General features: G+C 61.8%; 62 protein-coding genes and 1 pseudogene (1 of these 63 only partly in view). 16 read left to right on the forward strand and 47 right to left on the reverse strand.

Going from position 1 to position 53663, the window contains the following annotated elements:
• Positions 1–182: 182 nt before the first annotated feature.
• The gene (locus tag A4F85_RS01800; protein ID WP_012205896.1) at positions 183–470 is read right to left on the reverse strand and encodes an H-NS histone family protein; all 288 of its coding nucleotides are present in this window, start codon (positions 468–470) and stop codon (positions 183–185) included.
• A gap of 134 nt (positions 471–604) precedes the next feature.
• Between A4F85_RS01800 and A4F85_RS01805 the strand changes: the two genes are divergently transcribed.
• Positions 605–856 (forward strand): putative hemolysin, encoded by a 252-nt coding sequence (locus A4F85_RS01805; RefSeq protein ID WP_063325456.1) that lies wholly within the window; start codon positions 605–607, stop codon positions 854–856.
• A 1353-nt stretch (positions 857–2209) separates the two neighbouring features.
• Here the strand turns inward: A4F85_RS01805 and A4F85_RS01810 are convergent.
• The gene (locus A4F85_RS01810; protein ID WP_063325457.1) at positions 2210–2908 is read right to left on the reverse strand and encodes an SOS response-associated peptidase; all 699 of its coding nucleotides are present in this window, start codon (positions 2906–2908) and stop codon (positions 2210–2212) included.
• A gap of 73 nt (positions 2909–2981) precedes the next feature.
• On the opposite strand from A4F85_RS01810, the gene A4F85_RS01815 reads away from it, so the two are divergent.
• The 5 genes from A4F85_RS01815 to A4F85_RS01835 are packed head-to-tail and all read left to right on the forward strand — an operon-like array spanning position 2982 to position 4491.
• Positions 2982–3473: an HNH endonuclease signature motif containing protein gene (locus tag A4F85_RS01815; protein ID WP_063325458.1), complete on the forward strand. Its 492-nt coding sequence runs from the start codon at positions 2982–2984 to the stop codon at positions 3471–3473.
• A gap of 47 nt (positions 3474–3520) precedes the next feature.
• Positions 3521–3799 carry a hypothetical protein gene (locus A4F85_RS01820; protein ID WP_063325459.1) on the forward strand — a complete coding sequence of 93 codons (279 nt, stop codon included), beginning with the start codon at positions 3521–3523 and terminating at the stop codon, positions 3797–3799.
• Positions 3800–3815: 16 nt separating this feature from the next.
• Complete coding sequence (locus A4F85_RS01825) at positions 3816–4025, forward strand: hypothetical protein (RefSeq protein ID WP_063325460.1); 210 nt, start codon at positions 3816–3818, stop codon at positions 4023–4025.
• An 8-nt stretch (positions 4026–4033) separates the two neighbouring features.
• Positions 4034–4276, forward strand: coding sequence for a hypothetical protein (locus A4F85_RS01830; protein WP_013802141.1), 243 nt, complete (start codon positions 4034–4036; stop codon positions 4274–4276).
• 5 nt (positions 4277–4281) lie between these two features.
• Positions 4282–4491, forward strand: coding sequence for a hypothetical protein (locus A4F85_RS01835; protein ID WP_013802140.1), 210 nt, complete (start codon positions 4282–4284; stop codon positions 4489–4491).
• A gap of 9 nt (positions 4492–4500) precedes the next feature.
• Here A4F85_RS01835 and A4F85_RS01840 read toward each other — a convergent pair whose 3' ends face one another.
• From A4F85_RS01840 to A4F85_RS01850, 3 genes are read right to left on the reverse strand one after another with little or no spacing between them, the layout of a single operon-like run.
• Positions 4501–4962 (reverse strand): DUF421 domain-containing protein, encoded by a 462-nt coding sequence (locus tag A4F85_RS01840; RefSeq protein WP_013802139.1) that lies wholly within the window; start codon positions 4960–4962, stop codon positions 4501–4503.
• Between the two features lie 12 nt (positions 4963–4974).
• Entirely contained in the window at positions 4975–5568 is a 594-nt protein-coding gene (locus tag A4F85_RS01845) for a cysteine hydrolase family protein (protein ID WP_063325461.1), read from the reverse strand.
• Positions 5568–6176 (reverse strand): hypothetical protein, encoded by a 609-nt coding sequence (locus A4F85_RS01850; protein ID WP_063325462.1) that lies wholly within the window; start codon positions 6174–6176, stop codon positions 5568–5570. Before A4F85_RS01850 ends, A4F85_RS01845 begins: the two co-directional genes overlap by 1 nt.
• 155 nt (positions 6177–6331) lie before the next feature.
• On the opposite strand from A4F85_RS01850, the gene A4F85_RS01855 reads away from it, so the two are divergent.
• Positions 6332–6535 carry a hypothetical protein gene (locus A4F85_RS01855; protein ID WP_043796100.1) on the forward strand — a complete coding sequence of 68 codons (204 nt, stop codon included), beginning with the start codon at positions 6332–6334 and terminating at the stop codon, positions 6533–6535.
• A gap of 443 nt (positions 6536–6978) precedes the next feature.
• Positions 6979–8073, forward strand: coding sequence for a hypothetical protein (locus A4F85_RS30175; protein WP_156516904.1), 1095 nt, complete (start codon positions 6979–6981; stop codon positions 8071–8073).
• Between the two features lie 42 nt (positions 8074–8115).
• On the opposite strand, the gene A4F85_RS01860 is transcribed toward A4F85_RS30175, so the two are convergent.
• Genes A4F85_RS01860 through A4F85_RS01890 form a run of 8 tightly spaced genes read right to left on the reverse strand, consistent with a single transcriptional unit; the run spans position 8116 to position 13079 of the window.
• The gene (locus A4F85_RS01860) at positions 8116–8604 is read right to left on the reverse strand and encodes a hypothetical protein (RefSeq protein ID WP_063325926.1); all 489 of its coding nucleotides are present in this window, start codon (positions 8602–8604) and stop codon (positions 8116–8118) included.
• A 46-nt stretch (positions 8605–8650) separates the two neighbouring features.
• Entirely contained in the window at positions 8651–9232 is a 582-nt protein-coding gene (locus A4F85_RS01865) for a glycoside hydrolase family protein (RefSeq protein ID WP_063325464.1), read from the reverse strand.
• A complete protein-coding gene (locus A4F85_RS01870) occupies positions 9229–9540 on the reverse strand; it encodes a hypothetical protein (RefSeq protein ID WP_013802597.1) in 312 nt (103 codons plus the stop codon). The genes A4F85_RS01865 and A4F85_RS01870 overlap by 4 nt, the downstream gene beginning before the upstream one ends.
• A 50-nt stretch (positions 9541–9590) precedes the next feature.
• Positions 9591–11297 (reverse strand): hypothetical protein, encoded by a 1707-nt coding sequence (locus tag A4F85_RS01875; RefSeq protein ID WP_063325465.1) that lies wholly within the window; start codon positions 11295–11297, stop codon positions 9591–9593.
• Positions 11294–11662 carry a hypothetical protein gene (locus A4F85_RS30180; protein ID WP_013802131.1) on the reverse strand — a complete coding sequence of 123 codons (369 nt, stop codon included), beginning with the start codon at positions 11660–11662 and terminating at the stop codon, positions 11294–11296. Before A4F85_RS30180 ends, A4F85_RS01875 begins: the two co-directional genes overlap by 4 nt.
• 2 nt (positions 11663–11664) lie before the next feature.
• Positions 11665–12387 carry a hypothetical protein gene (locus tag A4F85_RS01880; protein ID WP_013802130.1) on the reverse strand — a complete coding sequence of 241 codons (723 nt, stop codon included), beginning with the start codon at positions 12385–12387 and terminating at the stop codon, positions 11665–11667.
• A gap of 9 nt (positions 12388–12396) precedes the next feature.
• Positions 12397–12714 carry a hypothetical protein gene (locus A4F85_RS01885; protein WP_063325466.1) on the reverse strand — a complete coding sequence of 106 codons (318 nt, stop codon included), beginning with the start codon at positions 12712–12714 and terminating at the stop codon, positions 12397–12399.
• Entirely contained in the window at positions 12711–13079 is a 369-nt protein-coding gene (locus A4F85_RS01890) for a hypothetical protein (protein WP_231890416.1), read from the reverse strand. The genes A4F85_RS01885 and A4F85_RS01890 overlap by 4 nt, the downstream gene beginning before the upstream one ends.
• Before the next feature lie 35 nt (positions 13080–13114).
• Here A4F85_RS01890 and A4F85_RS30185 point away from each other — a divergent pair, with 35 nt between their 5' ends.
• Entirely contained in the window at positions 13115–13510 is a 396-nt protein-coding gene (locus A4F85_RS30185; RefSeq protein ID WP_197485436.1) for a hypothetical protein, read from the forward strand.
• On the opposite strand, the gene A4F85_RS01895 is transcribed toward A4F85_RS30185, so the two are convergent.
• Genes A4F85_RS01895 through A4F85_RS01930 form a run of 8 tightly spaced genes read right to left on the reverse strand, consistent with a single transcriptional unit; the run spans position 13505 to position 22264 of the window.
• Positions 13505–14560, reverse strand: a complete 1056-nt coding sequence (locus A4F85_RS01895) for a hypothetical protein (protein WP_063325467.1) — start codon at positions 14558–14560, stop codon at positions 13505–13507. The two genes, A4F85_RS30185 and A4F85_RS01895, sit on opposite strands and share 6 nt — an antisense overlap.
• Before the next feature lie 2 nt (positions 14561–14562).
• A complete protein-coding gene (locus tag A4F85_RS01900; protein ID WP_156516906.1) occupies positions 14563–15543 on the reverse strand; it encodes a hypothetical protein in 981 nt (326 codons plus the stop codon).
• A 2-nt stretch (positions 15544–15545) separates the two neighbouring features.
• Positions 15546–17633 carry a hypothetical protein gene (locus A4F85_RS01905; RefSeq protein WP_063325469.1) on the reverse strand — a complete coding sequence of 696 codons (2088 nt, stop codon included), beginning with the start codon at positions 17631–17633 and terminating at the stop codon, positions 15546–15548.
• A complete protein-coding gene (locus tag A4F85_RS01910) occupies positions 17626–19587 on the reverse strand; it encodes a hypothetical protein (protein ID WP_063325470.1) in 1962 nt (653 codons plus the stop codon). The genes A4F85_RS01905 and A4F85_RS01910 overlap by 8 nt, the downstream gene beginning before the upstream one ends.
• Positions 19587–20258: a hypothetical protein gene (locus A4F85_RS01915; RefSeq protein WP_063325471.1), complete on the reverse strand. Its 672-nt coding sequence runs from the start codon at positions 20256–20258 to the stop codon at positions 19587–19589. The genes A4F85_RS01910 and A4F85_RS01915 overlap by 1 nt, the downstream gene beginning before the upstream one ends.
• Positions 20259–20271: 13 nt before the next feature.
• Positions 20272–20730, reverse strand: coding sequence for a hypothetical protein (locus tag A4F85_RS01920; protein ID WP_013802122.1), 459 nt, complete (start codon positions 20728–20730; stop codon positions 20272–20274).
• A 35-nt stretch (positions 20731–20765) separates the two neighbouring features.
• Positions 20766–21278 carry a hypothetical protein gene (locus tag A4F85_RS01925; RefSeq protein ID WP_063325472.1) on the reverse strand — a complete coding sequence of 171 codons (513 nt, stop codon included), beginning with the start codon at positions 21276–21278 and terminating at the stop codon, positions 20766–20768.
• The gene (locus tag A4F85_RS01930; RefSeq protein ID WP_063325473.1) at positions 21275–22264 is read right to left on the reverse strand and encodes a hypothetical protein; all 990 of its coding nucleotides are present in this window, start codon (positions 22262–22264) and stop codon (positions 21275–21277) included. Before A4F85_RS01930 ends, A4F85_RS01925 begins: the two co-directional genes overlap by 4 nt.
• Before the next feature lie 207 nt (positions 22265–22471).
• Here A4F85_RS01930 and A4F85_RS29150 point away from each other — a divergent pair, with 207 nt between their 5' ends.
• Positions 22472–23500 (forward strand): GTP pyrophosphokinase, encoded by a 1029-nt coding sequence (locus A4F85_RS29150; RefSeq protein ID WP_082848081.1) that lies wholly within the window; start codon positions 22472–22474, stop codon positions 23498–23500.
• 25 nt (positions 23501–23525) lie between these two features.
• Here A4F85_RS29150 and A4F85_RS01935 read toward each other — a convergent pair whose 3' ends face one another.
• The 4 genes from A4F85_RS01935 to A4F85_RS29165 all read right to left on the reverse strand — a co-directional run bounded on the left by A4F85_RS01935 (position 23526) and on the right by A4F85_RS29165 (position 32365).
• Positions 23526–30131 carry a phosphoribosyltransferase gene (locus A4F85_RS01935; protein ID WP_156516907.1) on the reverse strand — a complete coding sequence of 2202 codons (6606 nt, stop codon included), beginning with the start codon at positions 30129–30131 and terminating at the stop codon, positions 23526–23528.
• A gap of 875 nt (positions 30132–31006) precedes the next feature.
• Positions 31007–31207, reverse strand: a complete 201-nt coding sequence (locus A4F85_RS29160) for a hypothetical protein (RefSeq protein WP_082848082.1) — start codon at positions 31205–31207, stop codon at positions 31007–31009.
• A 42-nt stretch (positions 31208–31249) separates the two neighbouring features.
• Complete coding sequence (locus A4F85_RS01950; RefSeq protein ID WP_063325477.1) at positions 31250–31546, reverse strand: hypothetical protein; 297 nt, start codon at positions 31544–31546, stop codon at positions 31250–31252.
• Between the two features lie 603 nt (positions 31547–32149).
• A complete protein-coding gene (locus A4F85_RS29165; protein ID WP_082848083.1) occupies positions 32150–32365 on the reverse strand; it encodes a hypothetical protein in 216 nt (71 codons plus the stop codon).
• Between the two features lie 221 nt (positions 32366–32586).
• Between A4F85_RS29165 and A4F85_RS31360 the strand changes: the two genes are divergently transcribed.
• The gene (locus A4F85_RS31360) at positions 32587–32829 is read left to right on the forward strand and encodes a KTSC domain-containing protein (RefSeq protein WP_082848084.1); all 243 of its coding nucleotides are present in this window, start codon (positions 32587–32589) and stop codon (positions 32827–32829) included.
• Positions 32830–33349: 520 nt separating this feature from the next.
• Here the strand turns inward: A4F85_RS31360 and A4F85_RS30190 are convergent.
• The 4 genes from A4F85_RS30190 to A4F85_RS29180 all read right to left on the reverse strand — a co-directional run bounded on the left by A4F85_RS30190 (position 33350) and on the right by A4F85_RS29180 (position 35751).
• Positions 33350–33865: a hypothetical protein gene (locus A4F85_RS30190; protein ID WP_156516908.1), complete on the reverse strand. Its 516-nt coding sequence runs from the start codon at positions 33863–33865 to the stop codon at positions 33350–33352.
• An 80-nt stretch (positions 33866–33945) separates the two neighbouring features.
• Positions 33946–34641 carry a hypothetical protein gene (locus A4F85_RS30195; RefSeq protein WP_156516909.1) on the reverse strand — a complete coding sequence of 232 codons (696 nt, stop codon included), beginning with the start codon at positions 34639–34641 and terminating at the stop codon, positions 33946–33948.
• Positions 34634–35350 carry a nucleoid-associated protein gene (locus A4F85_RS29175; RefSeq protein WP_082848085.1) on the reverse strand — a complete coding sequence of 239 codons (717 nt, stop codon included), beginning with the start codon at positions 35348–35350 and terminating at the stop codon, positions 34634–34636. The genes A4F85_RS30195 and A4F85_RS29175 overlap by 8 nt, the downstream gene beginning before the upstream one ends.
• Positions 35351–35358: 8 nt before the next feature.
• A complete protein-coding gene (locus A4F85_RS29180) occupies positions 35359–35751 on the reverse strand; it encodes a nucleoid-associated protein (protein WP_197485439.1) in 393 nt (130 codons plus the stop codon).
• Between the two features lie 288 nt (positions 35752–36039).
• Between A4F85_RS29180 and A4F85_RS30960 the strand changes: the two genes are divergently transcribed.
• Positions 36040–36528 carry a DUF805 domain-containing protein gene (locus tag A4F85_RS30960; RefSeq protein ID WP_063325478.1) on the forward strand — a complete coding sequence of 163 codons (489 nt, stop codon included), beginning with the start codon at positions 36040–36042 and terminating at the stop codon, positions 36526–36528.
• A 2-nt stretch (positions 36529–36530) separates the two neighbouring features.
• On the opposite strand, the gene A4F85_RS01960 is transcribed toward A4F85_RS30960, so the two are convergent.
• From A4F85_RS01960 to A4F85_RS01985, 6 genes are all read right to left on the reverse strand, one after another.
• Positions 36531–38129 carry a hypothetical protein gene (locus tag A4F85_RS01960; protein ID WP_156516910.1) on the reverse strand — a complete coding sequence of 533 codons (1599 nt, stop codon included), beginning with the start codon at positions 38127–38129 and terminating at the stop codon, positions 36531–36533.
• A gap of 53 nt (positions 38130–38182) precedes the next feature.
• Positions 38183–38854, reverse strand: a complete 672-nt coding sequence (locus A4F85_RS01965) for a phage adaptor protein (protein ID WP_063325480.1) — start codon at positions 38852–38854, stop codon at positions 38183–38185.
• A complete protein-coding gene (locus tag A4F85_RS01970; RefSeq protein WP_063325481.1) occupies positions 38851–39300 on the reverse strand; it encodes a hypothetical protein in 450 nt (149 codons plus the stop codon). The genes A4F85_RS01965 and A4F85_RS01970 overlap by 4 nt, the downstream gene beginning before the upstream one ends.
• Before the next feature lie 68 nt (positions 39301–39368).
• A complete protein-coding gene (locus A4F85_RS01975) occupies positions 39369–39848 on the reverse strand; it encodes a hypothetical protein (protein WP_063325482.1) in 480 nt (159 codons plus the stop codon).
• Between the two features lie 60 nt (positions 39849–39908).
• Entirely contained in the window at positions 39909–41201 is a 1293-nt protein-coding gene (locus A4F85_RS01980) for a phage capsid family protein (RefSeq protein WP_331710713.1), read from the reverse strand.
• Positions 41202–41213: 12 nt separating this feature from the next.
• Positions 41214–42281, reverse strand: a complete 1068-nt coding sequence (locus A4F85_RS01985) for a hypothetical protein (RefSeq protein WP_063325484.1) — start codon at positions 42279–42281, stop codon at positions 41214–41216.
• 277 nt (positions 42282–42558) lie between these two features.
• On the opposite strand from A4F85_RS01985, the gene A4F85_RS01990 reads away from it, so the two are divergent.
• Positions 42559–42840, forward strand: a complete 282-nt coding sequence (locus A4F85_RS01990) for a hypothetical protein (protein WP_063325485.1) — start codon at positions 42559–42561, stop codon at positions 42838–42840.
• 81 nt (positions 42841–42921) lie between these two features.
• On the opposite strand, the gene A4F85_RS01995 is transcribed toward A4F85_RS01990, so the two are convergent.
• From A4F85_RS01995 to A4F85_RS02005, 3 genes are read right to left on the reverse strand one after another with little or no spacing between them, the layout of a single operon-like run.
• Positions 42922–45213, reverse strand: a complete 2292-nt coding sequence (locus A4F85_RS01995; protein WP_063325486.1) for a portal protein — start codon at positions 45211–45213, stop codon at positions 42922–42924.
• A 10-nt stretch (positions 45214–45223) separates the two neighbouring features.
• Positions 45224–46483 carry a PBSX family phage terminase large subunit gene (locus tag A4F85_RS02000; protein WP_063325928.1) on the reverse strand — a complete coding sequence of 420 codons (1260 nt, stop codon included), beginning with the start codon at positions 46481–46483 and terminating at the stop codon, positions 45224–45226.
• Complete coding sequence (locus tag A4F85_RS02005; RefSeq protein ID WP_442856587.1) at positions 46476–47234, reverse strand: hypothetical protein; 759 nt, start codon at positions 47232–47234, stop codon at positions 46476–46478. The genes A4F85_RS02000 and A4F85_RS02005 overlap by 8 nt, the downstream gene beginning before the upstream one ends.
• 614 nt (positions 47235–47848) lie before the next feature.
• On the opposite strand from A4F85_RS02005, the pseudogene A4F85_RS29190 reads away from it, so the two are divergent.
• The 3 genes and pseudogenes from A4F85_RS29190 (at position 47849) to A4F85_RS31365 (ending at position 49342) form a co-directional block, all read left to right on the forward strand.
• Positions 47849–48570: pseudogene (locus A4F85_RS29190) on the forward strand (transposase).
• A gap of 200 nt (positions 48571–48770) precedes the next feature.
• Positions 48771–49058: a hypothetical protein gene (locus A4F85_RS30200; protein ID WP_197485440.1), complete on the forward strand. Its 288-nt coding sequence runs from the start codon at positions 48771–48773 to the stop codon at positions 49056–49058.
• A gap of 8 nt (positions 49059–49066) precedes the next feature.
• The gene (locus A4F85_RS31365; protein ID WP_442856593.1) at positions 49067–49342 is read left to right on the forward strand and encodes a hypothetical protein; all 276 of its coding nucleotides are present in this window, start codon (positions 49067–49069) and stop codon (positions 49340–49342) included.
• A 558-nt stretch (positions 49343–49900) separates the two neighbouring features.
• On the opposite strand, the gene A4F85_RS02010 is transcribed toward A4F85_RS31365, so the two are convergent.
• The 9 genes in view from A4F85_RS02010 to A4F85_RS02045 are tightly spaced (each overlapping or abutting the next) and all read right to left on the reverse strand, a layout consistent with a single transcriptional unit that may run on beyond the window.
• Positions 49901–50443: a hypothetical protein gene (locus tag A4F85_RS02010; RefSeq protein WP_063325488.1), complete on the reverse strand. Its 543-nt coding sequence runs from the start codon at positions 50441–50443 to the stop codon at positions 49901–49903.
• Positions 50440–50967 carry a hypothetical protein gene (locus A4F85_RS02015; RefSeq protein WP_063325489.1) on the reverse strand — a complete coding sequence of 176 codons (528 nt, stop codon included), beginning with the start codon at positions 50965–50967 and terminating at the stop codon, positions 50440–50442. Before A4F85_RS02015 ends, A4F85_RS02010 begins: the two co-directional genes overlap by 4 nt.
• A complete protein-coding gene (locus A4F85_RS02020) occupies positions 50964–51221 on the reverse strand; it encodes a hypothetical protein (protein ID WP_063325490.1) in 258 nt (85 codons plus the stop codon). Before A4F85_RS02020 ends, A4F85_RS02015 begins: the two co-directional genes overlap by 4 nt.
• On the reverse strand, positions 51214–51534 hold the full coding sequence (locus A4F85_RS02025; protein WP_063325491.1) for a DUF4406 domain-containing protein: 321 nt from the start codon (positions 51532–51534) through the stop codon (positions 51214–51216). The genes A4F85_RS02020 and A4F85_RS02025 overlap by 8 nt, the downstream gene beginning before the upstream one ends.
• A complete protein-coding gene (locus tag A4F85_RS02030) occupies positions 51531–51998 on the reverse strand; it encodes a hypothetical protein (protein ID WP_231890418.1) in 468 nt (155 codons plus the stop codon). The genes A4F85_RS02025 and A4F85_RS02030 overlap by 4 nt, the downstream gene beginning before the upstream one ends.
• Positions 51995–52222 carry a hypothetical protein gene (locus A4F85_RS29195; RefSeq protein ID WP_082848087.1) on the reverse strand — a complete coding sequence of 76 codons (228 nt, stop codon included), beginning with the start codon at positions 52220–52222 and terminating at the stop codon, positions 51995–51997. Before A4F85_RS29195 ends, A4F85_RS02030 begins: the two co-directional genes overlap by 4 nt.
• Positions 52203–52709, reverse strand: a complete 507-nt coding sequence (locus tag A4F85_RS02035; protein ID WP_063325492.1) for a hypothetical protein — start codon at positions 52707–52709, stop codon at positions 52203–52205. The genes A4F85_RS29195 and A4F85_RS02035 overlap by 20 nt, the downstream gene beginning before the upstream one ends.
• Positions 52706–53482 (reverse strand): ATP-binding protein, encoded by a 777-nt coding sequence (locus A4F85_RS02040; protein WP_082848088.1) that lies wholly within the window; start codon positions 53480–53482, stop codon positions 52706–52708. The genes A4F85_RS02035 and A4F85_RS02040 overlap by 4 nt, the downstream gene beginning before the upstream one ends.
• On the reverse strand, positions 53482–53663 hold the 3' end of the coding sequence (locus A4F85_RS02045; protein ID WP_063325494.1) for a helix-turn-helix domain-containing protein. Its footprint extends 652 nt past the window's final position; 182 of the gene's 834 nt are visible here — the last part of the coding sequence; its start codon lies beyond the right edge, outside the window — the gene reads right to left on this strand; the stop codon is at positions 53482–53484. The genes A4F85_RS02040 and A4F85_RS02045 overlap by 1 nt, the downstream gene beginning before the upstream one ends.

Consider the following 53663-nt stretch of genomic DNA (forward strand, 5'->3'; position numbering starts at 1 on the left):
TTCATGGCCTCAAGCATGGTCGCCGCCCGGGACCGGCCCTGTCGGACAAGCACAGCTAAGGCAATCAGCGCAGAGCATGACAAGGGCGTCGGCCTTGGCGCAAGGTGACGCTTGTGAACGGCCGTGGGCTCACTGAGCGCGAGTGGCCAGAAAAGACAAAGCCCGCGAGTGCGGGCTGTTGGTCAGATTTCGAAGGCAGTGCGGTCCACTGCATCCTTGATCCACGCAGGAGGCTTGCCCCGGCCGGTCCACGTTGCGCCGGTGGACGGATCACGGTACTTGGGCACGCCTGCACCGACGGGCGACTTGCGCTTGCCCGTGCTGAACACATCTTCCTGGGTCAATTGGAATTGCTGGACGAGCTCGCGAACCTTGGCGATGGCCCCGCCTTTTTCGGCTTTCAGGACTTCGGCGATGCGTGCTTCGATCTCTGCCTTTTGCTGCAGGAGCGTCTTGTAATCAGGTGTCATGGACTTTTCTTTGGTTGTATGCTAGCGAGTCAGCATTCTATGCACAAAATGCCGCGCTGACATACCTTTGCATCGCAAACCGAAGGTTGCGGACGCAACAACACTCCCAACCTCCAGAGGTATAGAGTGGCGCAATGAACAAAGCACTGGAACTCTCAGGAATCGCGCTGGTGGCCCTGGTGGCACTGGCACTCAGCGCATGCACCCAACAGAAGCTGGCACCCTCCGTGGGCATGGCCAATCCCGCATCGGTCTATTGCGGTGAAATCGGCGGACAAGTCCGGATGGAGAAGACGCCCCAGGGCCAGGAAGGCATCTGCGTGCTGCCGAACGGCACGGAAATGGAAGAGTGGACGCTGTACCGCAAGGACCATCCGGCCAAGTAGTGGGATAGCGCTCTGCACGAACCACAAGCAAGCCGTTAACGCCCAGCCGTCAACCTGCTGCAGTTCCACCTCGGTGGCCATCAGGGTCACAACGTACTGGCGTGTTCCGTCCAAATACCGCGTGACCTCCGGCGGTAAATCAGCGCGCAGCACTTGGCCATCCGGGGTGACTTCACGCAGCAGACCTGCAACTTCTTTACACGACGTAAAGCTTTCCTTCAGAAAAGGTCTGCATAGTGGCCAGCAACGGATTCCGCCGAGCCTGGGAGCTTTCTCCTCCCTCCCTCTCAAATCCCTTCCCCAGGCACGCCACCACGGCATCGGCATTTTTCTTCCAGGGCCCGCAGCTTCGCCGCTTGCGGGCCCTTTTCGTTGCCCCTTCAACGGCCGCAGCTCCAAGCGGACACCGTGTCGAAAGAACTCATACATACGGGGCATGCTCGACCTACATGAGCACCCTGACTTGGCTCGCACAGGGAAGCCTCACAAGCAGTTGAAATAGCGTCAGTCCCGAGACCCGCAATGCCCTGCTGATGGAGATAAGCATGAGTCAAGTCGTACCGAGTGAGTCTTTCAATCCGGACCCTGATGCCCGCTACCACCGGAGTCTCCTGGATGCCTTTCCGGTAAGGGGCAGCTACCAGCTCATTCAGTTGCGCAGCACCAGATCTCGCAGCCCCTTCCGACGTTTTGCGAAGGCTTGCATTCGGGCGGTTCGCGCACTTGTTCAATGACGTGAAGGAGATTGTGATGCGACATTTTTTCCTCACATTTTTCTGGTCCGTGGTGACCCTCATCTCGCTGTACATCTCCACGCTGGCAGGGCCGATGTTCCCCGTCACGAGCTGAAATGCGGTTAACAGCCGGGCCTATGGTTGACTCATGGTTCTCCTCCTGGAATTCATAGGCATGCCCTGAAAAGGGCACCGGACTTTTTCTTCCCCGTGCCTGCACGTCGCAGGCATTCACGAGCTCGCAGCACCGCTGGCGAGCTTCTTTTTTGCGGGGTCCGCTTGCGGCTTTGGCCCGCTTTGTAGAGATGCAAGGCGGGCATACATCGGGTGCGCACAGCGAAGCGCCAGCGGCGCCAAGGTTCAGGCGACCAAGCGGAGGTTTATGCCGGTGCGGCATGAAGGACAGGATGTTGAAGATGCGGACCGCTCCGCATTGGGTCAAATGCCGGCATCGCGTAAGATGCTGATCCACCAGTAGAAGCGGGCGTCGTTCAATGGCAGAACGTAAGCCTCCTCTGAAAACAGCGAGAATCTCCAGAAACCTACGCCAAAACCTACGCCGAACTGGACACCAAAAAGCCCGCATCGCGGGCTTTCGTTATGGGGGTTCTGTTGTGCGTCAGGTTTCCGAGCGCAGTGCCTGCAACTGCTCGGCCGGCAGCAGAGCCTCTTCCTCCGCCTTCTCCGCGCCGCTCCGCAACGCTCCCAGCGGCGGCAGCTTGATCAGTGCGTCGGCCTGGTCCGGCGTGCCATGCAGCCACGCATCCCAGTCGCCCGGCTCCAGCATCACGACCCCGCGCTTTTCCTTGCCGGGCCGGTGCATGAGCGACAGCACCGGGTGCCCGTCCGCGGGCTGCGTGATCATTGTGTAGTTCGGCACGACCTCGCCTGTCTCGGGGTCAGGCCACTCGCTGTAGAGCCCGGCCAGGGCCGCCGGCTGCCCGTCCGCGCGCCGGAACGACCACCAGACATTGCGTGAGCCCAGGCCCCAGTACGGTTCCACCCAGCTCTCCACTGGAATCAAGCAGCGCTGTCCGGCGCGCCAGGCAGGGGCATAGGTCCACGACCTAGCCAGAGTCTCGCGCCTGGCGTTGTTGGTCGACATCGGCCGGCCCTCGGCTGTCACGGGCCGGCGCGTCTTTGATGATCGCGGGATCATGCCCCATTGCCCGATCTCCAGCACGCCGCCTGCAGTGATGTATGGACCCAGGGCCAGCGGCGTGACGTGCGGCTTCCACCAGCGTGGTGGGTTCTGCGATCCCACGCGCCACATGCGCTCGATCTCGGTCTCTCGTGGGGTGTTGTAGCGATTACAGATAGCGGCCTCCGTTGGTGATGACCCAAACTACTGCCCTTCCCATCCTCACTCTCTACATCTCTGACATCTGACCATGACAAGCGAAGCTCTCACTGACATCCAATTGCGATCTTTGCTGAAGTACGACCCAGATACTGGCCAATTTGAGCGCCTTGTTCGCATGGGGCGCTACCAGGCCGGGACACAGGTGGGGGCAAAGATGCGAAGCGGCTACATCGCAATCCGCATCAACTTCAAGCTGTACTACGCCCATCGCTTGGCATGGCTCTACGTTCATGGGGCTTGGCCGCCCGATCAAGTCGACCACATCAATGGAGCCCGGGATGACAACAGGATCGCCAACCTTCGTTTGGCGGATCGCTTTCGCAACACTCAAAACCTTCGCTCAGCCAAGGCGGGCAACAAGTCTGGACTGCTCGGCGTCTCCCCTCACCAAAACAGGTGGCGAGCTTTTCTCCATGTGCATGGCAAGACGCATCACCTCGGCCTGTACGACACCCCGGAAGAGGCTCACGCAGCCTACGTCGAAGCGAAGCGATCGATGCACGAGGGGAACACTTTGTAGAAGTGCACGCTGACTTACGCATAGTATTACTGTATATTTATACAGTCATGAAAGTCAAAGTCACCATCCTCCGCGAGGCAGGCGCGCGCAGCTATCACCGCGGACCACAGCAAGAGGTCAGGGGCGAACTGGACCTGCTGCACGCACCCGTGCCTGGCGAGAAGCGGACCGTCCCCGTGCTGCGCATCCTCGGAGACGACCGCAAGAACCAGCTCTTCGAGCCCCGACTGATCTACGCGTGCGCGGGCAAGATGAAGTTCAGCGGATTGGAGCACTGTGACCGCGCATGGCACGCGCAGGAGTGGTCCTGCGAGTTCGACTACTGACCACCCAGGAGGCCGCATGTTGCTCACATACGAGGAATTCCCCACGTTGCTCACGATGCCGCGCTGGTTCGGCACGCCCGAAGTCAAAGTCATGCCGGGCAAGCCGGAGGACTATTTCATCGAACAGCTGCATCCCGACTGGTTTCTTGTCTACGACTCGGACGGCGACTTGGTCTACAGCGGTGTCGGCCCCGTGTCCGTGCAGCAGTCAAACGCCCCCTTCTGAGAGCTACCATGCAAAACCCCATTGAGCGCGGCGTAATCGCCAAGGTGCGTGGTGAAGAGATGTCGGCAGCACAACGCCTGTTGCCTGTGGCTGGGCGGGGCCAGCCACAACACATCACCTGTGAGATTGAAACGCTGCTTGCCGGCCGAGTGCGCATCACGTTTGAGTTGCAGCGCTATTCGCATGGCCGCAATCAATTCTGGCATTGGGTCGGGCGCGGCGCCGAGCAACTGGAACAGCCTGCTGGCTGAGCGCCATGGCTGATGGCATGACCTGGGGCGGCGCGCCCACGGCGCCGGGCTGGTATGCGGTCGTGGTGGATTACGGCCGCCTGCCCTTCCCTGCTGCGCGGCGCTGGGACGGCGCCCTCTGGGATGACGAGCGCGGCATCAGGGCATTCGACGGACCGCACCACTCGGCCGACGCCGCCCTGGACTGGGCCATGGAGCGCTGCCCAGAGGATTGACAGGTTCGACTACTGCTTTTTCTGCACGCTAATGGATCCGTCGGCCTCCAGGAACATGCAGCGGATTTCTGATTCCTCGCAGTCTGCCTCGCGCAGCGCCTTCTCGATATCGTTGCGCGATACCCGGTGGCTTTTGCGCGCACCCTCGAAGATCGTTCCATCCCGCCCCAGCAGCACCGCCTCGCCCTCCAGCAGCTTTTCCGCCCCGCGCCAGCGCGCCGTCACGAAACCCACGGCCGTATTCAACGCAATGAGGATCACGCACACCAGCAGCCCTCCAGGCAGGGACTGATCAGACCCTGTCATTGAGGGCCCCGCCGCCTCGCTCACCAACATCACCACCAGCAGATCGAAAGGCGTGAACTGGCCCACGGTACGCCGCCCCGTCATGCGCATCATCAGCAGCAGCAGGACATAGACCGCCAGCGCACGCACGGACAACTCAAACGGATGGATGTCCAGGTTCCACATACCAACGCCCCTTCAATTCCGCCCCGCCCAGGGACTACGCGCTGAGATGCGCACTGAACACTTGAAGGCCTGTCTCAATTGCCGCAATGCCTGCTGCCGCCGCGCAGGCGTCTCGGCCGCCGTGCAATCGCTGGGCACCCAGACCTCGTAGCCCGACATGCGTGCATCCGTAGCCGTGAGCATGACGCACATGTCCGCAGCAAACCCCACGATGACCAGCCTGCGCGCATGCATTCTGCCCAGCAGATGCAGCAGCGGAGTGGAATGAAAAGCCGAATGCTGGGGCTTGAGAATCACCAGATCCTCCGCATCAGGCGCAAGCAGCCGAGCGATCTCGCCACGCTCGCCAGCCAAACCCTGGCAGGCGGCAAGAATGTCGCTGAACTCGCTGTGCCAAGTGCCGTAGTTATCGTTGGCGTAGATCGTAGCTACGCCCTTTTCGCGAAGCCTGGCCTTGAGCCGCACAATGCGCCGGGCAGCCCGTACCGCTTCCTGCAGCAAAGGCCCAGCATTGGGAAATTGAAGCGGGTTGATGACATCCACCAGCAACAGCACCTCCGCGCTGTGAGGCACTTGCGTGGGTTCTAACCACCTCGGCCTAGGCATCACAGCATGGATTCGCGTTGCTGCTCCGCTCGAGATGCGCCGATGGCAGTTTCAACCTGCTTGACCTCTTCAGGGGGAGGCAGGACTGCTGGCATACCCAAGCTCTGGATCCACAACTCGCGGCACCATCCCTTGGTGTGATACAGGTGATGATCTTCATCCTTTTCCACTCGAGCGTGAGCCTCCTTGAGGGCCTTGCCCGTCTCACCTGTAGCCACCTCGGCGACCTTGCCCAGAAGCTCCCAGTTGGCGTGGTCCTTGGTCTCAGCGTGAACCACGCACTCGCACGCCACGAGTTGCGCAGCGGCCGCACTACCACCCCTGAGAGCCAACTCCATCGCCTTCACCAGCGATGATCCTATGTGCTTCACAACATCACGGGAAGGCGAAGCTTCGTCCGGGTTGACTCCCAACAGTTCACATGTGGTTCGCACCACGTTCTGGTGACTGAGCGTCTCTTCGAGATACTCTTCCCATTCCTTTTTAAGGTCATCGTTCAGGGCACAGGTCAGAGCAGTTCTATACACCTGCTCACCTCCGAGTTCCGTTTCCATCATCTGCAGCAACAGATCTCTGAGTTGAGAATCGTCATATCGTGGTTTAGCCATTTGCCCACTCCGGTTTTCAGTTGCGGTCCGGCGATGGTCGGCCAACCTTGGCACTTTGCGCGTAAGCAGCAACTGAAGGGTATGTAGTGCTTCTCGAAAGTTACGTGTACGTCCAAGACCGTCAAATAATGATGGGCGGACGGCACAATGGCTGCATGAGATTCATCGCGCTACTGATCATCGCTGCAGCCCTGTTTTACGGAGCGTCGCGGATTTCCCACATACAGATCGGTGAGCGCGCCACAGGCGGCTACGACGGCGCGTCAATGACACCGCAGCAACGCGTCATCCAAGCCGAAAAGGAAGCTCGAGAAGCGGCAGAAGCAGCGCGCGCCGCGACGATGAGGCAAGCCGAGTAACACCAGCTGACCCGGCGTCTACGGCGTGATCGATCGCGTGCACGCCCTCTGCGCGGCCAGCAGCCGCATCTCGTAGCCCTCGCGGCGGTCGATCTAGGCCAGTGCCGCGTGCTCGGCATCGGACGGTAGGCGTAGACGATAGCCGCTCAAGCTCACGTGTGCGTAATTCGTGGCTTGGATCACGTCAGGGTGGCAGGCTTGGTACGGATCCCAAATGCTACTTTGTGGACTCAGAGACAAGACAAGAACACAGTTCAATTCATAAGCAATGATGAATTAAATAGCTTTGCTTCAATCAAAAATCCATCAGCAATCACCATTAACTATCGACAGCTTTCATCGAGATGGTGGAAATGGCCAAGAAATTCACAAGTGCAACCTGCCTTTTTCAACTAAGATTCACTGCTTCAAATATTTCATGAAGCGCAGCCAAGGAGTATTAAATGAAGAGATTGGTAGCATCAATTACCCTAATGTCAGCTACGCTAGCCTATGCGGGAACGGACTATTATTATGTCAGCCAGCCAATAAATAATATTGTTGGAAAGACCATATTTAATGCAACCCATTATCCAGCAGAGAACTTCAACAAACCAATATGGTCTGTTGACAACTCCACTGGATCTATTGATGGTTCACCAGCTAACTTCAGTGGCGAAACAGTGTCTACTTGGAATCTGGGAGATTTTACTGGAACGAATGTGCCAGCGCCGCTTCAAAATTATCAGCGAGGGAGGCCTGGCGCCAGTTACGGGGGAACGGCTGTGTCGATGCATGATGAATTAGATGGAGGCGCTCTCTCAGCCAAGTTTGGCGCAATGCTTAATGCATATAGTTTGCCATGGGCTCCGAATTTAACGGATGAAAGTGGGAATTCGTATCTCAACCCCAGAAATATCATGGGGGCAAACTTGCAGTATGCATTTTCTGGAGATATAAATCACAAACCATTCTCTAGAGGTCCCTCCAGCAAATTCCACTTCTCAATGATGCTACAAGTTCCAAGCGTAGCTGCCGAGGGAAATATTCGCGCCCATGCCGGCCTATCATTTACCCTTCAAGACACAACAGATCCAGAGGGTAGATATATATGGTTTGCGCCGTGGGCCTTCGATTACCCATCCGGAAATAATGGGCCAGCCCCATTAGAATCTATCAGCAATGATGTTGCATCAGTCGCATATATCATAGGTAGCTCTTTCTCACCAAATACAACATACGCGACAATGGAACCAGGCTCTGCAACATCGACAAATCAACCTTGGAACGGGTGGCGATGGTATGCAATATCGGTGTCCTATGCTCAAATGCAAAAGGCGCTTAGCGATTTAAATTCCGTCATTGCCAATGCAGTAATTTGCAAAACCCCGTCTAGCGACCCTCTAATTATTAGAAAATGTACTCCACTTTCCGGCAATCCCTCTGATTATAAGTTGGGAATGCTACACTTAGATTCAGAGATAGCTAGAACAGGACCTAACGGTGGCGGCTACATGGGATTAAGCACTTACGGGTGGTGGGCATATTCGACCTACTAAATTGATAGAAAATAAATCAGGCCGCCTCCGGGTGGCCTGATTTTATCTAAGCGGTCGACTGGCTATCACGGGCCAGGCGGCACCGAGTGTCTGGACATCAGCTGCGTGCCCTGCAGCCGCTGCTGCCATGTCCCCATACGCTGCGCGGCAGTCGTCGTATACGGCGTTGACGGCAGTGGCGTACTCAAGGACGGCAGCGGGGGGAGCGCTGGCAAGTCGGCGGGCGGCATCTGCGGATTGCTCGCGCAGGCTGTCAGAGACAGCGCGCAGCTGGTCAAGATCACGGCGCAGCAGCGCCTCGCGGTCACGGGCGGCATTGAGAGCTCCTTGGTATTTGGTGTTCATGGTCTGCTCAGCGCTGCGCACGCGGGCGTCGGCCGCGCGCTGGGCAGTGCTGACGGCCAGCTTGTCGCTGATGGCTTCGGCCCGGGCCTCGGCCAGCTCGGCGCCCAAGCGCGCGCCCTGGAACTGCCATGCCAACGCGGCGGCCACGGCGGCGGCTCCCAGATGGGTGTAGAGCGCGGGGATCACCGCCCTCCCCTCCACCAGTACCACCACATTGCCCAGAGGATCGGGTTCATTGCTGGGCCTCCATGCACGCGGCGTGCCGCGCCTGTTGACGGGTCCAGACGCCGCTGCAAATCTTGTTGCCGGGCGTGCTGCAGTCGTAGCGCCACCGCGTGGGTCGTCCGTCCGCACCCCACTGGTAGGCGGCGTAGCCCGACAGGGGCTGGGAGCTGGTCATGAAGCGATATGCCAGGTAGGCGTTGCAGGCGCCGGCATAGTCGCCAGCCCGCGTCCTGGCCAGCATCGAGGAGCCGCGCCAGGCCCCGCACCCATACTGCCCGGCGAAGTCCACCGCCTGGGCAAACTCGACCTGGTGCACCAGCGTGTCGCCCAGCGAATCGCGCACGCAAGCCCCGTACTGCTGCTCCAGCAGGTTGATGGCCAGTTCGCGCGCCCGTTCGCGTGTGATGGGTGGGTCGGCCAGGGTCACGCGCGTTCCGTCCTCGTAGCGAGTGGCGCCATGGCCGATGGTGGGCACATCGCCGCGAACCGGGATGATCGGGTCTGCGCTGAAGCCTTCTGCGGCAATCCAGGCCGCGAGAATGGCCGCGCCAATGCCCAGGCCTGCGGCTGGCATGCGGGCCGTGCTCATGGCGCCCCCCAGTCGGTTTCGGGCTCCGGCTTCAGCCCAGCTAGGCGCGCGAGGCGCTGCCGCTGCTGGGCACGCTGATAGTCCTGGCGCCACTTCCAGACCAGATATCCGGCCTGCAGCGCAATGAAGGCCAGGGACGCCACGACGAGCCAGTCGCTCAGCGGCAGGCCCCAGACCTTGAACACCCCGGTCGCGGCGGCGCCCGGCGTGGCCTGCATGATGGCGCCGGCAATGTCCTGCCGCTGCTCTGCGCTCAGGTGCTGGTGGATGCCCATCAGCGCGAGCAGGGATACGAGGTATTTCTTCATGGCCCCGATGATTCCGGGGCCGGCCCGCGCTGGCGAACCCTACACGGGGGCTACTCAACCTCTCCCAACGAGTAGAACGCAGAAGGGTTCGAAAGATTGGCACTTTCGGCTGCGATCCATGCTGCAGGCAGCATCCCGGGATAGAGATACGAATAGCCGATATTCCCGTCCCAGACTTCAGCGACCTGGGCATCATTGCAACCGATGTATAGCGAATGGCTACCACCAGAGCCAGGTCGAACTGCTGAGCTCGCAGACGAAGCCGCGAGACTGCCATTCACATATAGATCCCGCCCGGAACTGCTTTTCTGCACTGCATGCAATCGAGCCGGTGTCTGCGTTCCCGGCGCGCTCGCGTTGTTGATCCAGCTGTCAGAGCTATTCCAGAATCCCCAGCGGTCTATTGATCGGTATGCCAGCGTTGCACGGTTCACGTTGCCGCCCGCGCCACTGTCAGAGCCGGTGACCGTGTAACTCATGATTGCCCGTGAGAGGCCTGTGATCATCGTTGATGCACTGCCGCCCATGGTCCAGGTCAAAAACTGCGACAGTCCGTCTGCGCGGTAGTGACCCGCCCCAGCGATGTATGCGCCCAATTCGTTTGAGATCAAACGAGGCTGCCGTGCCCGCAGGGTTCTCACCACACCAGCATCCCCCGATGGATCGTGCAGCACAAGCAGCGCATCGTCCGTGTGGCTGATGCCCTCATATGACCCGCCGACGATGCCCCAAACCATGCCCTTGACGGTCCCATCCAGCTCCACGCGCACAGTCTGGTCGGTGTCATCCCGGTTGATGAAGATGGCGCCGCGCCAGAACGTGAGGCCTTGCATGCGCAGCACTGGAGCGCTCAGATTGAGCACCCCAATGAACTGCTTGGCGGCCATGTCGTACTTCCACAGTCGTGTGCCAGCACCGGTCCACGCGCCAAAATACAGCAACCCATCCGCAGGGTTGTACGCGCACCCAGACATATCAACGCCCGACGGCACGCCGGAGGCATATGTGACGGGCGTGGCATCCACGAATGACAGGTCCGATTTGAGGAACCTGCCGATGTACATGTTGGCGTGGCCATCCGGGTCCGTGTATTGCTCCATCGGCACATAGATGTGTTCACCAACCACCTCGGAATCTCCCAGGTGGTTTGTGCCGGGGACGCTTGCAACCGGATTCGTGTTCTGAGAAATCAGGTTGAAGGAAGAATCGTATTTCTTGATGACATTTGTGCCGATAGCGAAGTAATTCACACCATCCCAGGCGATGCCTTGGTGGACACCAAGATTCGGCGATGTGCTCGCGCTGACCAGGCCATATACCAATCCACCCGAGACCAGATCAGACCCCTTGCCAGAGCGGTCGGCAAAGGAGTCACCCATCATGAAAACGCGGTGAAAAGCGGACCAGACGGCATGCCGCCCATTGGGATCTGTCCACGGCACGGGCAGATCTCCCGCGCCGCCGAAGTGCACATAAACCGCCGTTGGGCCGGACGCAGAAATATCGACCTTGGCGAACAACGTACCGGTGCGTGCAATCGGGTTGAGCGACACCAGGTCAAAGGGCAGCTCCGCCCCTGCCGCAGTCCTCACCCGGATGTCACCACCATCGCGGCGCGCCATGCCATCCCAAAATCCGGCCGGCATGTCATCAAGCCTGATGTACAGCGCATATCCCGCGACGGCCACGGGCTGGGCGGCAACAGTGACGGCAATGCGCTTGGAGTGCCGCGACGAAGCGATGATGCCCGCAATCACGCTGTCACACCCATCACGTCGAAGATGTCTGTGCCCACTCTTTTGACCGTTACGGTTCCTCCAGTGGGGATCACCAAAGTTCCAGCATAGGGGGCATTGAGCGTCACACCCTCGCCCGCCAGCAATGTCAGGTTGCCCGCAGCGGCATTTCGCACATGCCACTCACCGTTGAGTGGCAGCGGCTGGACAGACTCTGGCGGGAATGTGCAGGTCTTGGCCGAAGTCGATGTGAAACGGAGGTATCTTCCCGCCTCGGCTGCGGAAACATCGTGGGTGGTTCCAAGGACCGTCAATACAGGCGCTGGTCGCAGGTCGTCCTGTGTGGCCAGATCTGCTGCGCTCGATTTGGAGCCGAGATACTTCATGATCAGCCTGTGATGGTCACCCGGTACTGCCCGGTGGTCGGCGCGACGGCGAACGTGAACTGGGCGGTGTTCGCTCCGTTGGCCACCCAGTCGCAGAGCACTCCAGCGTTGGACGACGCTTCGCGCACGCTGACCCCGATGTCCTGCGTGTTCAGGTTGTGGGTCACGCTGATGGTGGTGGCCGTGCCGTCGCCGACGGTGGCCGACATCTTGCGCGCTACCACTGCCGGGTCCACCGAGATGACACCGCCCGTGATCGAGATGCCATTGCCGGCCGTATAGCTCGCACCACCACCTACCTGAGCGAACACCAGCGCCGTGGTGCCGATGGTGATGGGAGCATCCGTGGTCATGAACCACTGACTGTTGCCGTTGGCCGTGCCCTCGGACACGAAGACGGCCGCGCCCAACACCTCGCTGGAAGCATCGAAGTCGGTGGCGCGCGTCCATGCGCCAGAGGCGGCCAGGTAGATGCCATTGGCAGAGCCCGCAGTCTGGTTCTTCGCCAGAACCCGGTCGCCCGCGACCACGGACACACCATCGATGGTCTGGGTGCCGGACAGCGTGATGTTGACCGTGGTGGCCGCACGCACTGGGTCCTTCCATTTGAAACCCTGGACCGCTGCATCCAGCTGAGCCTTGGTGATGGCGTCCTGCGGGTTGACGGCATCGCCGATGTTCGTCAGGCGGTTGCCGGAGCCGTCGAGGTGGTTTGTGATTTTCATGGCGTGTCCTCAGTTGCAGAAAGCGCGGCCGGTCAGCGGCACGCTGTGGGTGATCTGGACAATGTCGGCATCGAGATACCGGACATCGGGGTAAAGCTGGCCGCCGAGGTTGTCGACGACAGTGATGGAGGGGTAGCGCCCCAGGTTGTGGGCGATGGTCCAGACGGTGGCCAGGCTGGACTGGGTATGCGTGTAGGTCGCGCCGGCGCCGCCGCCGGGTGGGCCCTGAATTCCTGGAGGCCCTTGCTCTGCTACGGCCAGGATCTCGATGTCCTCGGCCTGCTCCACGAGGATCTCCTTCTCGCAAACGACGAGCAGGCCGTTCATCGTGTGACCTCCGGGCTCACGCAGCAGGAGCCCTGTGCCAAGCGCGTGACCTCGCCGCCGGGATGCACGATTTCCAGATCGAACACCCCGCCGCTCCAGGCGATGGCCGCCGTGGTGCCCGCATCGACCAGCAGATCCACGGTGCCGGCAGTACCGCCCAGGGCAATGCGCCCGTTCTCGGTGGTCAGCTCCAGCAGCACCGCTGCGGAATCGACCTCCTCGCGCACCTGCATACGGGCCGTGCAGCCCGTCAGGTCGATAGGGGTCTTGTCGGGATTGAACCAGCGCAGGCGCCGCCGGAACGTGGCGCCCTGGTAAATCGTGAAGTTAAACTTGGCCGGCTTGGTCATGTCCTGCAGTGTCATAGTCGACCTACCATATGGCGAACCCTAGCCGGGGCATGCCGGATCAGCTCACAATCTCAAATCATTGGGATATGCTCAGCCACTTCAATAATTCAAAGGAATTCCGCGTGCATCCGAAGATATATCCCGGCGACAGGGAAATAGAAGAAATATTCCCCATTGAAGTACAAGATTTGATCAAAGCATTAGTTGCTGCAGAAAAAAATCTCAGCATGAAGCAGCGATTACTAAATGAAGCTTTCCAAGCAAAAATGGCAGTAAACCGCCGACCCTCTCAAACTCAAACGCCTGAAGAGTGTGTATACGACGACGCCGAACGGGAAGTAAGCACAGCAAATCATGCGCACATACGAATCAGAGATGAAGTTCTCGCACTTTCTTTGCGCGACCCAAAGTATTTGAATTTCTTCGGGGCATACGGGCTGCTATAGCTGTCGCCCTATAAACCCGTCCCAATCTGTGACATCGCGCTCGCTGCCGCTGTAGCTTCCGCTGGCGCGCACCTGGTTGTTCAGCGTGGTGATCATGTTGCCGAGGAAGTCCACGATCTCCTGGCCGTTGGCCATCTTGAGCTTTGCCACGTCCACGGCCACATCGCTGATCTGCAGGGCGTCGGCCGTGCTCTTGTAGTGCCGCTGGGCCGCTTCCTGGGCCAGCTGGGCCAGGCGGGCGCTGAATTGGGCGGGCAGCGCGTAGCTGCGGTTGTAGCTGTCGATCACGGCGTCCTGATCGCTGATCCACAGGCCCCTGGCGCGCAGCTTGTCGCGGAAGGCCTGGGCCGTCTGCTGGTGCAACTGCTTGATGCGGTCCATGCGCTGGTCCAGTTCGGCGCGCACCAGGCGCATCTTGGTTTCGCGCTCTTCGCGCAGGCGCGCGGCGTGGGTGGCCGCGATGGCATCGGCTGCTGCTCGGGTGCTTTCGGCGTGCAGCCGCGCGATGGCGTTGTGCGTGGCGCCCGGGGCGAAGCGGTGGCCGCTGGCGGCGGCGGCATCCAGCAGATCCCGCTCCCCTGCCCAGGCGTCCTTGCGCGCCAGCGCGAAAGCGGTGTCGCCAGCCACGCGGTCCACGTTCTCGATGTAGGTCGTGCCCACCGCAGAGGCCAGGGCAGACTGGATCCAGGCGTCCGCATCGGCGCCAGCGTCCAGCAGACCCGGGAACAGGTCGTTGACCACGCTGCTGTAGCCCGTGAAGAACGTGCCCACGGCCTGCTCGATGACCTGGGGCAGTTGGCCCACAGCGGGGGCCGAGGTCTCGACCGAGGCCGGGCCCAGGGCCGTCAGCACGGCAGACAGGCTGTTGCTGTGCTTGGCCTTGGCCACCTCGGGCTCGCCCGGGATGCCATCGATGATCTGGGTGATGGCCGGGCCGATCTTGGACTGCATCCGGCCTGCAGCGTCGTTGATCATCGTGCCGATCTTGTCGATGGCGGTGTAGACGATGGCGGCCGACAGGCCCTGCATTGCGATGCCGGTGGTAGCCATGCTTACTCCTCGTAGTTCACGGTGTTGGATTCGGTAGCCTGCGAGTTCACGGACACGCCGGCACTGTTGAGCGCCGCGGCAGAGCCGGTGGACAGGCGGCGCAGGCGCTTGACCTGCTGCTCGACGTTCAGGCCGATGACTTCCAGGGCGCGGTCGTTCATGGCCTTGACGGTGCGCTGCGAGGCCGCGCTGCCATCCTGGTTGGCCAGGGCCTGGGCATCCCAGCGCTGCAGCTCGGCGCTGGCCACCTGCATCTGGGCAGCGAGGGCTTGGTCGTCGCGGCGCACGCGCGTCAGGTACTCGTTGTTGCGGCCAAACACGTCGTACATGATGTTCATGCGCCCGAACACGAAGTCCATGGCCGTGTCCAGCGCGGCATTGCGCAGGCGTGCCAGCTCGGTGACGGCGTCCACCAGCAGGCGGCGGCGCTCGGCCTCGCGGTCGGCGGTCATCTGGGCGCCCAGTCGGCCCTGGTACAGGTCCACCACGCCGCCGGCCACGGCCTGCAGCGCTTGGGCCGCGCCGGACGGCACGGGCAGCCCGCGCTGGTTGAGTCCTCCCAGCACCTGCACGCCCTGCTGCCGGGCCTGGGCCATCCGGTGGTCCTGGCCGACATAGCCCAGGCCGTCCTGGCCGTGCATGGTGGCGCGCAGCCAGTCAACGGCATTGCGCCAGCCCGGGCCCACGGGCGCCACGATGTCCATCACGCCCTGGAACTCCACGGCCCATTCGTCGGCCACCTGATCCAGCTGCTTGGCCAGCTCCTTGTCGTGCTGAGCCACCCAGGAGCCCGCATCCGCCGGATCGAATCCGCTGCTGTACTGCGGCAGCCGGTAGGCGCCATTGGTACGGGCGGGCGTGAAGGATGCCACGGGCGACTCGATGGCCTGGGCCTCGCCGTACTTCTTCAGCGCAATGCCCCAGGCACGGCCCAGCAGCTCGTCAAACAGAATCGCTGATGGCAGCGCGCGTCCATTGGCCATGGTCATCCCCTCCCGATCCGGCGCTGGCCCGCGACCACGCCGAAGACGATGTTGTCCAGCTCGGCGGCGCCCTCGCCCACCAGGTCGAACGTGAAGTAGTTGGCAGCCAGGCCCCGACCCGGATCGAAGCGCTGCACACGCTGCGCCGCATCCACGCGCCGCGCGCGGTAGTTGTAGGTCTGCTGGCCGTCGCCGATGCGCACATACAGCTGGCCCGTGGCCGAGACGCCGGCATGGACCGACTCCAGCCGCTTGAGCGCCTGGCTGCCAAAGTCATGCTTGCCCAGGCCCGCGCCCCATTCGATGGGCAGGCCGGCGTCGGTGCTGCCGCCCAGGCTATAGACGCCATCGGCACGCACGCCGAACTGCCGGCCGCCCACGGTCATGAAGCTGTCGAAGGCGTAGCCCTCGTAGCGGGTGGAGGCGCTGGATTCGGTATTGACGACCCAGGCATGGCCCGGATCGACCAGCACAGGCTGGCCGTCCACGACCCGGAACACCAGCGCCCGATAGCGCTCCACGGCGCCCAGGTGCTCCAGCACGCTGGCCACGATGGCCCCGGAGATCTCCGTCTCGGCCCCGCTGCTGATCTGCTCGTTCACGTCCAGCACCAGACCGGCCGCGCCCAGCGTCAGCGCGCCCGAGGCACCCACGCGCTCGGCAATGACCACGGTCACATAGCCGCTGGCCGTCAGCGCCAGATCGGCGCCCAGCAGGTCCTGCGCCCGCACCAGGTGGGTCAGCGCCTCGACATCGGACAGCAGCTGCACGGGCGCCAGGGCCAACCGGCCCTCGGCATGCCTATCCTGCGAAGCCACGGTGAAGGCCGGGCCCAGGCGCATCTGGTAGTCGTGACCCTGTCCGCTGATGATGGCGCCGTTGACCACGGGCGGCGGCACGAAGGCCGTGCCGATGGAGTACTGCGGGATCCAGGCGCCCTCGCCAACCTCGGCCTCGGCCGTGGTCTGCAGGCGCGCCAGCGTGGGCCGCGCCACGGCGTCATTGCGGGCGTCCGATGCCCGGACCTGGGCGCCGGCCAGCCGTAGCGCGCCACGCGGGATGGGATCGCCAGCGACGCGCAGGGGCCGCAGCCGCGCCTTGACCTGGGCCAGCGGCCTGTCCGCGGCGAAGAGGTCCAGCGGCTGCAGCCCCATGCGGATCTCCAAGGGCTCCAGCGCCTGGCCCTCCACCTGCAGCGGCGCCAGGTTCAACACGGCCGTGCCGTCCTGCTCGACCACACCGTCCTGCAGCCGGGGCGAGTCCACGACGTCATCACCGGCATACAGCACGGCATCGAGCACATAGGGTGCGGTCATCGCAAAGCGGCCCTTGTAGACGCTCACGTCGTTCAGGAACCATTCGATGCGCCCGCCTCCGACATGGGCGCGCACCGTGTCATTGCCCGTCATCGAGCCCACGCGCTGCAGCGTGACGCCGGCATGGCGCACGTTGACCTGGCCATCCCCGAAGACCAGGCCGTACTCCACATTGGCGAACGATGAACGGCTGACGCGCGGCACCTGGCTGGCCAGGGTGAAGCCCACCACGGCGCCCACGGGCTTTCCGATCACGAAGGTGGCCGTGCCGATCCAGTTGGCCGGCAGCTCGCGCAGGCTGTGCGCTCCACCGTTCCAGCCGAAGTGCCAGTCGTAGGTGCGGCGCTCCGGCGTGGCGACCTTCGGCGGCCGCGCGGGAATAGCGGGCTGGGCGGGGATCACGATGCGCACGTTCTCGCGGCGCATGATCCAGGCGCTGGTCCAGGTCAGGGGCACGCGCTGGGCCTCGGCATAGTCGGATGTCTGCACGTAGGCCCAGACATCGCTGTAGTGAGCGGCCGCAGCGCTGAGGCTCGGGTTTCCCACCCGCTCACGCAGTGCATCCAGCGGCGTGCGCCAGGTCACCAGCCGCCCGCCGTCATCCGTGGGCACTTCGATCCTCTGCATCTCCTGGGACCCGGCCTCCACTCGCACATCGCGCCATTCGTAGGTGATGCGCTCGGGAATGGCCGGCTGCCCCGGAAACCCCGGGTCCGCGGGCGTGGCCGGCACGAACTCGACCAGCTTCTTGTTCTTGATCAGCGCGTTACCCATTGGCGGGCTCCTTGGCGCGGTGGTCGGCCATCCAGGGCCGGCCGGGGTTCATGGGCAGCAGCTCGCCGTCGTCGTCGCGCAGGCTCAGCAGGGGGAATAGCTCGCCACGGTTGAAGTCGAAGCGGGAGTCGTCGATGTCGTAGCCGCTGGAGCCGGGCAGCAGTTGGCCGTCCACCCAGGCCCAGTACGGCAAGCGCATGCTGTGCGCCGTGGCGCGCCAGCGCTGGCCCCCGTCGCGGCTGGTGTGCAGCTTCACGGCCAGCGGCAAGATGGCGCCGCTGTCGTCGGTCTGGCGCGGGCCGTAGACGGGGATGGCCAGCGTGCGCTGGTCCAGCGCCACGACAAAGCCCACGCGCTGGGGCCAGGGCTGGGGCAGCATCCGACGCTCCCACGTGGCGCCGCCGTCGGCCGAGACCATGAGCAGGGCCCGGCTGCCGGGATAGTCGATCACGCCGGGCGATCCCTCGGCATGGATGTACTGGGGGTCGAACTGGACCCACAGCAGCGGCTTCCTGTCCACGCGCACGCCGCCGCCGTAGCCCACGGCCCAGTAAGGCGGGTAGTGCCGCAGGCCGCCGATCACATCGCCAGCATGCAGGCCCGCGCTGAACCGGCTGCCAGGGATGGTGCTGATGCGCGTGGCGCCGGAGCGGGTGAACGCATAGACCTGCACGCTGGCCGCATCGGGCGCGGGCACCAGGCTGTCCAGCTGCAGGGCCGAGACCAGCAGCAGCGTGTCCTTGTCGCGCGGCACCATGGCGGCGATCACGGGCGCGGCATTGCCATCCGTGATACCGGTATGCGGCACATGGACCCAGGTGGCGCCGTTATCGTCGCTCCAGAGATAGGCCCAGCCCGCGCTGGCCGCGCCCTGGCTGTCACCACCGGGCAGGCGCAGCGTGGTCATGCGCAGGGCCAGCACCAGGGTCTGGGGCGACAGGCGCACCAGGTCCATCTCCACCGGTGCCATGTATTGCCCAGGACCCACCGCTGCGGGCATGGTGATCTTGGAGGTCTGCACGCCATCGGCCGTGGTGCGTGTGCAGGTCAGGCGGTACAGGCCCGAGGAATCGGGGTGGTAGCAGTCCTCGGCCAGCCCATGCACGGCGACCAGGCTCAAATAGCTCTTGCCATCCTGCTTGGCCATGGCCGGCTCGGCCACGGCATAGGTGCTGCTGGGGTCTGCGCGCATGCTCAACAGCACGCGCCCGAACAGCAGGCCCGCATTGGCAGCATAGACCTTGCTCGCGTCGTACAGCCGATCGTCGTCTGCGAAGAAATCGATGGAGCGCGACCCAGGATCAAAGCCCAGGCCGCTGTGCACGCCGAACGAGAGCAGCACCTTGCCGCCGGCCGGCCGGTCCGGGTCCATGCGCACCAGCTCGACGCCCGTGCAGCGGCTGACGCGGCGCACCGGCTGCACGAAGCGATTCATCCCCGCGAAATACCGCGTGTCGCCGGCCGCCGAGACCTCGCGCACCAGCAGCACCGTGCCGTCGCCCAGGGAGAACAGCCGCCGCTTGCCGTTCTTGGTGGCATGGTCAGCCGTCTCCACGCGGGCCTCGATACGGGTGAAGCGCGGCACGCGGGTCTGCAGCTTGGAAGCGGCCAGGTTGCCGAAGGACAGCGGCCCCTGCTGCTCGTCCAGCACGGACGCCATGAGCTGCACCCGGGGCACAGCGTCGGGTGCGCCCGGGGCAGGCGGCGCCACATCGTCGGGCACGGCCTGTGCATAGCCGTCCATCAGGCGGCGCGCGTCCGGCGGCTCCCACAGCGACACCAGCTGCACGACCTCGCCACCCGTGCGCCGCATGGTGACGAACTCGCCCGAGCGCTGCACCTCGCTGCCGTCGCGCCGGTCGGTCATGAAGGTGTTGCCCACGTCCAGCATGCCCTTGAGCGCCTGGTGCTCCGGCCCGCCGGCATCGCCCTTGAGGTCCTTGTGGATCAGCATCACACCTCCTCGCGCGCCAGCAGGAAGTCGGTCCAGAACTCGGAGGGGCCGCCCCCGCTGGTGCCGTTCCACCAGAAGGCAGCAAGGCGATCAATGCCGTTGAAGGCCCCATCCGCCTGCACACGGTCCGTCGCTGAAAGCGCATAGGGCCGCATCTCGTGCCACTCGAATTCCGTGCCAGCCAGTTCAGCTGCCGTGATCTCGCCCAGCAACACCTCGCCGTCGAGTACCTGGATGCCGCCGCCCAGGCTCACCAGGCGCAGCTCCTGCACCGTCGCAGGCACGTTGACTGGCTTGACCACAGCACCGGCCGCGTCCAGATCGAACTCATGCACGCCCGCGTTCGTGGCCTTGTACAGCAGAGTGACATCCGCCGTGAAACTGACGGGCTCACCGGCCCCTGTGACCTGGTAAAGCCCCACGTTGATCGTGCGCACCAGCTGGGCCGGAGCGCGGACCTCGAAGTCCGGCGCCGGCGGCAGGCCCAGGTCCAGGAAGCCGCGCGACGGGTTGATCGCGTCCCCGTTCCAGCCGAACGCCCAGTGCGCCGCATCGATCAGGTCCTGGAAGTCCAGGCCCAGGTAGGGATCATCGGCAGCCACCACGGCCACGAGCAAGTCGGCCTGGGGAACCAGGGCCCCGGCCTCGTAGACGAGCGTTCCAGCAGCCATGCCCGCGCCCCGATCAGAACGCCGGCAGCGCGATGGAGAAGAAGTTGACCGCCTGCGGCGCGCCCACCGCCAGGTCCACGCTGGTGATGTTCAGGTCCGCACCCGCGCGCGCCACGGTGCCCTGCAGGCGCGGCAGCGTGATGGACAGGCCTCCGGCATCACTCGCGCCAACGAAGCGGAAAAACCGCACCGTACCGGACTCGATCACCGTGCCGGTCCAGGTCTGGGTGGACAGCTTCTCGATGAAGCCATCGGCCGCCGTGGTGCTGAGCGTCAGGCCCGCCGAGGTGCCGTCGCTGTAGATCCGGGCCAGCAGCTTGTGCACGGCAGGGTCGAGCGCGGCGTCGGCCGTGGCCGGAATCGAGACCTCCGGGCAGCCGTACAGTTCCAGGAAGCCGCCATCCAGGGCCGCCTTGAGCGAGCCCGTGGCGAGCATGTGATTGCGAAGGCCGGTAGAGGCTTTGGTCGTCATGGTGATGGTCCTCGAAAAGGTCAGGAAGCGGTGGATCAGGAAACGGAGATGAACTGGAAGCCCGCCAGGATCTCCAGGTAGAAGGCGGGATCGACGGCGCGCGCCACGGGCAGGCGCACGATGGACAGCAACGCGCCGGTGTCAGAGCCCTTGCCCGAGCTGCTGCTCACGAACACGCCGTTGACGGTCTGCATGCCGGTGAAAGAAAACCGCGCCAGGCTCAGCTCGTTGCTCACGCCGCCGGCCGAGACGTTGCCTGGCACCCAGGCCTTGCGCGTCGTGCCGTCGTACTGCGTGACCTCGGTCACCAGCGTGGGCAACGTGGCTGCCGTCTCGGTGCCGTTGGGCACATAGGAGCCGGACCAGAGCCCGATGAACAGGTTGGCCGGCATGGCCGCGCCCTTGAAACAGGCGTTGGCGATCAGGTCCAGGCCTTCGCCGGGCACGCGGTTGTGCAGGCGCTCGCGCTGCACCAGCGCGTCGTCGGCGCGGCGCCGCAGCGCCAGGTCGTAGGTGAAGCCGCAGGGAATGGCGTGGTTGGTGTTCATGGCTGGGCCTTTCGTACAAGCCGGGCCTGGGCATAGGAGCCCACGCCGGCCGAAGTGCTGGGGGATTGAGAGAGGGTGGCCACGATGGCGCGCATGCCGTCGGCCTCGCGGTACAGCGTTGCGCCAGCGCCCGAGGCCTCCATGGCGATGTGCTCGGCCTGCAGGTTGACCAGCGACCCGTCAGGCCGCGCCGAGACAATGCCGCGCGTGCTCATCCAGTGCGCACCGTCCGCGCCGCCCGTGGCCGCGAGCCGGTAGCCGGCCTGCTGCTGCAGCGCCCCATAGGGCAGCACCGCGCGCATGGACTGCGCCGGCAGGCCGCCGGCCAGGAAATAGGTCTTGTCCGCCATCACGAACACGCCGGCCTCCACGGCCGCGATGCAGGTGATGGGCGCGGGGAAGATCTCGAAGCCCCGCGACTCGTCGCGCAGGCCCGGGGTGAACGGCTCGCTGTAGATCAGCGCCGAGCCCACGGCCACCAGCAGCCGGCCGCCCTGGTAGGCAATGCTGCTGCCCGCCGGCATCAGGGAGAACTGCACATCGCCCACGACCTGCGGCTGGGCATCGAGCCAGCGCGGCGTTGGGCCGGGCACGGGGTGATAGGACCCGACGCGGATGCCGTCGGTGAAGTACACGGCCTCGTTGACCTCGCAGTACACGACTGGCGTGACCCGGCCGTATCCCGCGGCGACCTGGGTGCGCGCAGTGGCGCCAGCAGCATCCACATCGATGCGGAAGATGTCGCCGCTGTCGCAGTACAGGCTATAGGAGCTATCGAGCGGCGACCAGCCCGAATGACAGTCCAGGCCCTGCTCCGCCAGCGCATACCCGGCCCGCGTCTTGAGCGAACCCTGGGCCGTCACATCGACGTTCAGCGCATCACGCAGCAGGTGGCCGGCGCCCTCGGGCAGCCCGAGCTTGAAATCTGGCGCGCGGTTGTCCATTCCGAGGGGGAACGGGCCAATGGGTTTGGGGGTGGCGGGCATGCAAGAATGATTTCGGCCCATCTGTTCCAAGGCAAACCCTAGCCGGGGCGACTAGTCGAGAACGACAAAAGCTGTTTAAATACAAATATATTTCACAAACATCAGAAATAGAATTTATTTAACAAATTTCTCGCATCTTTATTTTCTCAAAGATTTATTTAACAAAATTCATATCTCTATCAAGATAATCTTCAAAAGCAGGAAAACATGAATAACTTAGATCAATACAATCTGTATTTAAAAGAACTCCCTGATCTTAATCGCCTAGAGAAACAAATATGCGATCAGCTAAATCATCTTATCAACACATGGGAGCTAACTCTAGGCGTACCTATTGAAAGCAGAATTAAGACTTGGCCATCAATAAATGAAAAATTCGAAAGAAAACAAATTAAATCTCGAAAACTATCTGAAATTGGTGACTTAATTGGAATTAGAGTAATATTTCTCTTTCAGAAAGATCTAGAGAAATTCAACAATGAAATTATTAAAATATTTAACATCATTTCAAACGAAGATGTCTCAGATAGACTACCCGTGGCCCAGTTTGGGTACATGTCGCAACATTACACACTGCAGATACCTGATACGTGGAAGACTCTTCCTACGATGGAAGGATTGTCCGGGTACAAAATTGAACTACAAGCAAGAACCATAGCGCAACATATATGGGCAGCCGCCTCTCACAAACTTCAGTACAAACACGAAGCTAGTGTCCCCTTCCCAGTTAGAAGATCTATACACCGTGTTTCAGCACTATTGGAAACAGTAGATCTCGAGATAGCTCGCGTTCTTTCTGAGCGAGATATTTATATTAATCAACAGTCTCAGAATATTCAAAAGAATGGAAAACTAGATGTAACAAATATTGAATACATTCTTAATAAAATATACCCAGCGGCGAACAAGTCAGAAAATCAAGAGCCATATGCCGAACTTCTGGAAGATCTAGAACATTTTGACATCAAAACCAAAGAGGACTTTGAATCATTAATTTCCAAACATTTAGAAACTGTTATGGCGATTGACCGGGAAGAGGTTCATGCAGTTCGCACAGAGCCAGCAATAAGAGCAACTAGCATGGAAGAATATGAAGAGCTAATGGAAAGAAACAGTAAAAACGTTTACTTTACACACGTTGGTTTAGCCAGGGGAGCTTTGGGAGAGGAATTCGGCGAGGAGAATTTTAAAAAATGGAGGGAGTCGCAAAGGAAGAAGTACGAAGACGGAAGTTAAACCCATTGCTCATACGGGAAAATTCTTAGAGCGCACCAACCATTCTGCTAAGTTCTTGTCGCAGGAACTTTGGCGAGTTGTCAGCGATCCGATCGGTCCTGTTTTTGCCCATCTCGCGCACCTTCTTCCACACGTCGGGCATCTTGACGACGATGGGCTGCTCCGGATTGTTCTTGTTCCAATCGGCCAGCCGTTCGCGCGCACGCACCAGTGCGCCCTCGTCCTTGCGGAACAGCGCATCCGCCCACTGCGCCTTGATCTCGCTGCTGGTCTGGCTGTAGAAGCTCTTTGCCCGCTGCATGAAGCTGTTGGCCTCCTGGATCTCGGCCGCGCTCTTGGGCTGAAAGCCGATGGCCTTGGCCACAGCCTCGCCCAAGGTCGTGTCGATCACCTTGTAGCCCTTGGTGTCCTTATACATCCCGCTCGCGGCCATATCCAGGCCCTTGACCGCATTGCGCACGGCCGTGGGAGACACTTCCAGCGCCGCGCGGCCCGCTGCAGACGGGTCAAGATTCATCACCCCACCCACCAGTTCGCGTCCTGCCGCGAAGCCACGGGACACCAGATCGCCCGCCGGCCCCGCAACCTCCAGCAGATCTCGTTCGCGGCTCTGCTTCGTCAACAGCAGGCCGGTACCGGGCAGCAGGTTGCCCATGCCCAGGCGCCCGGACACATCGATGGGCGCACCCGGCAGACCCGAAAGCCCCTGCTCCATGAACTCTCCCAACTCCTTGCCCACGATGCTCGCGAGCGCCTCCTTCCGCCACTGCTTGGAACTGAGGTTGTAGCCCATCATCTGGCCCACGCCGTCGATCAGGTCCTCGGCGTCCTCCATGAAGGGCACGCCGCCGGCGCCGCCCATCAGCAGCAGCATGGCCAGGGCCCAGCCCACGGCGCGTTTTCCTTCCGGGCCGCCCTGCTTCCACATCCGCTGCATCAGTTCCAAGTAGGAGACGCTATACGTTTTAAACGTAAAAAGAGTGCCGGCTACCGCGCCGCGCGCCCACTGGGGCTTGTTGGCCTTGGAATAGACGAACTGCGTTTCCAGCACCGCCTTGCGCGCAAAGGCGCCCGGATCATCCATGCCCTGGGCCTTGGCGATGCGGAAGGCCGCAATGAAAGTAGAGCGCCGGTTGAACTGCTCAGCCAGGGCGAACGGCTGGCCCCATGCCACCTTGGCGCGTTCCCAGGCATTGCCGACCGCAGCGCGCGCATCGCCGGCGCGGGTGCCGTCGCCCGAGCGCAGGCCGCCCGCACCCCGGGCCTGGGACATGAGTTGGTGAACTTCCTGTGGCGACACCACGCCATCGTCCTCGGCAGACTTCAGCGCGTGAGCGAGATCAGTCTCGTACTTCATACCGCGCGTGCCCATGTCCTTCAGGGCCCGGGCCATCTGGCTGCCGGCCCCACGAATACCGCCGAACTGGCTCAGCCAGGGTAGCGTCACCGCAAAGGGCTGCGTCATGTTGACCGCGGCCGAGGCCAGCGAACCGCCCAGGTACTGCGCGAACAGCATGCCGCGCACAGCCTGGCCCTCTTCCTGGGGATCGCGGATGTAGCTGCGCAAGCCCATGGCCAGGTCCTTCAGCTCGCCCTGCTCCTTGGGGATGTCGTTGATCGCGCGATCCATGGCGCCGGCATTCAGGCCCGCCGCGCCCTGGCGCGCATTGCTGTAGATGAAGTTGGCCACCACGCGGCCCACGTCCTGGCTGTAACCCTCGATGCCCTTGCGCTGGATCAGACGCTTCAAGGCGCTGTGGTTGTTCTTCGTCAGCTTCAGGTATTCATCGAACACCTTGCGCGTGGCCGCGTCGGCCTCCTTGCCCACCACCATGTCCTTGAAGATCTCCAGCGTCTCGGGCGTGATACCCGCGAACAGCTTGAAGGACTGCTGGCTCATGGTGCCCTGGGTGATCACAGCGCCGGGGAAGGCCTGGGCCATCTGGATCTTGGCCAGGTTGGCATCCTTCATGGTCTCGTACATGCCGAAGTACTGGCGGCTGCCATCCTGGTCAATCACGTCCAGCGTGTAACGGCCGAAACGCGACAGCGGCGCATACCCGCCGTCCTGCAGATCCTTGGCCGTGGCTGCCCGGTCCACCACCATATTGTTCAACTGCAGCAGCCGTTCGGCCATGTCCGGCTTGGCCTTGGCATCCTCCTGCAGCGTGGTGGTCAGCAGCTCCAGAGCATCGGACAGCTTGGGCGCGTCCAGCACCATGTCGCGCAGGCCGGCGTACTCGTCGCCCAGCGCGCGCATCATGTCCGCGCGGGCCGTCATGTCGATGGATCGGTCGATGGCCGCGCGCGCTTCGCGGTACAGGGCAATCTGATTGGGCGTGGCGCCGAACATCGTCTGCAGCTCGGCGTCCGTCCAGACCGCGCCGGCCTTGAGCATCTTGCTCTCGAAGCGAGAATTCACCAGCGCTTCGTACTGGGCCAGCGGCAGCCCGCGCCACGCGCGCAGCATCCGGTCGTCCAGGCGGCCGGCGCGCAGCAGCAGCTGGGCCTTGTCGTCGGCGGGCAGGTTGCCGTACTTCTTGGCCAGCTCGTCCACCAGCACGGCCTTGCCGTCCACGTCCCGGCCCCACAGCAGCGTGCCCTCAAAGAGAGGCTTCGCCACGGCCTTGTTGTCGGCGGCGGAAACAGGCGTCTTGCGGTTCTTGCCCACGAGGTCGCTGATGGTGTCCACGCGCGGCAGCAGGCGCGGCGCCCGGTCGGCCGCGTCGTTTGCCAGCATGGACACGTCATCGATGTTGCGCTGGGCCGTTTCGTAGACCGGCTTGAAGGCTGGGGCGCGTTCGGCCAGGTGGCGCATGGTGCCGATGGTCTTGTCCCAGACAGAGACCTTGCCCGGGTGGGACATCGTCTTCTGGAGATGATCCAGTGCGCTGTCCTTGATCTCCGAAAGCCGCGAGCGGCTGAAGCTCAGTTCGTCGCCTGCATCGCCTTTGCGAGGATTGCCTTGATCTGCGCGCTCGCCTGCGCGTCGTCCTTCTTCAGCGATTCGATCTCGGAGTCGCTGAGCCGGCTCGAAGCGTGCAAGGTACCGGGCTTCAGACTCTGTGAGGGCGTCGAAGCCGTAGCCTGTGGCTGCACGGAATTGGTCTTCGAGGTCGCCATGTTTTTGCCGGAGAGAGGTCAGAGTTTCGGGAGAGGGCTGGATTTTTGCACTGTACTGCTTGCCGGTCAACGCAACCACGCCCACCACATTGCCTCCACCTTCACGAATGTGGCTGGCCAGGGCCGCGAACGTGCCGCCCTGCGTGAGGGTGTCATCCACCAGGAGGTAGTCGCCCGGCTCTACGGCGCCCGCGAAATCGACAGGTGCAAAGATGCGGTCCAGTCCATCCAGGCCGGTGCGCCGCGCGCGATTCGCCTGCACTATGCCCGTCGCAGTTTCGAGGCCCAGGCGTGCAGCCAAGACCTCGGCCACGGCGCGCGGGATCTTGTTGCGGCCCGAGGATTCCTCGGCGGCCACCGGCAGCACACGCGGCCGCGCACCACCCAGCGCAGTTGCCACCTTCGCCACCATCTCAGGCGTCACGAGGTCCACGGCCAGCCGCGTGGCCGCCGCAACATCCCCGCCCTTGGCCGCAGCGTAGTCGGGATGCTTCGATGCGCTGCCCAGCGTGCTGCCAATGATGGCGTCAGGCGTGACGGACGCCGAGTCGGCGCGACTGAACACCGGCTCGATGCGATCGGTTGCTGCGCGCTGCCCGCGCTCCACGAAATCGCGCGCAGGAAGGATGTAGCCCTGGATGATGTCGGCATCGCTCAGCTTCAGACCCCTGAACCCGGGCACGTTGGCCCGCAGCCAGTTGCGGATGGCGGCCACGGCACGGCGCACGAAATGCAGCTGCGGCGTCTTCTCGGCCATCTCGGCCAGCACTTCCTCGGCCGCGTGGCGCCGGCTCAGGTCCGTGACGCCGCGCAGCCCGTACTCCTTGATCTTGGCCGCCACCTCCGCTTGGCGCATGGTGGCCACCTGGTTGAGGATCTTGTTCAGCTCCGGGCCGAACATGCCGCGCAGGCCGTGGTGGCCCAGCACCTCATGGTGCAGCACACGGGCTGCGTCGGCGGGCGTGTTCAGCTTGCTGGCCAACAGGTAGGCCTTGCCGCGCCAGTAGAAGCCCTCGGGCGCACCACTGGCGCCGCCACTGCGCTGGCGCAAATCCGCGCGCCGCGCCGCATCGGGCACGGCCGGGTCGTTCATGTCGAAGGCCACCACCACCTCGGGGCCGTTGCTCCAGCCCTTGCGGATGGCATCTACCGTCGCGCGCACCTGGCCCACGGCCTGGGCCCGCGCCGCATCGGAAAATGCCGCCGGCTCGGGCCGCATGATGCGCAGCAGGTTGGCCATCTGGTCATCGGTGAGGCCCTGGGCCTCCGCCTCGCCGCGCCGGAATGGCAACTCCTCGGTGCGCTCCACTGGCCCGGCCTTCAATTCGCGCGCGCTGGGCGGCGTGGCATGGGTACGCTCGCGCACGCCCTGCACATCCTGCCAGCCCGAGCCCTGCTTCTCCACCTGGCGTACCGTCACGCTCCATACGCCGTCGGCATTGGCGGGCGTGTACGAGACCACGCGGACATGGCTATCCCCGTACCCCTTCACGATGTTGCCCGGGGTGAAGTAGTCGGCGCGCGCCGCTTCCTCTGCGGCCACCTTCTTGGCCAGGACGCCGCGAGGCTTCTTCGAGGCAGGCGCCGCGGCGTCCACGGCTGCAGGTGCTGCAGGTGCTGCAGGTGCTGCAGGTGCTGCAGGTGCTGCAGGTGCTGCAGGTGCTGCAGGTGCTGCAGGTGCTGCAGGTGCTGCAGGTGCTGCAGGTGCTGCAGGTGCTGCAGCAGCATCGGGCATGGCGGCGGCCAGCTTCTCGCGCACCTTGGGCGCCAGGTCAGCCCATGCCCGGGTATGAGCGCCCGCCCGTGCTGGTGCGTTCAGCCCCTTCGCGGCCTTTGCCACAGCCTGGCGCTCGGCCGACGGCATGCTGGTCCAGCGCTCGCTGGCGGCCAGCAGTTGAGCGCGCCGCGCCTCGTTGCCCTGTTGAGCGATGGCCACGGCCTGCTGCTGACCCGCCGTGGGCGCTGGTGCAGCAGCAGGCGCTACACCGGCAGCCGGTTCGCTGGCGCCACTTCGGCCAGGTACAGCAGGTTGCATGCCGGCAGCAGGCTGTCCGGCACCTCCCCCTCGCGGCCCAGCAGACTGCGCATCTGGCGCGCGTCCCGTCGGCTCACCGCCCCCGGCCTCCGCAGCAGGCGCAGGGCCTGCTGGGCGTTCATCTGCCAGCCGTACTGCAGGTGCGGGTGAATCATCGGTTGCTCCTTGCGGCGCAATGGCGTCCGCGATCTTGAGTTGCAGGTCCGCATTCAGCCGCTCCCAGGTCGCACCGGGGAGAGCCTTCCGGATGACCGGCTTCAGGCCCTCAAGCCGTCCGGCCAAGGCCTTGCGCTCTGCGGGGGACATGCTGGCCCAGGCCGCGCGCCCGGCGTCGATGCGCTGGGCAGGGGTTTGGACTGGCGCTTGAGCTTGCGAGCCTGGCGCCGTACCTGCTTGCGCGCCATCGTGCTGAGACGAGGTGGTGCCATTGGTCAGCCCCTGCGCAGCTGCAGGACCTGCAACCGGCGCTCTCTGCGCTCCTGCTGCCTGCGAAGATTCCGCGCGCGGCGGCTGGGCTTGATCGGCTTGTGTGCCATCGATGCTTCCTTGCTGGGTGGATGGATTGGCTGATGCGGCCGGCACGGCGGCCGGGGTCTGCTGGTCACGCTCAGCGCGGCGGCGCGACAGCTCGCGCGCCAGCTGCAGGCGCACGTTCTTGGCTTGGGCAGAGCGGAATGCGTTGGACAGGTCTTCATCCGTCCAGGTGGCCATGGCCCCGCCCGCGATCTCGCCGGTGGCAGGGTCTGCAGTTACCCGGCGCTCGGATGCCTTCTTCTTGGCTGGTCCACGTGCCGCCTGCTCTGCGGCCTGGGCCATGGCACTGGCCTGCTGGGCCTGAGCCGCCGCGCCGGAGTCCACGGCAATGGCAGCAGCTGCGGACAGGGAGCCGGCAGCAGGGTCCAGGCCCATGGCCTCGGACGGGCGCAGTTCACCGACGGCAGCGTCTATGCGCGCGGCATCGAGTTGCGGCGCAGGCGTGATGCCCTGCTCACGCAGCCGTCCTTCATCGATGACCGGCTCTTGCTGGACAGCCAGCTGCCGCATGAATTCATCGCGCACCTTCGACAGGCCCGAAGGCGTTTCGCCAGCGGGTGGGTTCTCGCTGTCCTGCTGGAACAGATCCGGGCTGAACGCCTGGTGCAGCGAATCCGCCGCGGCTTTTCGCTCTTCGGGGGACAGGGATTCATCCTGAGCGCGTGCCAGTGCATCTCGGTACTGCTGCTGGTTTTCGGGCCGCACCATCTGGTCGATGGCCGCTCCGTAGGTTGCAACGTCTGGCAGTCCTGTTGGCTCGGCGTCCGTTGGCAGCTGGTCTGCAGCAGCGGCAGCCTGGCCTACCTCGGCCTCCGCTGCGCCACCGTGCCGACCAGTCAGCAGCGACGTGCCGGCGCCAGTAATGCCCCCCAAGGCTGCGCCCATGCCAGCAGCAGCAGCCACGCCCTTGGATGGATCAATGGTCGGATCGAATGGCATGGCCGCCCGCTGACCCTCGTACTGCGTGACGCCTTCCTCAACAGCCTCCTGAGCCGCCTCGCTCGCCCCCGTCTTCGCCGCGCGTGCAACAGTGCCGCCCGCGAACCCCTTGCCACCGGCCAGGAGACGCTCCGCGCCAAACGCGCCGCTGACCCCGCCCACAATGGCCGGGATGACACTGGCGCCGCGCCCCGCAGAGACAGCCTCATCCTCCGTGGCGCCAGCATTCTTGGCGAGGTCATAGGCTGTGCCCGCAGCATCCCCGCCCGCCATCGCCGCGCCAGCCGCAACACCGCCAGCCTGAGCCGCGCGCTCGACACCCTTCGCTCCAAGGCCGGCCGCGCGCCCAAGAGCACCAGCACCCTTCACCGCCGCGCCCGGCCCAACGAACGAGCCAGCTGCCTGGGCTGCTGCGAGCACAGGATTGCGGACGATGTACCCGCCCACCGCACCAAGCTCATCCGTCACGCCCTCGGCGCTATCCACCTTTTGCTTAAAGCGTTGCTTTTCGGCCTGAACGACGGGGCTCTGCTTGGCTTCGCCGGCCTGGATGATGTTCTTGTCGATCCAGCCGGAGACCGCGTTTCCAGGTTTGATGAAGTTGGCAGCGGAAGAGACGCCGCCGGCCGCCGCGTTGGCGACTTCGATGACGGTGTCGTTTACTGCTTCGAAGCCGCTTCGCGGTGGCGATTTCTCATGGAAGCGGGCAAACGGGTTTGGGCTCCCGTCAGCGTCTGCCTCGGGATGAAACTTTGCGAATGGGTTCTGTGCCATCCCCCCACTCTCAAGGAGAGGTGCGATGGCGGTCGAACCCTAGCCGGGGGCGTGAAAAAGCCCCGGCGTGCGGGGCTTGTGGATGAGGCCGGCGCGCCCGGCTACTCGCGGCCCAACTCGGCCAGCGTGTCCTGCAGCGTATTGATCAGCCGCTCCACATCTTCAGGAGGCATATCGACCCAGGTGGTTGCAATATCGAGCCCTGAGGCAGTCTTGGCCGTGTGCTTGAGGCCGATGAGCGTCTTCCCGTTGAAGACGCGAGTGCGAACGTCGGTGAACTGAAGGAGGGGTGCAGGAATCATGGCGTGATAGTGGCACGGAACGCCCGCGCTAGGACGATAGCCTCACACGGGCCGCGTCCGCACCTCAGCTGTCCAGGCAGATTGCCCTCGGGGCAGCAACGAGCCCTGATCCGTTGCAGCGATGTGGAGATATTCGCCCTCTCCCAGCGCGCGAGCCTGCTGCGACAGCTGCTCGCGCACGTCATTGGATTCAGCGCGGAGCTTGCTGATCACCATCTTGTTCACCTTCAACTCGCGACAACAGCGGCAGGAAAAGTGCATCCACTTTCCATAGTCTTCGAGGTAGGCAGTGCACTGGAGGTTGCATAACGGGCACGGGGCTTGGATGGAGTCTGGCATGGAGGCACTCCAGGGAATGACTGAGTTCGAAGAAAACGGTAACCCTGTTGTACCCCAGTCGAGCGGCGAATTCTGACGTGCCGGGTTAGGGCTTGGCCTAGTCTGAGCAGGCACAGAGATTGCCGCCTGTACAGCCTCACAGCCTGGGAGAAGATACATATTGGTACAAGAGTCAAAAGAAAAGTAGCATGCGCTCACATTCAAACAATCGAAAGCGTACTGACATGCGAGTATCAACAACTCCTGCCGTTGCCAATTCGGCAGAGAGTCCCCATGGATGAGTGCAAGCCGGGCCAGGACAGCGACCAACAACCCCCGTGGTCGCCTGCGGGTGCACTGGCCCTGCTTATTTTGGCGGCGCTTGCGATAGCTGCGGCGATTTGGCTCATGGCGAAGCGGCACCACACCCCGCTATGGCAACTGCGAGCACCCACCATTGCCGCACCGGCGACAGAAGCTTCGCCACCAGCCGCAGCTGCCGAAATGCAATGCCCAAATCAGAACTGGGCTGTAGGCGAACGCACATGATGAGCTTCTGGCGCAGGGCTGGGTTCAGAGACGACGAAGCCCGCCGAAGCGGGCCTGTACAGAACTTGGCCAAGCCTACTTGCGCCCGCCCACGTAGTGCCCACCCTTCCCGCTCTTGCCCGATCCGCCGACACGCTTGCTGCCCTTGCGTCCAGCAGCCTCGAAGGACAGGGACGATTCAGTGGACTTGCCCGAGGCGAACGTAGCGCCTGAACCTTGGCTTGGCAACAGGTCGCCGGCCTGCGCCGACGTAGCTGCTGCCAGGGCGATTGCGAGGAATGCGATTTTCATGGAGAGGCCTCCTTGTTGTGGTCGGGCCATGCTATCGCTGGGCCGGCGCGTTGCACGAGGGTCGCTTTCCCTACTTGCTTTGACGTGCGTCACGCCGCGGCTTGGCCAAGTCACAAACGACAACGCCGCGCGGGTCGCACACTGTGGGCAATTGGAAGAACGATGGCCCTCTAGGACTACGATGCGTGCTCCTACACAGCCAACCCGAAAGGGGCAAATCGATGGAGACTCATTCATTCGCTGGGTCGCGCACCCTGGTGAAGGGCTCCTACAGCCCCGAAACCCATCTCCTTCGCCTGTGGTTTACGAGCAGCCCGGATCGCGCGTATGACTATCCGAGGGTGCCGGAGCATATTTGGACCGGGTTGAAAGCAGCTCGTTCGCCAGGCGGCTACTACAACGACCACATTCGTGACCAGTTTGGCGAGCCGCACGATCCAGCAAATCACTGGCTGCATCGATAGCCGCTCTCACCCTTGAAAAATCGACGGTCCAGCTAGTCTCTGGTGCCAGCGGCAAGTCAGGCCGGTCGGTGGCCACGCAGCCACCATGGAAGTCGAACTCCCGCCGAGCGAGCAGCAGCACGTCGCGCACATAGGCCAAGTCGGCGTCAGCAGGCCGCGCGCCAGCTTCAGCTCGCCGCGCCGCAGCCCTCGCACGATGCGCCGCGCACATTGCAACGCAGGCCAAGACGAGCGCCAGGAACAGCGCACCAGAGAGGATGAGGATGGGGAGATGTGCCATGCCCCAGTGTCAGCACCAGGGCGGGACCGCGCGAACCCTGGGCGGGGTCGTAAAAAAGCCCGCTGGTGCGGGCCGGTGTCGGCAAGGGCCACTTGCGCCGGGCGGCGTCCTCCGCCTCCAAGCGCGCTATGCGCTCAGACAGCCCCTCTAAACGTCATTTGGCGGGGGGCTCGGTGCGGCGCCAATGCCAGGTACTTCCGTCATCACCCAGTTAAAAATAATCAAAAAAACTTTAACTCATTAAGCCAGCATTAGCTGATATATGAAAATAATATTTTTTCCAATTTCCGCCAAAAAATTTTCACTTCCACAGTGAAAAATCAAACCAAAAAAAAGATTAATCCAAGGATAGATATGCAAAAAACAAATTAGAACAGAAAAGAATATAGGCAACCTAGCAATAAATTTATAGAATTTGAAAGTTCTATTTATTTCTATTTCTTGCCTGCATTTGAATTGAGTGATTCTCTCAATCTCATCTCGTATAACTTTGCTGAATGTTTTTTTCGGCTTAGACGACTCTAAAAGATTGAACTCAAAACTATTAAGCAAATTATCAACTTGGTTTTTGTAATGCCTGATGGTTCTAAGTATTATTAAACTAGCAAACACGACCCCAACCAAACCGATTATAAAACTCAATACGTTTTCAGCATCTTTAATCACAATCAGAACACCAAGAGATGCAGGTATTGCTAGCAGCTTTGTACCTATCTCACCAATCGCATTATTTAATTTCGTCGTACTTTCAATCAATCCATCGGAAATCTTTTTTCTAGCAGAATCAAAGGAGAAAGAGCTTACATAGGCGTGTAGATCATGTAGATACTTTTTTGTTACTCTCCCCAATTTTTCACCAAATACTCAAAATCCACATTATCATCATCACATTCACCTACAGTTTCAGCAATTGCAGTATTCATCAAAAGAATGCGCTCTTCTATTTGATGCTTAGTCTTACCTTCGAATTGATTTTTAAGCGCATCCAATATTTTAAAACTTGGAATTTCGACGGAAATTGCATTGACGGTTAGATTGACTTTCAGGATAGCCGCCTTCTGCGGAGATTTACCATCAGAGGGTTTGAGGAAAATTAATTTATCAGCTTCAAATGCCTGCACCCGGTCAATTGATATCGAAACAAAACCTCGCAGACTAAAAATGAAGTTAACTACACTACTCAATTTCTCAATTTGCTCTGGCTTATTCTCATCACCGTCCCAATAATCAAGATCTCGGATATAGTAATTATCTCTGAGAATACCGCGGGAAAGTGTAGGAGTATTTTGGATGAAATCTTCAAATGTCTCGAAGAAAGCACCGCGCTCCGAATTCGGAATTTTTAACTCAAACTCGATTTTTCCACCGTTGCGCAGCGGATCTACGGGGCTAAAGTCCTCTTCGACCAGCTGATAAGCTGCCAACGCGTCAGAAACAACATCCGTCTCTTCAACGTCAATAGGAAGACGGGCTCCATTCTTAAATGGAGGCCTTCCGACAGCTCTATATAGATCAACGACATTTTTAAACATGTTTGTCTAACTCATCAATTTGCTTATCAGACAATCTGATTCTCAAGTAACCCTCTTCCCTATTGAACTGAACCTTTGAATTTACAGAAGTTCCAAAGTCAGATTTTTCAAACTTTATCTCAACATCGTCATCCTTCAGTACAATTCTAGAGTATTTCCTCAGAGACATTTCATTTACTGAAAAGCTGACTGGTATTTTGTATTCAGGACCATTTAATATATCCACAAAATCATCAAAGTGCTTTGACAAGTCAACTGGAAAAATTCTTTCCACATTTTGCTTCACATCCTCCAACGAGGCCGCCAAACCCGCACCCATTTGTTTCTTCAAATATGTGCATACGGCCTCTTTCACTCTGGAGGCATGTACTTTGAGCGCTGGGTTTTTTACACAATAATCATACGCAGCCTGTATAACAAGCGCAGTGGATCTCTTCGATGACCTGTGCAACACACATCCCAACGCCTCAATGAAATATGACGCCGCATCATCTGAGTCTCGGCTAGCTATAAAGGAAAGGTATGATGACAATTCCAAATCATCAACATCGACGCCTTGTCTAAGTTGCTCACTTTCATCCTGCATTGATTTCAAGTAATCCGAAACCTTAAACTCGGACGCGTGGCTTAATTTTGTCATATCCACTTGCTCAATATCGACAGGCACATAATCCTCTGTCAATCTGATTCCGCCCTTCTGCTTAATCATAGCAATTATCAAATTCTGCTCATTGTCATCCCCCTGTACAAGCCAAAAAGTATTTTGGACCCTGTTGCCAGTCTACTTTTTATGGCCTTACTGACAATCGCGTCAACCGCAACATGCGACAGCGCTAAAAAAACACTTTTATCGGCGAGGTCTGGCTGAGACGACACGCATTTCTGAAAGCTATCTGGGAATGGTCCTCGAAATGCATCATCGCCAAATCGACCCCAAGCCAAACTATTCTCTTTTTTCCCAAGGAGCTTAGCCACACCCTCTACCAATGAAACTACGGGCGCCTGAGAGACATCTAGAACCTCATTTTTTTTCACAATACCAGACACTGCTTCTGCATATTTCTCTTTATCAAATCCGTGAATTACAGCATTAATAATTTCAAAAGGCATTTGTTTTTCCTGAAGAGTGGTTACGTGTCTGAATGTAACCCATCTCGCCCAAGCTGCCCCCTTCGTTGTCCCCAGTGCGATTGGCGACTCGACGCCAATCGGCTCCCTCAGCAAACAACCAATCAGCGAACCCCGGAGCACGCCTTTCCTCTGCCTCGCATACTGTATAAACATACAGCAAACCCACAAAACACACAATAGGTCGATGGGACTGCCAGCTTCAAGTCATGCTGTGCACGGCTGGCACATCCAGCGACGCTGCTACAGTCCCGCCAACAGGAGGGAACCATGGGATCTTTCAGCGCCATTCACTGGCTCATCGCACTGCTTGTCATCGCGCCCGTTGCGGCTCTGATGGTCGTCCCTGCTTGGCGCATCCTGCAGCGATCGGGGCACAGCGGTGCCTGGGCACTGCTCATGCTTGTGCCTGTGCTGGGCTTCGTGGTGCTGTGGGTGCTGGCCTTCTCGAAGTGGCCAAACGACAAGGATGGGAAGACCAGCACCAGCGTTCCCGGGATCATCCTGGGCATTGTTCTGGTGCCGCTGTCCATCGGATCGGTGGTGATGCTGTCTTCGGCGGGAATGCGCGTAGCCGCGCCAACAGGGCAAGCTGCGGCGGCCCCTCAGGGGAATGGCCCAGGGCAGAAGTACCAGGGACATCCAGCCTCTTCGCCCAATCCGTTTTCCAACCCCGACTACGGGAAGGATGCCGCGGCGCCACGACCCATCCAGCAGAACAATGACGAAGAAAATCCCTTCGCAAAGTTCCACCGCTGAATCTAACGCGCTGCCAGTACTTTCTGAGCAGCCCCCGCACCGTAATACTCATCAAACTGCTTGGCCATGGATGGATTGCTTTTAAGCAGGGCTACCGAGTCGCTGGTAGGCGTGTAATTCGCCCCCGCTGGACTCTTCGCTCCGGCCGCATCCACCTGCTGCACCTCGCCCGTGACGGCGTTGTGCCGGATGATGCTGCCCTGGGTTGTTGACCCGTCTGCATTCTTGATGGCCGGCGTGACCGTGACCTTCCACGGCGACGGATCTGCATCGCCCCGAATAGCGCGCATGGACTGCTGAGCCTGTTGCTTCTGCTGGGGAGTGGCATTGGGATCGAGCAGCGTATTGCGCAGCTGCTCTTCCTGACGCTGGGCCCGGGTCTTGAAGCCACGCGCTTCGGCCTCGCCCTGCAGGCGCTGCTGCTCGACGCCCACGCGCATGCCCGTGCGCCCGGTTTCCCCGGCCTGCTGCATGGCCTCGCGTTGAAGGCCACCGGCTTGCTGCATGTCTTCGCGCATGAGGCCAGCGTTCTGGCGCATGGTCTCTGCCTCCATACCTGGCTGGGCCTGGCGCAGTGCTGCATCGGTCCCCAGCATGGCGCGGTACCGTTGCATGTCTGGGCTGTTCTCGGCGCCACGGCCGCCGAAGCGCCGCGTGTTGGTGATGGAGCTGGCCGAAACTTCGGCATTGCGCAGATCGTTGCGGGCTTGCCAGTCGTTGCCCGAGTGGGCGATGGTTGGCGTGCGAAAGCCCGGGAAGCCCAGGCGCGGCTGCTCGACCTCGGTACGCTGGCCTGGCGTGAAGCCGCGTGCCGCGTACTGGCTGGCCAGGTTCTCGCCGGCCGCGTCGTTGCGCCGCGATGGCAACCCGCGCGGCTCGTTGCCCAGCGCCGCGCCCTGTGCGCTGTCGGCGAAGCTGTTGCCCTGCCGGAAGATCCCGGGCTGGATTTCCTGCGGCGCGGCCGAGCTGGGCGGGCCCATGGTGCTGCCAGTGGGTGGCGTGGCCTGCGGCGTTGCAACTGAGCTTGCTGGAGCTGTGGAGGGCGCGGGGCTCGCCATCGTAGAGGCGGCAGCAGGGGCTGAAGCTGCGGCGGCACCTCCCCCGATCCCGGCGCCGACCGCAAGTCCACGCGCGGCGTTGGTCCCGGAGTTGATGGCGCCACTGATCGCCCCGCCCGTGCGTCCCACAACGGACAGAGCGCCGCCCAGTCCAGCCGGTGCAGCATTTGCCAGATTCGACACATTGCGGCCCAGCTCGGTGTTCATGGGATTGGACTGCGAGCCGTCTGGAGTCGGCGCCTTGGGGTAGCCGCCCAGAGGGATCTGGTCCTCTGGCGCACCACCATTGGCGAAGAACACCTTGGGCTTGAAGCCGCGCGGCACGAATGCTTGCTCGGGCGCTGGTGTGTGGGTGGCATCGACGGCGGCCTGCAGCGCGCCAGCGCCGCCCATGGCGTGCACGGTATCGGGCGGCAAGACGAACTCACCCGGCTTGAACATGCCGGGGATGGAGTCGGGCGCCTGGTTCTGGGCCTGGGCCAATGCAGCCCGCTGACCGGGCGCAAAGCCACGGGGCCCTGTGTATTCGGACGGTTGCTCCATTGCGGAGGCTTTCTTGGGAGTGAATCCGCGCATTGCGAACCTTTCAGCACCTGCTAGGGCAGATGGATGACGTTGGTGTGTGGCTGGTCGTGCCGCGTGGCCCGGCGCAGGTCCGAGTCCGGCCGCATGCCGAAGTAGCTTTCAAAGACCGAGTACGACTGCTGCGACTTGCTCGGATCGAAGCCATCCGCATCAGGCTGCCCGAACGCGCGGTACAGGGCCCAATGCACAAGATAGGCGTGGTGGGCCCCATGAATCTCGGGTTTGTCGTGGCAATGGGTCAGCTGTTTGAGGGGCAGCCGATAGGCCTCAAGCCGAAGAATCCCGGCCTCGCGCGGCGTGGGCACCAGGCGAAGCCGCGTCTCGGTCTGGATGGCGAAGCGAGGCTCATCGCTGCAGCGGTCGCGCCAGTACGGATCCTTGCGATCCAAATACTCGCGCGATACCACTGCCAGCTCTCGACCTTCACTGGTCGATGCGCCGACAAACCGCAGATGGGCGATTTCGTAGACCTTGGGGTGCAACTGGTAGCTGGCAATGTCGGCCGCGACGGCGATCTCGCAGACACCCGGCGTGGAATCATCAAGCAGCAGTCGGCCGCGCACTGCCGCCTCCGACTGGGCTTCATTGAACCAGCCCACGACCTGGGTCTCGCCCCAAAGATACGGCTCCTCCACATCCTTGGCGTCGGATCGAAACAGGGCGATCAGGTCCTGAAGAGTCATGGCGCGCTGCCGTACTGGTCGACCATGCCGCGAACCCGCTCGCGCATCTTGTCCAACCCGAGGTTGCCCGGGAGATCCAGCTTGTAGGTCTGCTTGGTCCAGTCGCGCAGCGCCTGCTTGTCCATATTCTCAATCTGCTGCAGCACGTTGAAGCGGGCCTCTTCCTGCACGCGCCGCTCGTCCTCGGACTTCTTCGCGGCCTCCAACAGCGCAGCGGTGTCGTCGGGCTGCTGAGTCGGCACCGGCGCTGCAGCCAGTCCAACGCCCTCCCCTTCAGGCGCCGCCTCCTGAAAAATATCCGAATGGCGCAGGAACCGGGCCGCCAGCGCAATGGGGACCACACGCGTCTGGCCAGGGTCGAAAGTCAGGCGCGAACGGTAAATGCGGTCGATGAATGGCGTATCCGTTCCCGTGTAGGTGACGGCCTGGGTCTGTGCAACGGTCATGGTGATGTCCTTGGGTGCTCGATGGAAAGCAGCAGGGCCGCAGCCCTGCCCTTTCAGATCACGGATGCTTACTGGTTGCCCAGACGCTCGCCGTGGACGATCACATCCAGGCGCGAGACCTTAGCGTTGGCCGCGCCGGCGGTCGTGAGCACCAGATAGGCTTCCTTGGGGAGCTTCACGGGCGCCTTGGAACTGGTGGTGCGCAGGCGCGCGGCAGCGTTCAGCACCAGGCCAGCGCCGAAGTACTCGGGGTCCTGGGGCACGGTGGCGTGATCCACGCCGTCGATATACGTGAAGCCCAGCGAGCCCGTGACGGCCGCAGTCATGGCCGTAGACACGATGACCTGGGCATCTTCGAGCAGCATGCCGGCGGGCAGCTTCTCCAGCACGACCACATCGCCAGCAGCGATGGCAGTGTTGGAATCCGCGCCGATGGCCGCGCCTGCAGCATTGGTCTGCAGCGTGGCGCGCAAGGTGGTGAGGTTGCCGTAGGGAGTGAAGCCGCCGAACTGCAGCATGCCCAGGCCGGCCTTCTTGATGGTTGCCATGGTGGCCTCCTTGAAGTTGGGGGAAGTGACGAGGGGCCGGCCGTGGCCCGCCCCGGGGCATCAGCCGCGTGGCTTGATGATGGGCACGGCGGTATCAAGCACCGTCACACCGTGGTCGGTGAACTGCTTGGTGTCGCCATGGCTGACCGCGAAGCGGATCTTGGACATGCCCAGGATGGCGCCGATGGCGATTTCCATCTTGTCGTCAAAGTCGCCCGGCGCTTCCTTCCAGAAGAAGGGCACGCCGCTGTGGTCGGAGCGGCCAAAGGCCTGACCCAGTGCCTGGCCACCCAGCAGGATGGCGCGGTCCACGGCGTACTTGTCGGTGAACGATGCGGGCACCAGCACCGACGACTCCTGCTCGCTGGTGTAGCTTGCGCAGTAGCGCAGCTCGTCGCCAGCGTAGAAGCGGATTGCCTTGGGCATCTTGATGATCAGGATGCCGTTCCACAGACCTGCTTCGCCCAGGAACAGCGGATGATCCTTGGCCAGCCGTGCGCGTGCCATGGCGTTGCCCTGGAACGCGCGGAAGTTCGGGTCCGTGGCAAAGCCGCTGTACTGAGCCGGCGATGCCAGGAGCACGCGGATGGGGCTGTCGGTGGCGGCCAGGTCCTCATCGAACTCGACAGGCGGGGGCGGCAGCGGGATCTGGTCCATCCACGAACGCACGGCATCCACCACGTCCATGCTCAGCGTGTCGGCGCTGGCGATCACCAGCTCGCCCGCGTTGGCCTTGACTTCGCCCACCGCGCCCGCGCCAGCCACCAGGTGGCGATTGCGCGTCGGCGCCTTCACCCGGTTCACCATGATCTCGGAGAACTTGGGGTGCGACGCCAGCGGCACGCGCCATTCGATCAGGTGATCGTTGAAGCCGCGCGCGCCGGCCAGGTGAACCAGCGTCGAATGCTCGATGTAGTCGTCCATCAGGCGCTGTGCCTTGGGGCGGCCGAACTTGCGCAGGTCGTAGGGCGTGCGGATGCGCGACATCTGATCGCCCATGTCGATGGGAAAGCGCGCCTGGTTCACACGGAACCGCGCGTTCTCGTAGCTCATGCCCACGCCCTTGCCCTCGGCAAACTCGCTGCCCATGATGGGGTAGCTGCCAATGGGCTGGTCGAGTTGGAACTCGACCTCATCGCCCTTGCCCTTGCCCAGGTCCTCGGCACGCACGATCGGCATCGTGGGCTTGGTCTGGCGCTTGGTGCCGGCCACGGCATCCGCCTCGGTGGGCATCTTGCCGGTCAGGCGGTTGAGCGTGGTGCGGCGCTGCATGCAGGTGTGGAACACGCCCACGGCCTGCTGAATCATGGTCCCAGGGTGACCATAGGGAGTGCTGGTCTTGGTGTCGGACACGGTGGACCTCCTTTACATCTGTTTGTTCAGCCAGGCGGTGATCTGCTCGGGCGTCTTGCCCTCCATCGCGTAATGCAGATCCACGCCACTCAGTTCAGCCATCCGCTCATCCGGCGACAGACCATCCACGCGCCCACCAGGAATGCTGGAGAGACTTGAGGGAGGATCGGCCCGCACGGCTTGGGTGGCGGCCTTTGCTGCGGCTTTGGAGTCCGCAGCGGGTTGAGACGAGGGTTTCTCGGTCGCCGCCTTGTAGGCGTCGAACACCTCCACGATTTCGGCGGAGGTACCGCCGGTCTTCGCGTCGAACAGGCCCCAATAGGCATTGCGGACCACGCTGGGTTGCGAGTCCACCCAAGCCTTGAACTCAGCGCTCTCGACGATGGAGTCCGCGTTGGGGTGCGCCGTGTAGATGGCGTCCAAATGGGCATCGGAGGAGGACTTGGACTGCTGCTCACGCAGCGGCTGCAATTCCTTCTTCAGTTCCTGCTGCAGCTCCGCGCGCAGCTCATTGCGGAGCTGTTCACGAGACTGCTGGTGGAGCTTGAGCAGCCCATCGCGCAGGCCGGCTTCGGAGAAGTCGCCGAAAAGGTCCGCGTCCGCGCCCGCCTCGATGGCCGCTTGCGCTTGGGCGGCCATGGTGTCGGTCTTGGTTGGCGCGTGTCCGGCGTCTACCCGCGCCTGGGCTTCGGCCTGCAGAGCGGCCAGCTGCTGCTGGGCGTTGTCTGCGGTAGCCTGAGCCTCATCACGCTGCTTGCGGATCTTCAGCACCTCGTCAAAGGGAATGGTGTGTTTGCCGTCCCGCGCCAGGACCACGGTGTTGTCCGCGGTCTGTTCGGCTTCAGGAACGGCTTTTGCCCCCTCGGTGCCGCCCGCAGCAGGTGCAGTCTGCTGTTCGCTTGTGGTGCCAGCGTCGACAGCGCCTTTGTCATCCGGTGCAGCGGTGGTCGCGGGCTCGCCACCAGGTTCCGGCTTGTCGCCGGTATCGCCCGATTCCGCCAGGGCCAATGCCTGGGCGGCCTGCTCCGGCGTCAGTGCGCCATCGATACTGCTGTAGAAACTCTCGTGTGATGTCGTCATGCGTGTCCCGCCACATATCGCCGTGGCCGCAAAGGGCCAGCAATCCGGTGCGGCACCTGGGCGCCGCGCCATCTGCTCTTGAATCTGCAGCGCCGGAGCACTGCAGTCATCGCCGCAACGACATGCGCCACGGCTTGGAAGCAGTGTCAAAAAGCAGGGAACAAAACGCCAACCCTAGACAGAGTGGGAATAGAACTGCCAGCAGGGATCCGCGGCGCTCGGTTATGTCCCGCAATCGACTACGCTGTGGTGTTTGCACATGTTTGGAAGTCTTCAAATGCCCACTTATAGCTATCGCCCCTACTACAGCGACAAGATCACCTCCCACGAGCAGTTCATGCAAGATGAACTTTCTGAAGATGAAGCTGCACAAGTAATCGAGCAATTACCATTCGATTTGGAGCACCATTTTGAAGAAGGCGAAGCGGAGATCACATGCATTGGCGGGATCCTCCGCGTGACAACGGATGTACCCGAAAACGAGTGCCATCACCGTGTGAAACAGTGCCTGATCAGCCGTAATCTTCGCGCGGACAAACTGCCCTCTAACTCGGTCTGATCAAGATCTACCTATGCGTCTTCATGGGCAAACGGATGTGAGCAGAAGAGGCATTTCAACATCAGACTGCCCCTAAGGACTTCACCCGAGATTGTCAGCGGTGCTTGATGTCTCGATACCACCCATACCGCGCGCCGGCTCCTGCGGGATGGGAGGAAATGCGGGGCTGGTGTTCTCGCGCACCTGGGCGATGTCGCCGGCCGCGCCCGGCCCACCGGACTGCGGGGCAGGACCCGCAGGCGCCGCGCCAGGCACTGGAAAATTTGGATCGTCTCCGCCCGGATTGGGTTTCTGGTAGCCCGCGCCCGTCATGATGGCATCGGCAATAGGCGCGATGGCCGGGTTCATGGCGACCTGTGCCCCGCCCTGCATGGCCGAGAACGCTGCCTGCACGCCCACCTGGACGGCATCGGCCATTACCTTCTTGATCTGAGCATCGGTCAGGCGCTCCTTCATTTCCAGCTCGCGCGCCTTGAGGTCATGTCCTGCCTTGACCATCGCAGCCTGCACTTCCTGCTGAATGCGCTGCTCAACCTGCTCGGGAGATTCCTGGGCGGCGGCAGCCTTCAGCGCATCCACCAGCTGCCGCTTGAACGGCACATCCATCAGGCTGGCCATCATCGGCATGGTGACGGCCTGGAACTGGGGCGGCATGGACTTGACCACCTCGCTCATGGTGCTCAGCTGCTGCGCGCGGAATGTGCTGCTGCTGGGCACATCCTCCAGGCCCACCAGAAGGCGCGTGCGCTGCAGGTCGTTGGACAGATAGGGGATGCCCGTTGCGGGATCTTCCTCGGGCTTGTTGATGGTCACAGCCCGGTCTGCCGTGATGGCATCGCCCTCGATGATGATGGTCTGCTCATCCTGGCCCAGGTCCTGAACGATCATGCTCATCAGCAGCTCGCCCACCATGGTGCGGCTGGTCTTGAAGTTGCCGATCATGTACGCCAGCGACTGGTTGGCCTGCTCCACCTGGGTCTGCTCCTGCACCCCACTGGTGGCCGTGCCGCGCCGCCCGGAGAACGCACCAGCCGCAGCGGGGTTCACCCGCTCGATCGCGCGCCGGGCGTTCTCCAACTGCTCCAACTGCTGAGCCGTGGCCTGAAAGTCCCGCTCGACCTTGAACCGCGCGCCTTGCTGCTGCATGTGCTGAGCGTTCAGCACGATGTCGGCATCCGGGCGGCCAATGGTGCGCCGGAATTGGTCATCGGTCATGTCCACGGCGCCCTTGGTGCGCTCGGTCCGGAACGCGCCCATGCCCCAGCGAAGCCGCGAGTTCCCGTTGTTCAACGTGTCCTGCATGTCCAGCAGGTTGCGGATGTAGCCATAGGGCACGTTGGTGCTGTCTTCCCTGAATCCCCAGAACGGCACGTACGGGAAGTGGCGGTGGGCATAGGGCGTGGGTCCGTCGAACAGGACATGCGGGCCCAGCCAGTAGCTGCGGCGGATCTTGGCCACCGTGGCGCGCATGGACTTCGCGGCCTTGTTCACCAGGGCATAGACATGGGCCGGGTTGTTCTCGTCGTACTCCACCACGCGGCCGTCCGGGCTCTTGAGCACCACCACGTCAGACCAGCGGCGATACCAAAGCTCGGTCATGCACACCTCCTTGCTGACCGGGTTGTACCAACGGTCCTCCATGGTGGTCCATTCACGCGCCACATCCCAGGCCCGCGACAGGCCAGTGCTCGCACCCGCATCCATGGTGTCATAGCCGTTCCACCAGTTGACGCCCGCGCGCCCGAACTGGCGCACCAGCTCCTTGTGCTCTGGAAAGACGCGCGCGATGCGCGACGGGTGCATCCAGCGCTGGCGCCGCAGCCAACCCGCATCGCTGAGGTCGGGCTTGATGGAAGACCAGTCCCAATGGATCTCATTGCGGTGAATGGCCAGGCATTGGTATGGATAGCCAAAGGGATCATCGGATCGGCTGACCTCGGCCCACCCGATGCCCACGCCGATCTGCGGATAGAAGGCGTCGCTGCAAGCATCGTCCGCCTTTGCATTGCGCTCGGCCTCGTTCAGCTTGAAGTTGATCGCGTCCGCGACGTCCTGGCCGCCAGGCTGACCATTCGGGGTCACGCGCCAGTCCGTGCGCGAGGACTTCTCGTAGCCACGGATGCCTTCCAGGCTGCCCGCGATCAGGTTCTCGCGCACGACCGGGATGCCCTGGGACTTCATGTGCCGGATCAGCTCCGTCTCCAGCTGGTTACCGTCGGCATAGTCCATCTCGCGGTCGGCAGTGCGGCGCCAGGCCCGGGGCTGTGCATCGATCTCTTCGTGAATGGACCGGTACTCGGCAAGGGTGAGAGGCACATCGCCGTCTGGCGTGTCCACGGGGTCAATTTCTGCGTAGTTCTGGGCGGTGCTCATGGTGTCGTCCTCAGTAATAGACCGGGGCTGGCGCCTCTTGGTATTCGCCGATGGCGGCATTCGTCATCAGGTCCACTGCCTGGCCGATGTAGCGGAACATGTCCGCGCCGTGGCTGAACTCGTCATGCATGGGGCCCATGGGCTCGTCCGTCTTCTGGTGAATGTCTCGCCGATACCGCCTCAGGCACTCGATCAGCCGTGCGGTCTTGGTCTCGTCGAAATAGCAGCGGGGGAAAATCATTCGCGCGCCCTTAATGCCCTCTTCCACGTTCATCGCGCTCAGCACGACAACGCTGCGCCTGCCCATGGCCGTAAGCTGCTGCTGGGTGCTCTTGCCCGTCTGGAAGTTCTTGGTGCGGCCGTCATGCGGCAGGAAGTCGGTGCCCCAGCGGAACGGGCGCTTCTCGATCTGGGCCACGTACCAGTCCAGGGTCCGATGGCTGTCCTCAATGTAGTCAATGACACGCAGGTCCTGTGGCCCGCGCTGCACAAAGCCGATGGTCATGGCGTCATTCCAGCCCAGGTCCCAGATCGTGTGAACGGGCAACGTCGGGTCGTACGGCACGGCGCAGATCCGCTTTTGCTCGTATAGGGCCTCGATCTCATGGCGGTAGATAGACCCCGCCGACACGCGCCGTGGCTTCCCCTCCCAGATGTTGGGGTAGTCTTCGGGATTCGTGACCTTGAACTTGCGGCGCTCCTCATCGAGCACCGCCGGAAACCAGGGGTTGTCGCGCCAGTTGACCTGGCAGACCCAGGTGTCCGGGCTGGGCCTGTCGATGAACCGGACATAGGTCTCGTCCGTGTCCATGTCCGGGTTGAGGGTCATCCATATCTCGGAGCCCTCCTTGCGGATGGTCGGGATCAGCACATCCCAGGACTTCTTGCTGACGCCGTGGGCTTCCTCCACCCACACCAGGTCCACCCCTTCAAAGGATTTGATCGAGGCCACGGTATGGCTCTGGAGCCCCGTGAACAGGAACAGCGAGCCATTGGCGCCGCGGATCTCGGTGTCGAGCACCTCGAAGAAGGTCTCAAGGCCCATGCGGCCAATGGCGTCCTTCAGCAGACGATGCACCGAGTCCCGCATGGACTTCTGGATCTCGCGCGCGCACAGCACACGCAGCGGCCGATCAGCGGCCATAGCCAGCAACACCGACGCCACAGACCAGGACTTGGCGCCGCCCCGGCCGCCGTGCATCACCTTGTAGCGGCGAGGCAGCCAGATGTCCCGAAGCTTCTCGGGCAACTGCAGGAGCGCCTCATTCATCGCCATCCTCCTGGCGAACCGGCGGCTTCACGAACTCCACAGTGACACGAGGAGGAGCGCCATCGCCGCAGGGCCCTTGGCCAGGCCCCGTCTTGGGATCCATGCCGAATGCCTGCCGCTCCATGTCCACCAGGATGCGCAGGGACTCGGCCAAGGTCTTCATGGACTTGCCCCGCTCGGGCAGGCTGATGACCTTCATGTACAGGTCATTGAGCTTGTCCTGGCCGTTGTCATCGGGCTGGCGCATCAGATCGCCCAGCGCCTCCAGCAGCGCGACGTTCTCGGCACCGACCATCAGCTCCAATTCGTCCATCAGGGAGTTGGTGACCCGCCGTGCCCGATAAATGTCGCGGCGATGGGCCAGGCGGATGTCGGCGACGGCCTGGGCATTGGCATCAATGACGGCACGTTCGCGAAGCTTGGTATCCATGGATACCTGGCTGGATACCGCCTCCCTGGATACCAGGGCATCAGCCTTGGCCTGGATCTTCACGCCAAGGTCACGTTCCCATCCATCGCGCTTGGCGCGCTTGTTGATGGCGCCATGGGTGATGCCGTTTTCATCGGCGATCTGGCGCAGGGTCTTGATGCCGGCGCGGTAGTCCAGTTCAATGCGCTCCCAGTCGGCGGGGACGCTGGCCGCCGTGCGGCTGGCAGGCAAGGCTGCGCCTGCAGCCGAGTTGGCGGCTGCAGGCTTCTTCGGAACAGGTTTCTTTTGAGGCTCGGACTTGCCGGCAGGACGTTGGACCATGGCCGGAAGTGTTCCGGCATGGCGAAGGGCCGTCGAACCCTAGACGGGTCATGAACTACTCAGCAATTCCCCAAAAGCAGCCGACCGAGCTATCTAAATTTTTGCGCGACGAACCAGCTCAGTTGCACGCACCAGATATTCACCAACTCGAGAGGCTATGGCTTGGCCGCACGACGAGCTTGAATATCGCCAACCCACTTGTTCAAAGCAGTCGCAAGTTGTATTAGGTCGTTCTCCGTCATCACCATGGTGGGGTGAAACTTGCTCGAGGTCCATTGGGCTCGGATCTCGTACTCCCAGTTCTGACCCAGTGCATCAACCGATGCGAACAAATCCAACACTCGATTCTTGTGCTTAGAGCTTGCAAGATCAATAGAAATGTATTCAGCATCAAAGTCAGAAGTTTTCCCTGTCTTAATCAAATCGATCTCCCGCAGTTATGACAAACCAAAAAAGTTACTAAAAAAATCGGCAACTCACGAACAATGTAACACATAGAAACATGCCAACAGCCTGATCGCAAAAGCCAATCGCTATTGACTTGATTGCCCTCTTAGAGTGGCTAACACCACTTCGTCACAGGCCCCCGCAGAGCAGTTATGCTCGCTGCCCTCATAGCAAGACGACCGGTTAGCAAAGAACTGTGGCGACAGCTACAACCCCTGATCCCAGCCGTCGTGCCTTCTGCCAAAGGCGGTGCGTGTAAGCTCGCAGTCAGCGATGAGGCCGCCCTCAACGGCATCTTGTTCGGACCGCAAACAGGCATTGCATGGGAAGACCTTCCCCAATCCCTGGGCTACGGCAGCGGCATGACTTGCTGGCGGCGCCTGCGCGACTGGAACGCCGCTGGTGTCTGGGAGCAGCAGCACCAAGCCATGCTGACTCGCTTGCGTGAACATGACCAAATCGATTGGAGCCAGGCCAGCCTTGATGGCTCCTCGAAGCCCCAGGCGGCCAGGAAACGGGCCCAAACCCCACGGACTGAGGCAAGCTCGGCTCCAAGCGGCACAACGTGGACGCGATTCCTGCGATTGCAGGCTTGGGAGGGCCGCCCCGCAAAAGACCATCGAAGTTGCACGCCGACAAGGGCTATGACTACAAGTGTTGCCGTGCGCATTTGAGACAACGGGGCATCGCCAGCCGCATTGCCAGGCGAGGCGTTGAGAGTAGCGAGCGACTGGGCAAGCATCGCTGGGTGGTGGAGCGGACCCATGGATGGTTTGCAGGCTTTGGCAAGCTGCGAATCCGCTTTGAAAGACGACTGGATATCCACGAAGCGCTGCTGAAACTGGCAGCGGCGATCATCTGTGCACGCTTCGTGGATCGGTGGTGTTAGCCAGTCTTAAGCGGTAGCTTATGATTAGACAGCTTTAACCACTGAAGCGGATTCAGTATTCAATCGTTCCATTATTCAAGGACAATGTTGGCTAGTGGTGGGCCAATCAAATTCCAGTTAATATGCCGAAATATCCTAAACCCTCCCGCCAACACTCCCAATCAGTCATTCATAGAAAATAAAAAATCGAGAATATTAATATGTACAGCCCAAACCCAAACAAACCGACAAAAATCCACAACGAGCATGACCTCATGGAGATTCCCGAAGCATATCTCAGACAGGTCCATTATGATGAAAGATCGCAGCGACAGTTGCTAGAAGAACGTGAAAAATTAAAGATTACCTCGCGCTCCCATCCCGACAGCGCTGGAGAAAGTACCGAAGAGATTTTTGCCTCGTTAGTCAGAAAACTCATTCCCAATGAATTCAAAGTTGTAACTCGAGCAAGAATTGATTTTGATGATTTAACAGATTCCCCCAACTAGATCTCGTTATCCTAAAACCAGGTGGAGAAAAGCGTCTCAATGATCTAAAATCGTACCATCACTCAAGTGTCTTGGCAGCATTCGAATGTAAGCTAACCCTCCGCAAGCGCGATTTAGAGAAAGCGGCAGAGACGGCAAATGCAATTAAATGCGACTTCGCTAATGGCATGGCGTACTACAGAAACGATTCAGGAGAAAAAAACATAGGGACCTGCAGGCCATACTTCGGCATCCTTGCTCTGGGATGGGAACAGGGGGCAATCTTGATTTGGTCAAGGAACTAGCCAGCACATTTCTCGATTGCTTTCGAAACCGCCCTATCGGTCGTCAAGTTGACATTGTTCTAATCCCAGATCTATCTTTTTACTGGATGCATCACGAGAATGACCATTTCGACCAAGGTATCGATCTTTGGGTGAGTTATGAAACTATTTATAAACTTTATCATTGGCCTGATGGCCGCGACTACCCAGCTCCACCACTCGAAATGATAAAAGGCGGCATAAGTTGTCCGTATACCCTTACCAGGGTCTCGCATCAAAACCCGCTTACTGGCTTTGCATACTACTTGGCTTGCGTGATAGATGAGTTTTCACCAAACTATTCGCATATGGCGAGTCAATTGTCATACTACCTACAGTATAGGGTGGGCACAGCCAAACCTCACTCCCCACCCACATCTTAACCCTGAATCAGGGTACTCCGCACGTCATGCATGATATAAATAATAAGCAAGTTGACTAACTTCAATGAGGCTAATTTTAGCCACTTCAGAAGTACATTCTTCAGTGTCTATTTTCTATTTCAGGTCGTGGGCAAAATTAGTTCCTACCGAGATAACATTATTCATTCATATGGAGATCAGCTTGTCGATGATCATGCTTCTTTAAGTTCTTTAGGGCTTTAACCTGTCTTTCTAGCACTCGTCGCTTCACAGCTTCTTCCAACAATTGGTCTTGCAGCTCAGTGACCCGTGCCAACGCCGTGTGCTCCAGGGCCACGCCCGCCAGTCCTTGGCCGAGGCGGGCAGCCTCGGAGCGGACGAGGTGTAATACGTGATCTCCGATCTCCACCAGGGTTCGTCCATCGTTGAGGTGCACGATGACGACATCCCGCGCGGGCCCGTGCTGGTGCACCGGGCGGTAGCATTGCTTCACCGCCGCGATCATTCCCTCGCCGCGCAGCACCTTGATGCGGTCGTCCACTGTGGTGAGGTTCAGGCCCGTCATCTTGTGGATGCGGTCGCGCGTGGGCTCCTCGCCGGCCTCGTGCAGCTGACGAATGGCTTCATAGACCTGCGTCAGCGTGGGCACGGCCTCTACCACGCCCGTGTCCGGATTGCCGCCGGCTGTCTTGTGGATTGTGCTGGTGGTGGCTTGGTTCATGCGGTTTCACTCCAGAGTGGCAGGCGTTGTGGCCATTGGCCGGATTCGAGGATGGTGTGGCGGGTGATGCGACCCCATTCGAGTCCATAGTCCCGGTGGGCTTCGCGGCCGCCGTCAACAAGGCGGTATTGGTCGTATGCGACGTGGCAGCCCTCGATGTCGGGGCGCGTGCAGCACAGAGGGAATCCGGTGCGGTCGTCGGTCTTGAGCGCGAAGCCCTTGCCGAGGTTGAGGTGTGCGTGCTGAGAGAAATCGCAGATGCCGCACCAGATGCAGGGCAGCGCGGCGACGGCGCGGCGGTAGGCTTCGCATTCGAGGATCTCGGCCTTGGGCACGACCAAGCCCGTGCTGGCCGCGCCCATCACTACGACGCTGGTGCACACCATGCCGGCAGTCGCTCGGGCACTGTCCATGGCGCGGGCCGCGCGCTGAGCCAGAAGGTCCTCGCGGTCCTCGACCTGGGCGGCTGATGGCAGCCGGCGGCCAAAGGTGCGGCGGGGCCAGGTGCTCCGGTTCTGGATCATCGGATGTCGCCCTCCACATCCACCTGCACCAAGAAGCCGTGGTCGTTCATCACGCACACGCGCGTGGGGCCGTACTGCTCAAGGCGGCAGCAGCGGTTTTCCGACCAGACGGAGAAGCGGTAGCGCCCCAGGGCATCGGGGCCGTCGATGCGCTCGCGCGTGCTGGCGCCGCGCCACAGGGGCGGGTGCTGGGACACGGCACGCACGGGGCCGCGCTGGCCACGGCGCGGAAGGTCGGGCCGGAAATCAAGCATGGGCACCGCCCTCCCCTGCGCCGGCATCGAAGTCCTGCACCTCCATACCCAGGTCCAGGGCCAGGCCGTGCTCCACGCGCGCGCCCTTGGAGCCGCGCCAGCCGGGCAGCATGTAGACCGCATCGCAGGTGCACAGCTGCGGTAGTGCCAGGCGCATGTATCCGGCCCAACTGCCGCACGCTGGCGCGGGGTTCTCGGCAGGGTTCTCGACGTGGTGGCCCTGGGCGCGCAGCGTGGCGGCGGCGCGGTTGAAAGCTGGGTAATTGAACTGGGGAAGTCCTGTCATCGGGCCGGCGATGTAGATCCGCTTCATGGCCGGGCCCTCCGGAAGGACCACGCGATCATTGCGGCGTCACGCTGGTGCTGATTGCTGCGGCCGGCCCAGCCGGTCAGGCGGCTGAAGGTGGCGGCATCGATCTTGGCGCCGTGGGCACTGCCGGCCTTCGCACTGGGCGCCAGGCCGAAGCAGGCAATGCCGAGGCTGGCGCACAGGGTTTCGATCAGCACGCACCATGCATCGATCTCGCCCACATTGCGCGCCATCTTGGCCCGCGCCGCGGCGCTGCCCTGGCCGGTCCAGGTCCGACGGGCTTGGCGGCTGTCCTCGAAGATCACCAGCGTGGGAGCCCTGCACTGCAGCGTCTGCAGGATCTGCGCAGGCGCGATCTCCTCCAGAGCCTGCAGATGGCCATCAACGATCCAGGCCAGGCCCGTGTGCTTGCCCGGGTCCATGCCCAGCACAGTGATCGGGCCCTGGTGGCCAGCAGGCACCGTCACGCGCGTGGCGGCGGGCGCCAGGCGAGCGCCTGCAGCTGCTGCACCACCTGCTGCTCGATGTCCACGAACAGCCGGGACTCGTCCCTGTCCAGCTCCCTGGCCCTGGCCTTGACGTACTCCCACCACCCGGGTTGCTGGGCCAGCTTGACGAGGTGCGCCACGGCTGCCGCGCTGAGATTGATTTGTTGTTGCTGCCATTGGTGTTCAGACGACGATGAATTCATGGGTGTCGCTGCCGTGGCTGTTCACCAGCAGCTCGCGCAGACGGCGTTCGGTCGCGCGGTGCGCGCGGATGAAGGTGCGTGCCGGGATCACCTCAAGCACCTGGCCGTAGGCCTCGCCGAACTCGACCAGGTGCCCCAGTTGGACGGCGTTCAGACGCATCTCCTGGCCGTGGCCGTGCTTGCGGCCCAGGTCCACGACGGCCGCCACAGCATCGGCAAACAGGCTCTGCGCCTCGGGCTCTGTGAAGACGCCCATGCCCAGCAGCGTTTCGGACAGGTTCGCGGCGTCAGCCAGGTCGCGCCAGTGCTGCACCGTCGGAACGGCGTAGCCCACGGCATGCACGGCAGCCAGGACTGCAGCGGCCAGAGGCTCGCGCTTGCGCTGGTGGAGCGGCTGCCGCTCACTGGCCGACAGCTCCTGTGCCAGCGTGTAGGTGTAGGGCAGCGTCAGGTAGTTGCGGGTCACGGAGGGGTGGATGGTCGTCATGCGCCCCTCCCGCGATAGCTCTCCCACTGGAACGGCAGCACGTCACCACCGTCTTCGCGCAGACGGTCCATGACGCGCTCGCCCAGGTAGGCAGCCACGTCGGCGATGGGCAGGTTCGACAGGAACAGCGTGGGCTTGCGGCGCTCGTAGCGCTCGTTGAGCACGTCGAACAGCAGGTTCTTTTCGAAGTCGCTGCCGAACTGCACGCCCACCTCGTCCAGGATCAGCAGGTCCGGGAACACCATGGCGGCAATGGCCTCGCCCTCGGACTCGCCGCTCCGCTTGGACCAGGTGTCCTTGATGCGGCGGACAGCGCGCGCAACGGTCGTGAACAGCACCGATGCGCCATGCGTGTGCATGACCTGCAGGCCGATGCCGATGGCAAGGTGCGTCTTCCCTGTGCCGACGTTACCCACGAAGATGGCGCCGCTGCCCTTGCGCTGCACGTCATCGAAGCTGGCCGCATAGTCCTTGGCGAATTGCAGCGCGGCCTGCTGCTCCGGGGTTTCCGCGATGTAGGTCCGCAGGCGGCAGCTCTGGAAGCGCTGGGGGATCGCGGCCGTGCCCAGACGCTTCTCCCACTCTTCGCGCGCTTGGCGCTTCTGCTCGTCCTGGGCCTGGGCCAGTTCCTTGGCCTTGGCCTCCTCGGCGCACAGGTTGCACTTCGTCCAGATGTCGCCCAGATGGCAGCTGCTCAGGTACAACCCATGCCTGGGGCATGTGCTCTCGCGCGTCAGCGGCGGGCGGTGGATGCGGGATGCGAGGAGGTCCATCAGATCTTCCTCGCCTGGCCGTAGTTCACGCCGCCGAAGTTGTCGGGGGACGGCGTCTTCGCGGCCTTCACTGTCCGGCCAGCAAAGTCCGAGGGCTTGAGCCAGTCGGCCTGCAGTCCCTGCGTGCCACGGAAGCACCAGATCTGCAGGAAGTCCTCCAGCGACAGCTTGGCCTTGTCCG

Origin of the sequence: Delftia sp. GW456-R20 (assembly GCF_001622915.1) — a bacterium.
In the GTDB taxonomy this organism is placed as follows: Bacteria; Pseudomonadota; Gammaproteobacteria; order Burkholderiales; family Burkholderiaceae_C; genus Comamonas; species Comamonas acidovorans.

What these genes read in the sequence shown, in the direction of transcription:
- A4F85_RS01990 (WP_063325485.1), top strand. Translation starts at nt 42,559, where the DNA reads ATGCCCACTTATAGCTATCGCCCCTACTACAGCGACAAGATCACCTCC.
- A4F85_RS29195 (WP_082848087.1), bottom strand. Translation starts at nt 52,222, where the DNA reads ATGAATTCATCGTCGTCTGAACACCAATGGCAGCAACAACAAATCAAT.
- A4F85_RS30200 (WP_197485440.1), top strand. Translation starts at nt 48,771, where the DNA reads ATGTACAGCCCAAACCCAAACAAACCGACAAAAATCCACAACGAGCAT.
- A4F85_RS31360 (WP_082848084.1), top strand. Translation starts at nt 32,587, where the DNA reads ATGGAGACTCATTCATTCGCTGGGTCGCGCACCCTGGTGAAGGGCTCC.
- A4F85_RS02005 (WP_442856587.1), bottom strand. Translation starts at nt 47,234, where the DNA reads ATGGTCCAACGTCCTGCCGGCAAGTCCGAGCCTCAAAAGAAACCTGTT.
- A4F85_RS01995 (WP_063325486.1), bottom strand. Translation starts at nt 45,213, where the DNA reads ATGAGCACCGCCCAGAACTACGCAGAAATTGACCCCGTGGACACGCCA.
- A4F85_RS01815 (WP_063325458.1), top strand. Translation starts at nt 2,982, where the DNA reads ATGACAAGCGAAGCTCTCACTGACATCCAATTGCGATCTTTGCTGAAG.
- A4F85_RS01840 (WP_013802139.1), bottom strand. Translation starts at nt 4,962, where the DNA reads ATGTGGAACCTGGACATCCATCCGTTTGAGTTGTCCGTGCGTGCGCTG.
- A4F85_RS01950 (WP_063325477.1), bottom strand. Translation starts at nt 31,546, where the DNA reads ATGCCAGACTCCATCCAAGCCCCGTGCCCGTTATGCAACCTCCAGTGC.
- A4F85_RS01850 (WP_063325462.1), bottom strand. Translation starts at nt 6,176, where the DNA reads ATGGCTAAACCACGATATGACGATTCTCAACTCAGAGATCTGTTGCTG.
- A4F85_RS01910 (WP_063325470.1), bottom strand. Translation starts at nt 19,587, where the DNA reads ATGCTGATCCACAAGGACCTCAAGGGCGATGCCGGCGGGCCGGAGCAC.
- A4F85_RS01935 (WP_156516907.1), bottom strand. Translation starts at nt 30,131, where the DNA reads ATGCCATTCGATCCGACCATTGATCCATCCAAGGGCGTGGCTGCTGCT.
- A4F85_RS01800 (WP_012205896.1), bottom strand. Translation starts at nt 470, where the DNA reads ATGACACCTGATTACAAGACGCTCCTGCAGCAAAAGGCAGAGATCGAA.
- A4F85_RS01985 (WP_063325484.1), bottom strand. Translation starts at nt 42,281, where the DNA reads ATGACGACATCACACGAGAGTTTCTACAGCAGTATCGATGGCGCACTG.
- A4F85_RS30185 (WP_197485436.1), top strand. Translation starts at nt 13,115, where the DNA reads ATGCCGGATCAGCTCACAATCTCAAATCATTGGGATATGCTCAGCCAC.
- A4F85_RS29160 (WP_082848082.1), bottom strand. Translation starts at nt 31,207, where the DNA reads ATGATTCCTGCACCCCTCCTTCAGTTCACCGACGTTCGCACTCGCGTC.
- A4F85_RS02040 (WP_082848088.1), bottom strand. Translation starts at nt 53,482, where the DNA reads ATGGACCTCCTCGCATCCCGCATCCACCGCCCGCCGCTGACGCGCGAG.
- A4F85_RS02015 (WP_063325489.1), bottom strand. Translation starts at nt 50,967, where the DNA reads ATGATCCAGAACCGGAGCACCTGGCCCCGCCGCACCTTTGGCCGCCGG.
- A4F85_RS01900 (WP_156516906.1), bottom strand. Translation starts at nt 15,543, where the DNA reads ATGGCCAATGGACGCGCGCTGCCATCAGCGATTCTGTTTGACGAGCTG.
- A4F85_RS30960 (WP_063325478.1), top strand. Translation starts at nt 36,040, where the DNA reads ATGGGATCTTTCAGCGCCATTCACTGGCTCATCGCACTGCTTGTCATC.
- A4F85_RS01920 (WP_013802122.1), bottom strand. Translation starts at nt 20,730, where the DNA reads ATGACGACCAAAGCCTCTACCGGCCTTCGCAATCACATGCTCGCCACG.
- A4F85_RS01905 (WP_063325469.1), bottom strand. Translation starts at nt 17,633, where the DNA reads ATGGGTAACGCGCTGATCAAGAACAAGAAGCTGGTCGAGTTCGTGCCG.
- A4F85_RS01880 (WP_013802130.1), bottom strand. Translation starts at nt 12,387, where the DNA reads ATGAAAATCACAAACCACCTCGACGGCTCCGGCAACCGCCTGACGAAC.
- A4F85_RS01830 (WP_013802141.1), top strand. Translation starts at nt 4,034, where the DNA reads ATGCAAAACCCCATTGAGCGCGGCGTAATCGCCAAGGTGCGTGGTGAA.
- A4F85_RS01965 (WP_063325480.1), bottom strand. Translation starts at nt 38,854, where the DNA reads ATGACTCTTCAGGACCTGATCGCCCTGTTTCGATCCGACGCCAAGGAT.
- A4F85_RS01970 (WP_063325481.1), bottom strand. Translation starts at nt 39,300, where the DNA reads ATGACCGTTGCACAGACCCAGGCCGTCACCTACACGGGAACGGATACG.
- A4F85_RS01915 (WP_063325471.1), bottom strand. Translation starts at nt 20,258, where the DNA reads ATGGCTGCTGGAACGCTCGTCTACGAGGCCGGGGCCCTGGTTCCCCAG.
- A4F85_RS30195 (WP_156516909.1), bottom strand. Translation starts at nt 34,641, where the DNA reads ATGTTTAAAAATGTCGTTGATCTATATAGAGCTGTCGGAAGGCCTCCA.
- A4F85_RS30175 (WP_156516904.1), top strand. Translation starts at nt 6,979, where the DNA reads ATGAAGAGATTGGTAGCATCAATTACCCTAATGTCAGCTACGCTAGCC.
- A4F85_RS01845 (WP_063325461.1), bottom strand. Translation starts at nt 5,568, where the DNA reads ATGCCTAGGCCGAGGTGGTTAGAACCCACGCAAGTGCCTCACAGCGCG.
- A4F85_RS29180 (WP_197485439.1), bottom strand. Translation starts at nt 35,751, where the DNA reads ATGCCTTTTGAAATTATTAATGCTGTAATTCACGGATTTGATAAAGAG.
- A4F85_RS02025 (WP_063325491.1), bottom strand. Translation starts at nt 51,534, where the DNA reads ATGAAGCGGATCTACATCGCCGGCCCGATGACAGGACTTCCCCAGTTC.
- A4F85_RS01925 (WP_063325472.1), bottom strand. Translation starts at nt 21,278, where the DNA reads ATGAACACCAACCACGCCATTCCCTGCGGCTTCACCTACGACCTGGCG.
- A4F85_RS01885 (WP_063325466.1), bottom strand. Translation starts at nt 12,714, where the DNA reads ATGAACGGCCTGCTCGTCGTTTGCGAGAAGGAGATCCTCGTGGAGCAG.
- A4F85_RS29175 (WP_082848085.1), bottom strand. Translation starts at nt 35,350, where the DNA reads ATGATTAAGCAGAAGGGCGGAATCAGATTGACAGAGGATTATGTGCCT.
- A4F85_RS29165 (WP_082848083.1), bottom strand. Translation starts at nt 32,365, where the DNA reads ATGAAAATCGCATTCCTCGCAATCGCCCTGGCAGCAGCTACGTCGGCG.
- A4F85_RS02000 (WP_063325928.1), bottom strand. Translation starts at nt 46,483, where the DNA reads ATGAATGAGGCGCTCCTGCAGTTGCCCGAGAAGCTTCGGGACATCTGG.
- A4F85_RS01930 (WP_063325473.1), bottom strand. Translation starts at nt 22,264, where the DNA reads ATGCCCGCCACCCCCAAACCCATTGGCCCGTTCCCCCTCGGAATGGAC.
- A4F85_RS02035 (WP_063325492.1), bottom strand. Translation starts at nt 52,709, where the DNA reads ATGACGACCATCCACCCCTCCGTGACCCGCAACTACCTGACGCTGCCC.
- A4F85_RS01960 (WP_156516910.1), bottom strand. Translation starts at nt 38,129, where the DNA reads ATGGAGCAACCGTCCGAATACACAGGGCCCCGTGGCTTTGCGCCCGGT.
- A4F85_RS29150 (WP_082848081.1), top strand. Translation starts at nt 22,472, where the DNA reads ATGAATAACTTAGATCAATACAATCTGTATTTAAAAGAACTCCCTGAT.
- A4F85_RS02020 (WP_063325490.1), bottom strand. Translation starts at nt 51,221, where the DNA reads ATGCTTGATTTCCGGCCCGACCTTCCGCGCCGTGGCCAGCGCGGCCCC.
- A4F85_RS01805 (WP_063325456.1), top strand. Translation starts at nt 605, where the DNA reads ATGAACAAAGCACTGGAACTCTCAGGAATCGCGCTGGTGGCCCTGGTG.
- A4F85_RS01855 (WP_043796100.1), top strand. Translation starts at nt 6,332, where the DNA reads ATGAGATTCATCGCGCTACTGATCATCGCTGCAGCCCTGTTTTACGGA.
- A4F85_RS01870 (WP_013802597.1), bottom strand. Translation starts at nt 9,540, where the DNA reads ATGAAGAAATACCTCGTATCCCTGCTCGCGCTGATGGGCATCCACCAG.
- A4F85_RS02010 (WP_063325488.1), bottom strand. Translation starts at nt 50,443, where the DNA reads ATGAACCAAGCCACCACCAGCACAATCCACAAGACAGCCGGCGGCAAT.
- A4F85_RS01895 (WP_063325467.1), bottom strand. Translation starts at nt 14,560, where the DNA reads ATGGCTACCACCGGCATCGCAATGCAGGGCCTGTCGGCCGCCATCGTC.
- A4F85_RS01820 (WP_063325459.1), top strand. Translation starts at nt 3,521, where the DNA reads ATGAAAGTCAAAGTCACCATCCTCCGCGAGGCAGGCGCGCGCAGCTAT.
- A4F85_RS01975 (WP_063325482.1), bottom strand. Translation starts at nt 39,848, where the DNA reads ATGGCAACCATCAAGAAGGCCGGCCTGGGCATGCTGCAGTTCGGCGGC.
- A4F85_RS01835 (WP_013802140.1), top strand. Translation starts at nt 4,282, where the DNA reads ATGGCTGATGGCATGACCTGGGGCGGCGCGCCCACGGCGCCGGGCTGG.
- A4F85_RS01890 (WP_231890416.1), bottom strand. Translation starts at nt 13,079, where the DNA reads ATGACACTGCAGGACATGACCAAGCCGGCCAAGTTTAACTTCACGATT.
- A4F85_RS01865 (WP_063325464.1), bottom strand. Translation starts at nt 9,232, where the DNA reads ATGAGCACGGCCCGCATGCCAGCCGCAGGCCTGGGCATTGGCGCGGCC.
- A4F85_RS01825 (WP_063325460.1), top strand. Translation starts at nt 3,816, where the DNA reads ATGTTGCTCACATACGAGGAATTCCCCACGTTGCTCACGATGCCGCGC.
- A4F85_RS30180 (WP_013802131.1), bottom strand. Translation starts at nt 11,662, where the DNA reads ATGAAGTATCTCGGCTCCAAATCGAGCGCAGCAGATCTGGCCACACAG.